Below are 56964 nucleotides of genomic sequence, written 5' to 3' on the forward strand. Positions count from 1 at the left end.
TAAACGTACATGGTAACCGGCACTCCCGCCCGTGAAGTGCCCTTGGCATCGGTCAGCTTGAACGGAATTGGTTGCAGGACCGATACACTCGGGACAACAGCGGGGTCTATGGTACGTGCAAAATCACTGAGCATATTTGTTTGTGATCCGGGTTGTGCACTTGCAGCATCAGTAAACATGATGACACCTGCGGAGCTGGTCCCAGTCCCGCTTCCCGAACCCGACCCGGTAGTGCCTGTCGAAAACTGATCGCTTGCCGAACTGTTCGTACCCGTATTCGAGCCGCCGCAACCTGCCAACGCCAGTAAAGACACCAGCAGAATGCATGGGAATAGCCGTTTCAGGTATCTCATATGAAATCCCCTCCTGAGGTTCGAGTATAAATCCAGAAGAAATCGCTCTATGAACAGCGCAACGGACAGCGGTCCGGAAAGGTTCCTTGACAAGCCCTGGGCGGGTCGCCGGATGCCGGCAGCGACGAACCGTCCAGGGGATGAAAAACTATTTCTTGCCCATCTTTACGTACAGTAGCGCCAGTTCCACGGCAATGACCAACAGTAGAATGGTATTGATATCCGGTCTCATGTGCATGCCCCCTTTCTGCGGATTATTTGAAGATCTGGCCGATCTTGATGATAGCCGGCCCCAACATCACGATAAGCAGTGCGGGGAAGATGAAAAAAACGAGCGGGAAGAGCATTTTGACGGCGGTTTTTGCCGCAGCCTCCTCCGCGATCTGACGCCGCCTGACCCGGAGCGAGTCGGAATGAATCCGCAACGCCTGGCTGAGGCTGGTGCCGAATCGTTCCGTCTGGATCAACATGGTCACGAATGCCCTCAGATCATCCTCGTCCGTCCGTTCAGCCATGTCGCGCAGGGATTCCGGCCGGGACTTGCCGGCCCTGGTTTCCATGGCGGAGACATTCATTTCCTCGGCCAGCGGGTTCCCCTTGAACTGCGGGTTCTCGCAGGCGCGCAGCATTGCTGCGTCAATGCTCATACCCGCTTCGACACAGATGGTCAGGAGATCGAGGATATCCGGCAGCGTCTGAAAAATGAGCAGTTTGCGTATCCGAGCCCTTCTCTGCACATAGAAACTCGGCAGGAGAAAGCCGATTATGGCCAGAGCCAGCGTGACCAGCAGCATCTCCGGGTCGGCGACCTTGCCGGTCGGCGCCGTCACGAGTGTCATGAACAGGATGGGGAAAAGCAGGGTAAAGAGGACCTTGCAGCCAAAAAAGACAACCAGGCTCGACTTGCGATAACCTGCCGACACGAGCAACTTTTCGTATTTGGAACGATCCCTCCCCTCTTGGGGGAGAACCGCCCCGAGGCGGGAGAGAAACCGGCTCAAGGGCGTTGGTTTGGCAATGAGTGTGGGGGCTTCAAACGACAGGGGCGTGACGACCAGTTTCGAAAGCCGCTCCTTGACGATCATGCGCCGAGAGACGTACCAATACAGAACGGCAGCGGTAATGAGGGCTATGGAGACAAAAACTGATCCGACGATCAACGTTATCATGGCGCCATCCTAGACCTTGATCGAGATGATTTTCTTGATCCACAGAAACCCGGAAAGTTGGGCGCAGATGGCACCGATCAACAGCTGGCTCCCGAGTTTTTCTTTGAACAGCACATCTTCATAACCGGGCATCATGATATTGAACATGAAAAAGGTGGCGATGGGGAGAGCGGCCAGGATGTATCCCGACAGCCTACCCTGGGCGGTGATGACCTGCACCTGCCGCTTGATCTTCAGGCGTTCCCGGATCGTCCCGGCAAGTTTGTCGAGAATCTCCGACAGATTCCCGCCGATATCGTTGTTGAGTTCAATGGAGGCCACAAAAAACCGTAAATCGATACTTTCCATGCGATCAGTCATGCCGGCCAGGGAATCGGTAATCCTGAGGCCGAGTTTTTGCTGTTCATAGGCGGTCTTGAAGAGATCGCGCAGCGGCTCATCCGACTCCTGGGCAACCAGTTCTATGGCACTGGTCAGGGAATGGCCGGCCCGCAGGGAACGGGAGATCATGCTCAGGGCATCGGGCAGCTGTTCGGTGAATTTGTCCTGCCGCCTCACTTTTTTGAAATAGAGGAACATGAACGGGACCATGGCGGCCACGAGTGCCGCACAGACGGCAAAGATCAACCGGTGGGTAAACAGAAAGGTTCCACAGAAAGAAACAGCCGGGAGAAGAATCACCAGCAGTATGAACATGGTCAGGTCGATGGCCACTCCGGCATGGTCCAGGAGCCGTCCGATGGCGCGACCGAAACGGAACATGGTCACCAAGCGCTCGAATTGGGGTGTTTCTTTAATAATTTCCGAGCGCAGGTCATCCGACATGGCATCGTCTACGCCCGTTTTGGCCATCCTGCGGAGCCGCCGTTTCAAGACCGCTTTCGGGGATTCCTGCGCGCGCAGGTAAGCGAGCACGAGCGCCGATACCAGCAGGAAAACCGCTATAAATGTGAAAAAAACGGCTAAGAACATAGATTCTCCGTCTTATTCGAATATTTCGTTCGGCAAGTTTATTCCCGAAAGCTTGAACCGCTGCATGAAGTGCGGTCGGATTCCCGTCGCTTTGAAGGTGCCGATAACCTTGCCGTCAGCATCGACACCCTGCTGGTCAAAGACAAAGATATCCTGCATGACGACCGTGTTCCCTTCCATACCCGTAATCTCGGCGATCTTGATGACCTTGCGCGACCCGTCCGGAAAACGCACCAACTGAATGAGGAGATTTATTGCCGACGATATTTGTTCGCGAATCGCCTTGTCGGGGAGATCCATCCCGGCCATCATGACCATGGTCCCTAACCGGGACAGGGCGTCCCGGGGCGAGTTGGCGTGAATGGTTGAGATGGAGCCGTCATGGCCGGTGTTCATGGCCTGTAACATATCCAGAGCCTCGCTGCTGCGCACCTCGCCGAGAACGATCCGGTCCGGCCGCATCCGCAGTGCGTTCCGCACCAGGTCGCGCTGCGTGACCTCACCTCTCCCCTCAATGTTGGGAGGGCGGGTTTCCAGCCTGACCACGTGATCCTGTTTCATCTGCAATTCCGCGGAATCCTCTATGGTGACGATCCGCTCGACTTCGGGAATGTATTCGGAAAGCACGTTCAACATCGTGGTCTTGCCGGTGCCGGTACCTCCAGAGATGAGGATGTTCAAACGTGTCTTGACGCAATTTTGCAGGACAACGGCCATCCGCTCATCGACTGTGCCAAGGGCCATGAGATCGTTCATCTTCAGAGGATCGACTCCGAAGCGACGGATGGAAAGAACCGGCCCGTCGATTGCCAGGGGCGGGATAATGGCGTTGACCCGGGAACCGTCGGAAAGGCGGGCGTCCACATAGGGTGAAGACTCGTCGATGCGCCTGCCGACGCGGGAAACGATGCGCTCGATTATTTGCATCAAATGGTTGTTATCGCGAAAAATAATGTCTGTTTTCTGCAGCTTGCCCTTACGTTCGATGTACACATTGCTGCAGTTGTTGACCAGGATGTCGGAGATTGAGGGGTCGGAGAGCAGCGGCTCCAAGGGGCCGAGCCCGAATGTCTCGTGTTGAATATCGACGAGCAGTTTCTCTTTTTCCGTTTGATTGAGCGGCACCCCTTCATTGGCAATCAGGCCCTCGATGATCGAACCTATTTCCCGTGTCAGGTCGCCGCTTCCCAGGTAATCGAGTTTGCTGATGTCGATGCGCTCAATGAGGCGGTGGTGGATCCGCTGCTTCAATTCCTGGAAAAAGACCAAATTCTTTTCAACAGGAAGTTTCTGATTTTTGGGCCCGAAATGGTCGTTGAAAATCATGAACAGGTCTCCTGCGGCATCAGCTGTTCAGCTGGGTGATAAGTTTGGCAATAGCAGCAGTGATCGGCGAACGCGGGTAAAGATTCACAACCGGCACCCCTTTGTTGATCGAGTCGATGACCGCCCCATATTCGTTGGGAATGGTTGCGAACACCTTGGTTCCAAGAACGTTTTCAGCGTCGCCGATCTTGATGTCTGCCTTGGGCAGATAGCGGTTTACCACTATCTTTACCGCGCTCCGCGCGATGCCCTTGTTTTCCAGTGCTGCAAGATAGCGGCGGACGTTTTTGAGCGCCGGCAGGGTCAGGACCGTATTGAAGAGCAGGTGGTCGGAATCCCTGAACGTAATGAGATTCGCTCCGAAAAGCGGCCCTCCGGTATCGATGACCACGTAGGAAAAAGCGCTTTTGAGGAAGGTGAGCACCTGGGTGATCTGCTCGGCGGTGATACTCAAGGTTTCTTCCACTTCAAGCGGCTCACTCAGCAGATAGATTCCCGACGCATGGCGCGTCATGCTGGCGCGGAGAAAGTCCGCGTCAAGGCGGTTCACGTTGTTGGTGACGCTGCTCAGGGTATACTTCGGGTCGATATCCAGAAAGGAGGCCACATCGCCGCAGAAGAGGTTGAAATCCACCAAAGCCACATTATCGTTGCTGGCGGCAAGAGTCGCGGCAAGGTTCACGGCAATGGTCGTCGTCCCCACCCCCCCCACCGGGTTGTATACCGATATGATCTTCCCCTGCCGTTGCGTAACCTGGCCGTTTGTCAATGGCGACAGGTTTTTCGCTACCTTCCGGAGCGCTTCGAACAATTCTGTTTTCGCGACCGGCTTCAGGAAATATTCGGAAGCGCCAGACCGCATGAGCCGGAGTATCCAGTCCGGGTTCTTCTCGGTGGTGGCGACAAAGATGGCGGTGGCGGGAAAGTGCGCTAAGATGTGCTGAACCTGTTCAACCCCCACCTCCAGTTGCGCCACCCCCAGAATGACAACCGACGGATTGTTCGTCTGGATCAGCCGATACCCCTCGCTGAAGTCCCCGGTCGCCCCAACAAGTTTGACCTTGTCGCCATAGGGCAGGATCAGGCTTTCAATGGCTTCCCGCGTTTCACGGTCTGAATCAATAATGGCAATCGAGAGGTTTTGGGACATGGATGAGCTTTCCGTTATGCGATAATTTTTTTATTGCGCTAGGCTGGGCAAGGCCCCTGGTTCGATGCTGCCACAGGGATAACAGATGGCCGAGCTGATGTAAATTCCGTTACTGATACCTTTGCAGGGATCTGACGGCCCACTCGGCGCAGGGTTCGTTCGTCCGTTTAAATTACATGGGTTTCCACCAGTCGGGCAGGCATTGTTTATCGTGATCTTGGCATAACCCGCAACAGTCGCTGGTTTGGTTGTCGGGTCAGTTCCTGGTGTCGCATAGGGAACCAGGATTGTCCAGCCGGCAGCGGTTTTTTCTATTGCATCATAATTGGGATCGTAAAAATCTAACGAAGTGCCCTGAAAAGTTGCTGCATTAGTCCCGCCGCTGGTATCTATAGATTGGTAACAGACATCAACATTGGGTGGTGGAACGGGACAGATGTAACTGCCTCTAAAGATACTGTCAGCGGACGGAAAGCTGCCTGACAGGCTTGTCCACGCCATGTTCTTTTGGGGGTTAGTGGTCGACACCTTATTCTGGGGGTACAATCGGTACAGTGCTGCAGCAGACATGGCTTGGTTGCAGACATCTTGATTGATGAGAAAAAAGTATCGCGCCGCTGGGGGCCGCCAGGCGACCGCCGCAGCCACTGCGCCCATGGTGCTGTGGCCTGCTGCCCCGCCGAGAAAGAGGTTGAATGGGGTACTGGTGCCGATTATTCCGTTGTCGCTGGAGTCGATTCTTCTGGCAACCACTTTCACGGCATTGACCCCTGGGGGTGGAGTCCCCGGGGGCACCGCAGGGGGGGTTGTGGTGAATTGAGGTGGTGTGGCCGTGGGGTTCCAGTACCCGAGGACGACGTCGCCGCTGGGATCATTACCGATGTTGGGGCTCATGGTCAGGTTGAAGTTGACCTTCCCCATATGTACCGCCGCTTTGCGGGCTCCGGTCTGGGTGGTGAAGGTGGTGCCGTTGAGCCGACCTGCACCGGCAAGCGCGCCGGCATCAGCTGTCTTTTGCAGTTGCGCCTTGTTCGCATACATGTACGCCAAGTCTATGGCAAGCCCTGCCATGACAATGAGCACGACAAGGGAGACGGTAATCAGGACCAGCGCAGACCCGCCATTGTTCAATCTGTTTACTCTCCGAGCGGCATCCATTTGAGCTCCCTCTCTTGTTCAGGGGTCAGTTTCCGGTCCGTGGGGAGTTCCGGCCGTACCCCCGGAGCCAGAGGCTTGACGATCTTCGGCGTGATAAAGAACACCAGCTCTTTTTCCGTGGTGCTGTCCTGGGTGGAGCGGAAGAGCGCCCCCAGGATCGGGATATCACCCAAGAGCGGAATCTTGGACATGGTTTTGATCGCCTCTTCCTGAAGCAGGCCGGCCAGGACCAGGCTTTCCCCGTCCTTCAACTCCACGCTCGTCTGCAAGGTTCTGGTATCAATGATGGGGTAGCCGTTCACCGCCAGGGTGCCGGAAAGGCTGCTCACCTCCGCCGGGTCAAGCTTCAGGCTTATCAGGCCGTTCTCCAGAACCTCCGGCTTGAACTTCAATTTTACCCCCACATCCTGAAAGACGATGGTTGTGGTTGTGGTCCCCCCGGAGGAGAGAAGGACGCTGTAGGGGATTTTGCTTCCTGCCAGAAAGTTACCCTCCTGCCCGCTCTTTACCAGCATGTTGGGCTCGGCCAGGACCTTGGCATACCCCTTGGTCGCCAGTGCCTGCAACACCGCGCCGACACCGCCGGGGAAATAGGCCGCACCGATCTGGAAGGCGTCAAGGGGGGAGTAACTTCCCAGGCTGGATGCGGTGCCCGAAATACCTCCGGAACCGGAAGAAGATGAACCCGACGAGGAGCCGCCAGAAGAGGGGACGCCGACTAGGTTGGAGAACCCCTCGCCTTTGCTCCCCTTGATCATGAAACTGACCCCCATATTTTTCAGAGCGGTCTTATCCATCTGGGCGACCTTCACCTGGAGCAGCACCTGCTGGGGGTTGTCGATGACAATATGGTTGAGCACCTTGGGGGCGAACGCCTTGGCGGTGTTTTCGGCCTTGAGGCGGGTCTGGTCGTTGGCCACGCTGCCGGTCAGAATAACGGTGTCGTTGGCAAACTGGACATTGATCGCATCATTGGGCGCCATTTCCTTCAATTGGGCCTCGATGGCCGAACGGTCGCCCGTGACTTTTACATCATAGAATGTGGCTGTGGGCTTTTCGTCCTTGTCGTCCTTTGTCCAGACGATCATGCTGGTGGTGCCGATCATGATGCCGTCCAGTTTCAGGTCGTAGGGGGAGAGGATATCCAGAGTGACGAATTTGTTCGTGTTCGACGGCCCCGAATCCTGGGAGCGCCGCCGCTCCAGGTCGATCTTGTCCGACTTGGCCATAATATCGGCATCCTTCTCCTGGTCGGACTTCCTCGTGTTGGCCAGGGTGACCAGCACCATCTTTTTGTTCAACTTCAACAGAGTGCTTTTGAAAAGCCCCACCTCCAGGGGGATGCCGGCCATGGCTGGGGAAACCAGCGCCACTGCCAGAAGAAGGCTCAAAACGGGCAAGAAACATCTCTGTTTGCGGAGTTTGATCATTGAAGCACCTCGTCCAGGAGTTGTCCACCATGGCGGATTATTGCAGCACGAATTCCTTGGTCGTACGGGCCCCCCCGTCGATCACCGTCACCTTGTGGCCCTGGGGTGCGGCGGGCAGGGGGCGAATTGCGGCTCTGGCCCCTTCCGGCGCTGCGCGCCGCACCGGACGACGGACCTGGGCAAGCTTGGCCTGGGCAGGTTTGGCTTGGGCAACCGCAACCACGGGCCGTTCAACGCCGCCGAGCACCGAGCTTATGGTCGTCCCCCCCTTTACATCCACTTGGGCCGTATCGATGATATTCCGCAGGAGCAGTTGGAGCGACCCCTTGCGGGAGGCGTGCACCAGCTTTTCCGAATCCTCCGGGGTCAGGTCCATGGTCACGGTGGGAACGAGAACCGGCTTGCCGTCCTTCTGCTCGGTGGTCTGACCGGTAGCCAGAACCGGAACATTCTGTAGAACGATCTTGGTAACCGTATCGTTGGGATTGTTGGGGATCGGAGTGGTCAACACCACGTCGACCCGGTTATTGGGGGCGATGAAGCCCGCGACGCCGGCTACTTCGTTCACGCCCACCGTAACGGCGCGATGCCCCAGGGGGATGATGTACGTCATGACTCCGGTGGCGGCCGCACTCCCCTCTTTCGGCATCAGTTTCTGTTCGGTAATCGCATCGCCGGCGCTCAGGTTGCGGATCACGACCCTGTTGACGAGGGACTTGGCGTCGGTAAAACTCCCAACCGGGACACTGTCCTTTGGCCAACCTGCCGTCTTGAGATGGGTCTCGTTCAGCTTCGTGCCGATCGGTAGATCACCTGCCGCGACCATGATGACAAAGCTGGCGGCCTGCTTGGTTTTCAGGCTCTCCTGCTTCAGATAGGCGTAAACGCCCCAGGAAGCGACCCCTGCAAACACCAGGGCAATGAGCGTTACCATGGTTACTGCCTGTGATCTGTTCATGGTTCCTCCGGGGAGTGCGGGAATTTATTGTTCATAACGCATCGTCGCCTGAGCCGAGATGGTCGTTAAATTTTTAAAGAGATAATTGATCTTATATCGGGGAGAATTGAAATTGGGAACAATGGTGTCGAATTTCAGTTTTGCACTAACAATAATATCGTCACCACTTGCAGGCGGCGAAGTCGTGGTTGGTGGGATGACCAAGGTAATTGACCAACTTGCGGGGACGGTGTTGTATATCCAGGAACGTATGGTGTTCTGATCCCAAACGGTGTTTACGGCGGCTTTTCGCGCAGCATGACGCACCGCATTGGTCAGCATGTTCTTCATGTAAAAAGCCCTGCCGAATTCCATGACCCCAAGGATCAACAGCAACAGAATTGGGAGGATCAGAGCGAGTTCAACGAGGGCCTGTCCTTTGGAACCACGGATTCGATGTAGGCATGGGGGGAGACAGATCATTGAAGCCCTTTCGGCAACAGGGGTTACAGGGGGGGCATGCCCCCCCTTCATCGGAAAAGCTCACCTGAATAAACCATCGGGAGGATCAAGGGCTTACAAGCTTACAGGCGGCGTTGGTGAACGTACTGTTCACGGAGCCACCCAGTATTTGCATGGCGACAATTGCTGCTAGGGCGATCAGTACAATGATCAGTGCGTATTCCACCAATGTCTGGCCCTTTTCACTCTTTACGCGGCACAGCAGGTTGATAACAAACAATTTGATCGTGTTCATGCGGGTACCCTCCTTTTTTTTGTGTTGCAAATGGGTGAATATGCACCGTCCGTAGAGCGGGAGATACAGCTTTACCTTAAGGGTTCATCAACGAACTAGCTGCACTGCTATAAGTGTTGTTCACGATGCCGCCCAGATAGTGCATGGCAACAATCGCAACGAGGGTGGTCAGCACAATGGTCAACGTGTATTTTCCACCAAGGTCTGGCCTCTTTTGTTCTTTGCCCGGGTCAACAGATTAAAGATGAGCAGTTTGATAGTATCCATAGCGCCTCCCCCCTGTTTTGTTTACAAAGCAAATTATAATTAGTTTCTATTTACCATTGTTTCACGGTGTGTCAACCACATTCAAATAATTTTATAAAAATATTGAAATGAAAATTTAATTACATATAATTGTATTTAATGAATTCAATTGTTTTTTTCTGCAATATTAAAAATCATCTATTTTGCAAAACAAGTGCCACTTTATAACTTACTAATTTAATTGAAACATAATTAAAGTATGTTAAAAAACAGATATGCTTTTGTAAACTTCTCCGACAATAATGTCGGTATCGTATACACTTTAAAGCAACCTGTAAGAGACTGAGGGGCATGGTAAAACTGGGGCAGCAGCGCGAGGTGCATCGACGTAGCAACAAGAGGATTATGGCGATTGTAATGGGGGGTTAGTCAGTACTCAGGGAAAGGAGCACCGGTATGCCTGAACGGGATATGAAGCGCTGGATTGAATCTTTGGGGATTCCCGCCGCCGAGATGAAAAAGGCTCATGTACGCCAACTCCTGCATGGCGGCAAGCTGACCGAAAGCCTGCTGACGCTTGGCCTTATTTCCAGCAAGCAGTTGATCGAATTCGAGCTGCAGATTCCCAAGCCACCAACGACCATTGAGAGGACCGGCTTGCAGCTCACCTTTATTACCGATTTGGCAACGAAGCACATCCTGTTCATGGGGGAATTCGACCAGCAGGAGCTGGCGGAACGGATCTGCCTGCCGGTCAATCTTGTCGATAAGGTGATGGAACAACTGCGCCGGGCAAAGCTTGTGGAGGTTCTTGGCGCTGGTGGATACTCTTCGGGGACCTACAGATACCTGATTACCGATGCCGGGAAAAAACGTGCCCAGGAGTTGCTGGATATCTGCCGCTATGTCGGTCCGACGCCCGTTTCCCTTGATGACTACGTCAGGATGGTGGATGGCCAGACCATCCGTCTGGTCGCGATTGATCAGCAGCAGATTAATGAGGCGTTTGCCCACCTGGTTGTCAGCCCGCAACTGCTTAAAACAATCGGGCCGGCAATCAGTTCCGGCAGGTCGATATTTCTCTATGGCCCATCAGGAAACGGCAAGACGGCCATTGCCGAAGCGATCGGCAGGGTCTTTCAGGACCCCATTTTTGTCCCGCACGCGGTCTATGTGGCCGGACAGATAATTACGGTCTACGATCCGGTCACCCACTTCCCGGTCAGCGACGAAGACCAGGAACCGCGTGCCGACCGGCGCTGGATACGGGTAAAACGCCCTGTCGTCATGGCAGGCGGTGAGTTGACGTTGAGTATGCTCGACCTCACCTTCAATCAGGTGACAAAGTATTATGAAGCGCCGCTACAGATGAAAGCCAATAACGGTATTTTCCTGATCGATGACTTCGGCAGGCAGCAGGTCGAGCCCAAAATCCTCCTCAACCGCTGGATAGTCCCGCTTGAAAGGCGAGTTGACTTCATGGGCCTGCACACAGGGATGAAATTCACTATTCCCTTCGATCTGCTGGTCCTATTCGCCACTAATATCGAGCCGGGCGAGTTAGTTGATGAGGCATTCTTGCGGCGCATACGTTACAAGGTCCGCGTCGACCATCCTACCATTGCTGAATATGAGGATATATTCAAAAGGGTCTGTGAGGTCAACGGGATTGAGTTCCAGCCGCCAGTCTTCAGCTATCTGACCAATGAGTTGTACGGCAAATCGCCGAACCCGATGGCGGCCTGTCATCCGCGCGATATTATTGATCATCTCGTCGATCAGGCCCGATTCCACAAAACCAAGCCCGTATTGACAAAAGAGTCCATCGATCAGGCATGGAAAACCTATTTTGTATAACATCCATTATTAAGGAAAATTTTTACCGTTTCCACCACTCGTTGCCAACGGGTGAAGCTTTGAAGGGCCCCTCGGTTTCCTGTAGAAGAGGACTTCAGGCCGCGCTGCGAATTTTTACGTTCCTGCCGCCGCTGCTCTTCATCCCCCATTTGACGACCGTGACCCGCTCAATCCGGTCGAAGATCAGATTCTCGACCGCGATGCCGATCAGGACAACAGTTATCAAACCGGCAAAAACCGAAGGAATCTCCAGCTGCTGTTTGTTCTCGTAGATAAACCAGCCGATGCCGCCGCTCCCGGAACTGACGCCGAAGACCAGTTCCGCCGCGATAAGCGTCCGCCAGGCAAAGGCCCAGCCGTTGCGCAGACCGGTCAGAAGTGAGGGGAACGCCGCCGGTATCAGGATGACGGCGGCATAGCGGATGCCGCTGAGGCCGTAGTTGCGCCCCACCATGCGGATCGTCCCGTTGACCGCCGAGAATCCCCCGTGGGCGCTCAGCGCCACCGGCCAGAGAACCGCATGAATCAGAACAAAGATGATGCTCCCGCTGCCCAGGCCGAACCAGAGCAGGGCCAGCGGCAGGAGTGCGATGGCGGGCAACGGGTTGAACATGGAGGTGCAGAGTTCCAGGAGATCGGAGCCGAGTCGCGTCATTGTGGCGGCCATGGCCAGAATCAGCGCCAGGAGCACCCCGATGCCGTATCCGGTCAAGAGTATTTTGAATGAGGTGACGATGCGGGCCGGCAGTCCGCCGCTTCTGACGGCATCGACCAGCGCCTGCAACGTGGCGCTGAAGGTCGGCACCATGAGCGGGTTCGCCAGCCGTGTCGCATACCATTCCCAGAGCGCGCAGAGCAGGATCAGAAGCCCCGCCCTCCGAACCCACCCTTTGTCCCACAACTGTGCCAGTATGCCGGGACCGGTGGAGGGACTCCCCTCGTGCATCACTGTTCCCCGCACGGTCATTCCTACCGCGGTACTATCTGTTTTCATGGTGCGCTCCTCGTGATGTGCTGCGGCAACCAGGGACATTAGATCACGTAATCCAGAGCGTCCCGAAACAAGACCTGCCTGATCCGCTCCGCAATTTCCGGGTGGGCCCCGGCGGCCGCCTGCAACTGCTCCGCCTCGATGATCTCCTCCACCCGCCCGGGGTGAGGGGACATCACCACGATCCTGCTGCCGAGCAGCAGCGCCTCTTCGATGGAGTGGGTCACGAACAACATGGTGAACTGGCATTCGCTCCAGAGTTCCAGCAGCTCATCCTGCATCCGCCTGCGCGACAGGGCGTCCAGGGCGGCAAAGGGTTCGTCCATCAGGATAATCTCCGGCTTCATGGCCAGGCAGCGAGCAATGGCCACCCGCTGTTTCATCCCCCCCGACAGGGTATGGGGGTAGGCATCGGCGAATTGCTCCAGATGGACCGTCCTGATCGCCTCAAGGGCGCGTTCATGCGCCTCCCCCTTGGGCAGGGTGCGGCTGGCGAGCAGCCCGAAGGCCACGTTCTCCCGCACCGTTTTCCAGGGAAGCAGCTGATCGAATTCCTGGAACACCATCACCCGGTCCGGTCCGGGGCCCGCCACCAGTCTGCCGTTCAGGGTGATATTCCCCTCGCTGGGGGCAAGAAACCCGCCCACGGCCTTGAGAAGCGTCGATTTTCCGCACCCGGAGGGGCCCAGCAGCACTACCCGGTCGCCCCGGCTCACCTGGAATTCCACGTTATCGGTGGCGGTGACGATGCCGTTCTGGTCGCGGTAGCGCAGCGTGACCCCCTTGACGGACAGCAAAGGCGTATCCGCAACGTCAGCCATGGTCAGCTCCCCTTTGTGGCGTGGACGTTGGGGAAGAACAGATCCTTCCAGTCCCTTGGCCTGCTCTTGATCGTCCCGGTATGGTACATGAAATCCGAAAACCTGGTGATATTGTGCGGTGTGACCGTATAGCTCACCGTCGGCTGGTTGATCTCCTTGAGCAGGTCATCCAGGCTTTCCTTGGTCTTGCTGGCCTCGCGGTAGATCTCCGCCGCGGCCCGCCTGTTCTTGTTGATGTAGGTGGTCGCCTCTTCCTGCGCCGCAAAGACCGCGGCATAGATCTTCGGGTTTTTGTCGTGGAAGGCTTTGGTGGTGGCGAAGACATTGAAGGTGTGCGGCCCGCCGAGGACCGTGTATGAGTTGAGCACCGTCCTGACCCGCTTGTCGTCCAGTTCCTGGAACATGAACGGCGGGCTGGTGAGATGGCCGGTGACCTCCGACTTGCCGGACAGGAGCGCCGCCATGGCGTCAGGATGCTTCATGGTCACCGTCAGTTTGTCCAGTTTGGAAAAATTATTCTGGCCGAACTCCTTTGCCGCCGCCATTTGCAGGATGATAGCCTGGATCGAGACCTTCACCGCCGGCAGGGCGATACGGTCCTTGGCGGTGAAGTCCCGGATCGTTTTCACCGCCGGGTTGTTCGTATTCAGGTAGTTAGGCGATGAAATCAGGGCCGAGACCCCTTTGACGGCGCCCTTGGACTTGTCCCAGAGCAGGATCATCGGCGCCACGCCCGAGGAGATGTAATCGACGCTCCCGGAGAGGAGCGCGTCATTGGTCGCGCTACCGCCCCCCAGGGTCGCCCAGGTGACTTTGATATCGCCGAGACCGGCCGCTTTGGCATGTTTTTCTATCAGATGCTGCTTTTCCATGATGATCAGCGGCAGGTAGCCAAGGCCGTACTGCTTGGCCAGCCGTACCTCCTTGACCTCGGCCGCGGCATTGAACGGCACGGCAGCGAGGCCGACGAGCGCCAGCGCCGTGATGGCGACGAATGTGTACATGCTCTTTCCCATGTGTGCAGCTCCTTATGGTTGGAATGGTTCAGACAACAGCAGGCGATAGCCGATAGCGGGGTAGCCGCGTTCGTTACGGTGTATCGGCATGCCGTACCGCCAGGCGGTCCAGATGCAGATGAAACGGATGCAGCGCCTCTTCCCGCTCCTTGCGCACGGCATAGGTTTCATCGCGGATCTGCTCCGGCTCGATCAACCAGACCGCCGCCAGGTCTGCATCGCCCAACCGGGCGCGGACCTCGCGATAATACTCGCTGAACAGCGGGCCCGAAACGAGCGCCTTGTACGTTCGCCCCGTCGTGACCAGCACCCGGTTATCGCTGCCTGCCACGGTGACGGACACCGGGCGTTCGAACCAGATGCTGCGCAGCAGGTTGCGGTGGGTTGCTGATGTTTCCAGAAGTTCGAGATGCACCAGACGCCCGTCGGCGTCGAGCCGGAGAAAAGGGCTCGGCACGCTGACGGGTGCGCCGTTTTCATCCAGGGTGGCGATGCTGGCGACGGTGGCGGGTTCTTTCAGCAGCGATCCGATTGCGTTCCGTAAATCTTCAGACATGGTTTATTCCTCCCACAGCGGCAACAGCCGGGACAGATCGGTGTCGGGATGATTGCCGCAGTTGCGGTAGCTGTCATGTTCGATGGGGAGCCGGTATTTCACCCGCAGGGCGTGCAGGCCACGGGCCAGGCGGATGTAATAGTCCAGCGAGGCGTTTTTGTAAGCGCCCAGCGCCGTATCCGGCCGGGGCGACCAGACGATGAGCACCGTGCTCACCCCCTGCCGGGCCAGATCCTCGGCTTCGGCCAGGGTCCGCTCCAGGGCCTCGTCCTCACTGCGAAATCCGTGGGGACCAGCCAGTTCGATGCCCGCCACCAGGCCGGTGTTCACCCTGCCCGGCCCGAATATCTCCACCGCATCCACCAGCCGCTTTTTCCACTCGCGATACCCGATCCATTCCGCTTTGCCGGGGCAATGTTGGTTGAACAGCTCCTCGTTCAGCACCTCGATGTCGGAGGTGTAGCTGGTCAGGCCGGTTTCGGCATAGAGCCTCTTCAACTGCTCCTTCTCGAACGCCGTTCCGATCAACTGGCTGGGAAACTTTGGGGTGCGGAAATTTTTGCCGACCTCTTTCAGGATGGCGATATAGTAGTCGATCTCGTCATCAAAGGGGCGCGACCCGCCGATGATGGAGCCGGAGGTCAGGAAGACCGTCGAAAACCGCCCCTCCTCCTTCAGCGCCTCGCCGATCACCGCCCCCACCTCGACCGGATCGAGCCGTGCCGGGATCTTGAGCTCCTTGCTCCCTTTTTTCAGTTGGGTGACGATGTCACAGAAGGCGCACCCCTTGCCGTTGTTCCAAAAGGTGCAATAGCGGTACGGAAAGATGTTCAACCGCTGGGGGCGGGCGCTGACGATATTCTTCATCGGCACGCCCGAGCTGCTGTCTTTGCCATAAAATGCCGGGGCGGGCCAGTAATCCACCTCTTCCAGCGCCACCCCCGCATCGAACAGCCAGGGCCGGCCGTCGCGCAGATCGACAACATAGGGGTTCTCTTCCAGCGGCGTCGGCGTCGTGATGATCGAGGTGCCATCCCGCAGGAGCAGCGATTCCGGCCGGAGGGCGATAACCCCGTCGCGGGCGCCGAAGATGTGGGTCCCGGTGGTCTGGTGCTTTTCCGGATCGAGATAGGAGACCGCCTCTTCGGTGTAGTGCACCCCCCGACGCTGCACATCGGTCTTGAGGATAATCAGGCGCGGTACGTCCGGGTAGCGGCGAACGGCATCCTCCAGGGGCGTCCCAGGAAATTTTCTTGCCAGGGCAAGAGTCATGACATCACTCCTTTCTCGTCAAACGGTCACCAGTGGATACAACAAAAAAAGAGGTCAAGGAGAGAGCGCGCTTCGCTCGTTCCTTGGCCTCCAGTTTTTCTGGTCAGTCGTTGGAATACTGCTGTGTGATCCTGGGGACATTCCCCGGTATCATCACATGTAATGGGGAAAATCTAGCAAATCGGATACGGGGTGTCAATCAAATAATATAACTTCTATAAATTTTATATACCACCAAGGACGACACCCCTCACAACCCGAAGGTCATGTGGAGCAGGGAGGCCTATTTACAGAGAACTTTCGCACTACCACGTCAGAACCGTCGTCCCTGTCTTTAATCCATCCAGAACATGGACAAACAACACAAAAAGAAAAAGCCCCGGAAATTCCGAGGCTTTTTGACTTATCCGGATGGTGCCGGACTTTTAAATGGTCGGTGCGACTGGATTCGAACCAGCGACCACTAGACCCCCAGTCTAGTGCGCTACCAGGCTGCGCTACGCACCGCTATGCTACATCTGATTCCGCAAGAGCAAAAGTTCATCTCTGATATTCCGCAACAGCAGGAGGTACTTTTCCTGGGGGGCTGTCGGGAGCTGTTCATCAGCAGCGATGATCCTGCCCTTCGGGGTTATTCTTCTCTTTACACCTTCAATGGTAAACTTCTCGTCATACAGCAACCGGCGGACCAGGAGAATGATGTCTACTTCCCGTTTGGAATACAGCCGCTGCCCGGTGGTGCTCTTCTCGGGTGACAAAAACTCGAACTCACTCTCCCAGAAACGGAGTACCGAAGTCTTTACGCCCGCCATCTGGGCAACCTCGCCGATCTTGTAGTACAGTTTGTCGGGGAAGGTGGTGCCCATAACAGTGTATGCTTATTTGGCCTCTTTCGCGACGCTATTGATCGCGTTTTTTAGAACCTGACTCGGTTTGAAAGTAAGGATGCGCCGAGCATCAATGGTAATGGTTTCGCCGGTTTGCGGATTGCGTCCTCTCCGGTCAGCCTTCCGCTTGACAACGAAATTTCCAAACCCTGCTATCTTAATTTTTTCACCATCCTCCAGGGTGCTCTTCAGGATGCTGAAAACGGTTTCAACCATTTCAGCGGACTCCTTTTTCGAGAACCCGATTTTCTGGTGAATTTTTTCTACGATGTCGGCTTTGGTCATAACAACCTCAATCTGCTAAGTTCTACGGCTTCTTTACAAAGGGCAATTTTTATAACATAGGGAACGGCATTACGCAACAGGTTTTTATCTTATTGATACTTTTACCTTATTCAAAAGGCTGTCAACAATCTTCCCATGCACTCTTCCGGTCTCGTCATCGGTGAGCGTGCGCTCGTATGAGCGGTAGCGGATGCGGACGGCTATGCTCTTAAATCCGTCAGGGATGCCCTTCCCCTGATACACGTCAAAGATATCGACCTGTTCGACCTCTTTGGCCTTGACGCTGTGGATGCACTCGACGATCTTTTCCACCGGCAGTTCCATGGGGGCCAGCATGGCAATATCGCGTGTGCTGTCCGGAAAACGGGAGGGGGCCGAAATGGTCCGTTTCTGCCGTGCCAGGGTCAGCATCTTTTCAAAATCGAGCTCAAAACAATAGACCGGCTTATCCAGGCCAAAATTATCCTGAACCGTGGGGTGCAGTTCACCGACCGAGCCGATCCGCTCCCTGCCGGCGACGATACTGCACGATTTACCGGGATGATAAAACGGCTCCGGCGCATCGGCCACCCACTTCACACCGCCGATGCTCAACTGGCTGAGCAGGTTTTCTATAATGCCCTTGGCATCGTAGAAATCGACCGCCTCGTTGGCGCGACTCCACCCCAGCCCGTCGCGTGAGCCGGTCAGGGCTCCCACCACATAAAGCGGCTCGTGCGGCATCTCCTCCCCCGGAACGGGCAGATACACCCGACGCATCTCAAAGAGCTTCAGGTCAAGCGAGCGAAAGCTGATGTTGCGGGCAACCGTTTCGAGAACACCGGGCAAAAGGGTGGTACGCATGACCGACTGTTCATCCACCAGCGGGTTGGCCAGACGGATCGTGCTGCGCCGCGAATCATCCCCGGGGAGCAGCAGTTTATCTGCGGCACCCGGTGCAGTAAAGCTGAAATTAATGATCTCGTTCATGCCGTGCTTGACAAGGATATCCCTGACACTCTTCTCAAGCTGCTGGTGCCGCGTCGGGCGGTCCGAGACGACGCGTGCCATCGGCAGGGTGGCGGGAATACGGTCGAAGCCGTTCAAGCGGGCAATCTCTTCAACCAAGTCAATCTCGCGCTCCAGGTCGATCCGGTAGCTGGGCGGCACCACCGCCAACGTCCCTTCGGGCAGCTCCTTGACAGCGCATTCGAGCCGTCTGAGGATATCAATGGCCTCCTCCCGCGGCAGATCGATCCCGATCATGGCGTTGGCGCGTTCCGGGCGGAATACGATCGTTTCCGGCTCACGTCTGCCGAGGTAGACATCGAGGCTTCCCTTGGCCATACGGCCACCGGCAAGGTCCACAATCAGCGACGCAGCCCGGTCAAGGGCCTGGATCACACCGCCGATATCGACTCCGCGTTCGAAGCGATGGGAGGACTCCGTATGCAGGCCAAGCCGCTTACTGGTCCTGCGGATCGCTGACGGCAGAAACCAAGCGCTCTCGAGCAGAATGTTCGTGGTGGTATCGGCAATTTCGGAGTTTTCGCCCCCCATGACACCAGCCAGGGCGACCGGCCGCTCGGCGTCGCAGATGACCAGATCGTCGCCCGTGAGGGTACGCTGCTGGCTGTCCAGCGTGGTAAAACGCTCACCTTCGCCGGCACGGCGCACCACAATCCGATGCCCAGCCAGACGATCGCAGTCAAAGGCGTGTAGTGGCTGCCCCAGTTCCATCATCACCAGGTTGGTGACGTCCACAACGTTGTTGATGGACCGCACGCCAATGGCGTTGAGCCGCTTCACCAGCCACTCGGGAGAGGGAGCTATGCGGCAGCCGCTCAGATAGCGCGCGGCATAGCGCGGGCAATATTCGGCGTCTTCGACCGTTACGCTGATGTTTTTGTCGACCGGCTCATCAGACTCGCTGATCGCGTTTTCAGGACAGCGGACCTTTTGTCCCAGCTTGGCGGCAATCTCGCGGGCAATGCCCACGGCACTGAGACAGTCGGCGCGGTTGGGGGTCAGGCCGATCTCAAAAAGGGTGTCCTTCAGCCCCAGGGCGGCAAAGATCGGAGTGCCGAGCTTCAGACCGGCAGGCAGGATCATGATGCCGGCGCTTTCCGCGGACAGCCCCAATTCTCTCTCCGAGCAGAGCATGCCGCAGGATTCTTCGCCGCGGATCTTGGAGCGTTTGATTTTGAAATCACCCGGGAGTGTTGCGCCGATCTTGGCTAAGGCGACCGTGTCGCCCTGTTTGAAGTTCTGTGCGCCGCAGACCACGTCCAGCACCTCGGTGCCGCTATTCACCCGGCAGAGGGAGAGCTTGTCGGCGTTGGGGTGTTGCCGTTTTTCCTCGACCACCGCCACCACGACATCGTCCATCCCCTCGCCAAGCTTCTCCATCCCCTCCACCTCGAGGCCGAGCATGGTAAGCAGATCGGCCAACTGATCGGGGGTGAGATCAAAATCGACGAATTCCTTGAGCCAGTTATAGGTAACGTTCATATCAGGACACCTAGAATATTCTGAATTAGGAGGTTGTTCAAAAATAGTCAGATCGTCGCACCCGCTAGACAAGCCACAAGGAGGCGTAGCAGCGCTACGCCGCACGAAGGGGCGTTCGAGGAGGGCGGCGAGATGGCTGTTTTTCAACAACCTCTAGAATTGCCGCAGGAACCGCACGTCGTTCTCGAAAAGCAGGCGCATGTCGCTGATGCCGTACTTCAACATGGCGATGCGTTCGATGCCCATCCCGAAGGCAAAACCGGATACCTCTTCGGCATCGTAGTTGACGTGACGGTAGACCTCGGGATCAACCATGCCGGCTCCCAGTATCTCGAGCCAGCCGGTGTTTTTGCAGACCCGGCACCCCTTGCCGCCACAGATGACGCAGGCGATATCCACCTCGGCCGAGGGCTCGGTAAACGGGAAAAAGCTGGGACGCAAACGAACGCCGGTCTTTTGGCCGAACAACTGATTGGTGAATATGGTCAGTATGCCCTTCAAGTCGCCGAAGGTGATGCCCTGGTCCACCATCAGCCCCTCGACCTGATGAAACATGGGGGAATGGGTGGCATCGGAATCGCAGCGGTAGACCGTACCCGGGGCAATGATGCGCACCGGCGGCTTCTGCTTCAGCATCGTCCGGATCTGGACCGGTGACGTATGGGTGCGCAGCAGCAGGTTGTTTTCGACGAAAAAGGTGTCCTGCATGTCCCGGGCAGGGTGCTCCGGGGGAAAGTTGAGCGCCTCGAAGTTGTACCAATCATGCTCGATCTCAGGGCCTTCCGCGACGGAAAATCCCAGGCCGGCGAAGATATCGCAGACCTCTTCGACCACCAGGGAGATGGGATGCTTGGTGCCGTTGGCTGGGCGACGGCCAGGCAAGGTGACATCGATCCGTTCGGATTGCAGCCGCTGGCTCCTGGCCGCTTCACGCGTTGTTTCCAGTGCTGCGTCAAGGCTGGCCTCGACCTCTGCCTTGACGGTATTGACCAACTGTCCGACAAGCGGTCGTTCCTCGGGGGTGAGCGCACCGAGCCCCTTCATGAGAGCGGTCAACTCTCCTTTGCGGCCGAGGAATCTGACCCGTATTTCCTGAAGGGCTTCCTCGCTGGAAACGGCGGCTATGGCCTTTACGGCCTCGTCTCTCAATCTTTCAAGTTGTTCCCGCATGTTAGTAAACCCCGTAATCAGATGAATCTGCAAAATCACTCGGCTGCCCGATACGAATCCCGGAGAATAGGGAAAACTCGCGGCTGTCTGCCAAAACGGCAAGCAAGGGGACTGAACGGGGCAATGAAGGGATCAAGCCGATTCGTGAACCTTACAAAAAAAGGAATGGGACTGTTCATCCCATTCCCTCGGTTTTGAAAGCGAAACCGGCCTGCTTAGATGCCAGCCTTGGCAAGGGTAGCGATCTGGCTGAACCCGGTCGGATCGGATACGGCGATGTCGGCCAGAACCTTACGGTCGATCTGCACATTGGCCTTTTTGAGGCCGAAGATGAATTTGCTGTACGACAGCCCGTTGAGGCGGGAAGCCGCGTTGATGCGGGTGATCCACAGACTGCGGAAATCACGCTTTTTGACACGACGGTCGCGGAAAGCGTAATTAAGGGCCCGGTCAACCGCTTCGGTCGCACTGCGGAACAATTTGCTCCGTGCGCCCCGGAAACCCTTGGCAAGTTTTAATACCTTGTTGCGTCTGCGTCTCGCTTTGAATCCTCTTTTTACGCGTGGCATGTTCTACTCCTTCATGATGAATTTCGCCCGATCCATAAGGGGAGACAGGTCCTCATGGTTCTTGGCATTATGCCGTTTCACCCGTGTGCGCAGGAGTGGGGCTCCATGGCGGCGAAGCGGTACTGTCCGCATCCGTCGCCACATTCCGCACCCAGCCGCGTGGTGCAAACGGTGAAAGCAGGTTATGAAATCGCCCTATTTGTAGGGAATCAATTTGGCAATATTTTTCTGGTCCACATCGGCGACCATAGCGCTCTGACGCAGATTCCGCTTATTCTTGCGGGTCTTGGGGGTCAGAATATGGCTGGTAAAGGCTTTGCTGCGTTTGATGCGGCCGGTCCCCGTCTTTTTGAAGCGCTTGGCGGCACCGCGGTTTGTTTTGATCTTCGGCATTGGTTCTTCTCCTTATGTGCAATGGTAAACGGTAACTGGAATCCGCTATTTTTTAACCTTCGGAGCAACAATCATATACATATTGCGGCCATCGACACGCGGCTGGGACTCGATCACGGCGACGTCCTGCAGTTCGGTGGCAAAGCGTTCAATCACGGCGCGCCCGATATCCATGTGGGTGATCTCCCGCCCCCGGAACACCAGCGTCACCTTCGCCTTGTTCCCCTCTTCGAGGAACCGCCTGACGTGCTTGATCTTGAACATGAGGTCATGTTCATCGGTTTTAGGCCGCAGCTTGATCTCTTTGACCTCGACATGAACCTGTTTTTTCTTGGCTTCCTGCAGCTTTTTGCTCTGCTGGTATTTGAACTTCCCGTAGTCCATGATCCGGCAGACAGGCGGAACCGCCGTCGGAGAGACTTCCACCAGGTCGAGCTGCTGTTGTTCGGCGAGTTCCAGCGCCTTGGAAGTAGGAATGACGCCGAGCGCCTCGCCATCGGCGCCGATGACACGGATTTCCGTGGCGCGGATGGTATTGTTGATGTTCACGGTCGGTTTTGCTATGACTGCACCTCCTGAATTACCTGAAGTTCCTGCATTCTAAGGCAATGAAATCGACGAAATCGGCAGGCGTCATGGGCTGCAGGTTTTTGCCGTCGCGATAGCGTGGCGTCACGGTCCCCTGCTCCACCTCTTTGTCACCGATCACCAACATATAAGGAACCTTCTGCAACTGAGCCTCGCGAATCTTGAAACTCAGCTTTTCATTACGGAAATCCGCCTGCACCCTGACGCCGGCTGCCCTGAGAAGCGCCTGCACTTCCTGAGCGAACGCGATCTGGTTATCGGTGACGGTCAGCACGATGGCCTGAACCGGGGAGAGCCAGAGCGGGAAGCTGCCGGCAAAGTGTTCTATCAGAACGCCGATAAAACGCTCGATGGAACCGAGAATCACCCGGTGGACCATGACGGGCCGTTTTTTCTCCCCATCCGGCCCGATATAATTGAGATCAAAGCGCTCCGGAAGGGTAAAATCACACTGGATAGTAGCACACTGCCACCGCCTGTCAAGACAATCGCGCAATTTGATGTCTATCTTGGGTCCGTAGAACGCACCGTCGCCCTCGTTGATCTCGTAGGGACGGCCGGAATCCTTGAGCGCCGACAGGAGTGCGTTGGTGGCCAACTCCCAGGAGGCATCGTCACCGATGGACTTTTCCGGGCGGGTGGACAGTTCCATCTCGTACTCGAACCCGAAGATCGCCATGACGTCGCTGACAAAGGCAAGAACACCCTTGATCTCGGCATCCAGTTGCTCCGGAGTGCAGAGGATATGGGCGTCGTCCTGGGTGAAGCAGCGGACCCGCAAAAGGCCGTGCAGTACGCCGGCCCGCTCGTGGCGGTGCACCGTGCCCAGTTCGAAATAGCGCAACGGCAGGTCGCGGTAGCTGCGAAGCTGGGACTTGTAGATCATCATGTGGGCAAGGCAGTTCATCGGCTTGATGCCGAAGCTCTGCTCGTCCACCTCGGTAAAGTACATATTCTCGCGGTAGTTCTCGTAATGCCCGGAGCGCTGCCACAATTCGGTCTTGAGGATCTGGGGGCCCACCACGATGTCGTAACCGCGCTTGAGGTGTTCCTTGCGTTCGAAGTCTTCCAAAACCGTACGCAACATGGCCCCCTTGGGGTGCCAGATGGCAAAGCCTGCGCCGACCTCGTCGGAAAAGGAGAAGAGATCCAGGTCACGTCCCAGCTTGCGGTGATCGCGGCGCTTGGCCTCTTCCAGGCGATTCAGATAGGCTTCAAGCTCCTTCTTGTCCACAAAGGCCGTGCCGTAGATGCGTTGCAGCATACGGTTCTTCTCATCGCCGCGCCAATAGGCACCGGCAATGGAGAGCAGCTTGAAGGCTTTGATGCGGGAGGTGCTGGGCACGTGGGGGCCGCGGCAGAGGTCGGCAAATTCACCCTGGCTATAGACCGACACCGTTTCAACGCCTAAGTCGTTGATCAGTTCGGTCTTGTAGGGCTCACCCATTTCCTCAAACATACGGATAGCGTCAGCACTGGCCAGCACCCGACGCTCAAGCTTCAGATCGGCCGCGGCAAACTCGGACATCTTGGCCTCGATACGCTCCAAATCTTCCGGGGTAAAGGGCCGGTCCATATCGAAATCGTAGTAAAAGCCGGTCTCAATGGCCGGACCGATGGTCACCTTGGCCTGGGGAAACAACTCCTTCACCGCCTGGGCCATCAGGTGCGAGGCCGAATGACGAATAATTTCCAAGGCTTCGGGGCTTTTTTCGGTGATGATCTCCACATGCGCGCCGTCGCTCACGGGTGCGGTGAGGTCAACCAGTTCGCCATTGATCTTGCCGGCCAGGGCGGCTTTCGCAAGACCGGCTCCAATGGATGCTGCCAGATCGAAAACGTTCGCGCCTGCGGGAAGTTCCCTTACGGAACCGTCAGGAAGCGTGATATTGATACTCGCCATACCAATCTCCTGTGTACTACCGACCTTATGACATCCAAACAGAAAAGGCATCGAAACATCGATGCCCACGCTTGCAGCTTTGCTTAAGCACTGCTTCTTCTTTTAAATGGTAGGCGCGGGCGGTCTCGAACCGCCGACCTCTACCGTGTCAAGGTAGCGCTCTCCCCCTGAGCTACGCGCCTACAAAAAGCTGGAAAGTAATAGCAACATACCGTGAGCTTGTCAAGCAGATATTTTCGAAAATTACCACAAGGGGACATGCGATCGGCAGCGGCATCAGCCGTTAGCGGCTGATGCCGCTGCCGATGGTGGAACGAGGTGGCTCCAATGACCACTACTTGCAGCCGATGGCCGTTGTCGCAAATTCTCCATAATTACCATTGTCATCGATCTTGACATCCAAGGCAACCGAAGCGCCACCGGTTGAGGCGGTGTTGTATACTATTTTGTATTGCGAGGCCAATATGTTTGAGATTTTACTGAATATCCCCTGTAGATCGGCAGCGTTAGAAGTCGAAGTCGAAAAGCTCTGCCCGCCGGTCTGAAGTGCCAATTGCTGCATCAGCGTCGGGTAGGAATGGTTTGGATGGAGAATCGTGACCGTGAAAACCGGTATCTTTTGGGCGATGGCATGGTTGATGAGATCGGTCAGGGTATGCGTTTTCGGGATATCCTCCCCGTCGGAAAGCAGGATCACAATTCGCTGATCGTTGGTTCGTGCGGCGGTGTTATCAACCGCGGCATAGGTTGAATCCCAGATCGAAGACGTCGATGAATCATAGGCATAAGGTGCATCGATAGCGTTTTTCAAAACCTGCACCGAGGAAGCCAATGGATAAAAAGATGTTGGATGGTAGTCTGTCGCAAATTTCATGATCGACACTTCGTCGGTTGTTTGCACGGTTGCAACCAGCGAATCAATGAAGCCTTTCGTGTTATCCTGCATCCACTGCTGTTCAGCAAGACTCAGACTGCCGCTATAATCCATCGCCAAGGTAACGGAGAGTGGGGCCCTTGCCACAACCGATGTTACGACCGGGGCAGGGTTCGTAATGGGAATCCCATTTTCAGTTACCGTAAAGACAGGCGATGTCACGGTCGCTGGTTGACCGGCGCTGTCGGCCACGGTCACAAGGAACCCAAGGGTCTTTGGAGTGGCACTGCAGCCATCCCTTATGATCTCGCTGGCTTTCAGATCAAGGGCCGTCCCCTTCCCGCTCAACCCTACCGTTACCGTCTTATTTGCGGGGTCATTCGAAGTGATCGTCAGGTTGTCGGTGTAAACCTGCTGGTTTTGGGGAACAAGTTGGATGGACGACATGCAGGTGGCTGATGGTGCAATGCTTTTCCCGGAACAGGCATCCGTGGCAATCTTGAATGGCGAACTCGCCCCCTTCTCCAGAGCAAGCGCCACAATAGTCAGGTTTGCCGAACCGGTGTTCGTTATCGTTAGGAGTTGAGTGGAAGAGCCATTAACGACAACCGCCCCAAGGTTCACAGAACTTTGGGTCGAAATTGTGGGAGATGTCGTGGATGGCGAAGGTGTCGAACCGCCTCCACCTCCGCTCGTGCCGGCGCCCCCCCCTCCTCCGCCGCAACCAGAGAGAGCTAGAATGAACAGGCCGATGATATAGGGAGAACACGGACGTCGAACGGCTTTCTTGATTTGCTTGAACATGGCAGCCTCTTTCTGACCGGAAAACTTCCGTACCACCGATTCCCAAGACGTTTATGATCTGGACGTGAGCACCTGCCCCCATACTACAGGCCTGCTGGTATCAGGCATACTTTTACAACCACACTTTCAGAGGCATTAACAAGCACAGATTATGCCAGCCCACGTTCAGACGGGCGTAAATTCCGGCAACAGCCGACAGACATCAGTAAAACCATTGAAATTTGGCCCTATTTTCCCGTTGTGATATTCATTCGGACAGTCGGGAAGGATGATGCTGGTTACGGTTCCTTGGCGCTCCATATCATCATATTTTGTGTTTTGCGGATTAGAGGCGAGTTTCCTCCCTGGGCAACGAGGCGCATTAACCTAACAATATTAATCATTTTATGAAAGGATACCGCAGAATTGCCTTTGTGCAAGCCTACCTGCCGAATGTGTCGGAATGATTAACACCCGTCGTACAAAGATTCCGACAACGCACCATCAGCAGGTATGTGGTAAATGCAAGGCCGACAAATCAGCGAAAGGCAATACCTGATTCCGTAGCAACCAAGGGATGTATGTAGTGGGAGGGTAATTCGGGGAAACGAAGCGTTCCGTGGTGACACGCACCAACATTTATATTCAGGGCCGGCATCGCCAATCCACATCACGCAGTAGAACAGGGGGTTCAACCGCACACGAGAAAGCTGCTGCAAGCCCCTCAGGGATCAGCACTGTTTATGGAGTTACCTGCCTTTCCAGCAGGGCCACGTTTTCCACATGAACCGTCTGGGGAAACATGTCTACCGGCTGGATTTCCCGGCAACAATAGCCACGGCTTTTCAGGGCCACCAAGTCGCGCGCCAGGCTCTGGGGATAGCAGGACACATAGATAATCCTGGAAGGGGCCAGAGCTGCAACCGTATCCAGCACATCCGGCACACACCCCTTGCGGGGCGGGTTGAGCACCGCAACGTCGATCCGCTCCCCTTCCTCCGCCAGATCTTCGAGTAGCTCCGCCGCATCACCGGCTTCGAAGCGGCAGTTTTTACGGCCATTGAGCTTGGCATTCCGACGGGCATCCGCCACCGCCTCTTCCACGACCTCGATACCGATCACCTGCGCCGCCTGATCGGCCAGAAACAACGCTATCCCGCCGATGCCGCAATAGAGGTCGAGCACGTTCTCCCCGCCCCCCAGACCGGCCCAGCGCTTCACCTGTTCGTAGATCAGGCGCGCACCCGAGTTATTGACCTGGAAAAACGACCGGGGGGAGACCTGAAACGCCACATCGCCGATCCTCTCCGTCAGGTAGTGCTGGGGCGTCAGGAAGTAATCCTTTTGTCCCAAAATGACATTCCCCTCGGAGGCGTTCACGTTCTGGGCCATGACCTCGATTTCGGGTGTCATTTCCTGGACAAAGCGCCCCAGGTGATGAATCTCATTATAGGAGCGCCGGGCCGTCACAAAGACCACCATGGCTTTGCGCTCATGCACGGAAACCCGCACCACAAGATAGCGCAGCAGCCCCATCTTGCTCTGGGGGTTGTAGACCGGCACCTTCAGCTTGACGATCCCCTGCCTCACCGCTTCCACGACCCGATTGATCAGCGGGTGATGGAGCGGACATTGATCCAGATCGTAGACATCGTGGCTGGCGCGACGGTAGATGCCGATAAACGGATCGGACCATTTGCCGGCGATGGTTAGTTTCGCCGTGGTGCGATAGTGGATCAGATTTTCCGGAGAGAGCAGCGGGTGAACGGTAATACCCGCCAACTCGCTATGTTTGGCCAATTCCGCCAGGATCATCCCACGTTTCCAGGCGGTCTGCTCACGGTACTTCATGGCGATCAAAGGACAACCGAGGCAATCGGCGCTTTCCGTGCAGGGAGGGCGTTTACTGCGCAGCGGCGAAGGGTGCAGCAGTTTGAGCGTGTGGCCATAGGCCGTGCCGCGGGAAATTTGCTCAATTCTGACCAGGACGACATCGCTCGGCAGGGCCCCGCCGACCCGGAGCGTCATACCGTCGTCGGTACGCGCCGTACCGTAGCCATCCTCATCCAGGGCGGTTATGGCAAACTCCATCACCGCATTGCGTTTGATTTGGGGGGTCCAGCGGGTGTCCTTGGATACAGCAACAGTACCATGTGGGGAAGCGGGCTGCTTTACGGGGCGTTTTCCCCCTCGTTTTATTTCACGTTCATCTTTCACGATTTATTGCACCCTTCCTGTAGATACCCCTGAAACAGGCGGAAGGCCTGTCCCCGGTGACTGATACGATTCTTTTCATCGACGCCGAGTTCCGCCATGGTCCGGTCACAGCCATCGACCAGAAAAAGCGGATCATAGCCAAAGCCGCCTTCGCCGCGTGCGGCGTCGAGAATGCGCCCCCCCACCCTGCCGGTGAAGAGATGCGTATCGCCGGCGGGTGTCACAAAAGCCAGCGTACAGACAAAGGCCGCCGTTCTCGATTCAGGCGGCACTCCCGCCAGTTCGGTAAGCAACTTGGCATTGTTGGCGGCATCCCCGGCTCCTTCGCCGGCAAAACGGGCCGAATAGACGCCGGGACGCCCTTCAAGCGCATCCACCACCAGGCCGGAATCGTCTGCCAGGGCCGGCAGCCCACTGAAGCTGGCGGCCTCACGGGCCTTTTTCAGGGCATTTTCCGCAAAGGTGGCGCCATCCTCCACCGTATCCGGAAATCCTGCAAAATCGCCGGAGCACCGAACCGAAGCGACCAGGCCGGCCAGCAGGGCCTGAATCTCCACCAGCTTGCCCCGGTTACGCGTGGCAACGATGAGCTCTTTCATCCCCGCAGAGCCTCCTGCTGAAAGGCAAAGAGCTGCTGTATGCCGGCCATGGCCTGGCCGCGCATGGCGTCCATCTGGTCAATGGTGAACGGTTCGGCCTCCGCCGTCCCCTGGACTTCCACAAAGCGGCCACTGGATGTCATGACAAAATTCATGTCGACCTCAGCGCTGGAGTCCTCCAGGTAATTCAGGTCCAGCATCGGCTCGCCGGCAATAATGCCGACGCTGACCGCTGCCACGGCCTCCTTGAGCGGGATATCGGCAAAAACGCCCTTGTCGCGGAGCCCGGCCAACGCATCGGCCAGGGCGACATATGCCCCGGTGATGGAGGCGGTTCGCGTGCCGCCGTCAGCCTGGATCACGTCGCAATCGATATAAATGGACCGCTCACCCAACCGGGTCAGGTCGGTAACGGCGCGCAACGAGCGGCCGATCAGGCGCTGGATCTCCAGTGTCCGGCCGGTTTGCTTTCCTTTCGCCGCCTCACGCGGCGACCGGGTATGGGTGGCCCGGGGCAGCATGGCATACTCGGCAGTTACCCACCCGGTTCCCCTGCCCTTCAAAAACGGCGGGACGGATTCCTCCACCGATGCCGTACAGATGACCCGCGTATCGCCGAATGCGATCAGCACGGAGCCCTCGGCGTGTTTGGTGAAGTTGCGCGTGATGGTGATGGGGCGCAAATCGCAGCATCCCCTGCCGTCATTCCTTGTCATTGCATCACTCCTTCCGGTAAAAAACTGGAAGGTGTTCAATATCCTTTCGTTGCCCGTGTGTCAAACAAAAAGGGAACCTGAAACAGGTCCCCTTGTTTGTGAAAGCCTCATGTATAGTGTTCTATCAGCCGAGGTGTGTGTCGTTGCAACGCGTCCGGTTGGCAAGAATGGTGGAGTCGAGCATTTCACCACAGCACGTGCATTTCCATGCATCGAACGAGCGGACAAAATCGTAGAACTTCTCGGCGAACATACGGCCCTTGCAGCGTGGACATTGCATAGCACTCCTCCTCATAGCGAAATTTCAGTAAAATCAGTACCTATGAGTGTTTACACCATGCGTGCCAATTCCGGCCGTGCAGCCCAACATAAATTGTTGTTTTTTAATATTACCTTTATATTCAACTAGTTAGAAATACCTTTTTATTGTTTCATACCTTTTCTCCCCTATGCCCTCAACGTTGAGCAACTCTTCCAGCGCCATTGAACCGCCATTGTTTTGACGGTACGTAACGATGCGCTCGGCGATTAACGGGCCGATGCCGGGGAGTCGGTCAAAATCAGCCTGTCCCATCGTATTGATATCCAAGGGAATTCCCATGAGCATTCTTTCAGAAGCCGGCATCGGCAGGAAGATCACGTCTCCCTGCCCGTCTTCCCTGATCGTGATGCGGATACCTTCACCGTTTTTGAGACGCCGCTCAGCAGCGCCTGCCGGTGCAAGTCTTTTGAGAGGCCGCAATGGTTCCGCCATTTTTATGGCGCCAATCGTCACAAATTTGGCGGATAGAGGATACATGCCGGGATGCGCCACATCCCCTTCCACACGCACGAACCCTTTGACGGAAAAACCCGCCAAAGCGGCGTTTTGTGCGCTTTGACGGGTTTTTAGACCAGCAGGGATCACAAGTGCCGCTGCGACAAGAAGAAGGATTATGCGCTCGTAACGAACCATGTCCCGCCTCCCATGCTCCCGGGCGGAGCCGTTATCCTGGCCTGCGCGGCGCTGGTCCGCGGCTTTTGCCTGCTCACGGTGACGCTGTTCACAAACCGGCTATTCCTGTTCCTCCGACTTGTGCAGCTTGAAATCAATACTATCGATCAGCGCCTGGTAGGAGGCGTCAATGATGTTATCGGATACGCCGACGGTCCCCCAGCGCGTGTGCCTGTCACCCGACTCGATCAGAACGCGGGTCGATGAAGCTGTCCCCTGCCCTGCCGGCAGAACGCGGACCTTGTAGTCCAGGAGTTTGACCTCTTTGAGCTTGGGATAGAATTTTTCCAACGCCTTGCGGATGGCGTTGTCCAAGGCGTTGACCGGACCGCTGCCTTCGGCGGCGGTATGCTCGACCTTGCCGCCGACCCTGACCATGATGGTCGCCTCGGCCAGGGGCTTCTGGTCTTCGCCCCGCTTTTCGTCAATGACCCGGAAACCAAGTACGGTGAAAAACTTGCGATGGGTTCCCAACGCCTTCTTCATCAACAGCTCAAAAGAGGCCTCGGCACCTTCGAATTGATACCCACGGTTTTCCATCTCCTTGATATTGTCGAGGATCTCCAGGGTGACCGGGTCCTTGCTGTCGAGGTTGATGTTGAACTCTTCAGCCTTGGCCAGGATATTCGAGCGGCCGGAGAGATCCGAAACAAGAACCCGGGTGCAATTGCCGACCAGTTCGGGCCGCATATGTTCGTAGGTTTCCGGGTGCCGCTGGATGGCGCTGACATGAACCCCCCCCTTATGGGCAAAGGCGGAATTTCCCACATAGGCTTGGTGCTTGTCGGGGGAGATATTGACCAACTCGTAGACAAAACGGGATAACTCCCTGAGGTGGCGCATCTGCTCGTCACTGATGCACTCCTTGGCCATCTTGACCTTGAGGGCGGGGATGATGGAACAGAGGTTGGCGTTGCCGCAGCGCTCGCCAAAACCGTTAATGGTCCCCTGAACCTGTACGATCCCCAGATCAACGGCGTGCAGGGAGTTGGCTACGGCGCACTCGGAGTCGTTATGGGCATGAATGCCGAGCGGCGTCTTGATCTGTTCCTTTACCGCCGTGATGATCTCGGCCACCTCGAACGGCATGGTCCCGCCATTGGTGTCGCACAGGATGATGCAATCGACGTTGGCCTCTTCCGCCGCCTTGAGGGTCTTAATGGCATAGTCGGGATTGGCCTTGTAACCGTCGAAGAAGTGTTCCGCATCGTAGAATACTTCCGGCGCATGTTTTTTCAGGTATTCCAGGGAATCGTAGATCAGCTCCAGGTTTTCCTCCAGCGAGATGCGCAGCGCCTCGCGGACATGGAAGTCCCACGTCTTGCCGAAGATCGTGATGGCATCCGCCTCAGCCTTGATCAGGGTAACGATATTGTTGTCCTTGTCCGGCGTCACCTTGGCCCGGCGGGTGGAACCGAAGGCGGCAATCTTGGCCTGCCGCAGTTTTTCCTTCTTGATATCCTTGAAAAAAGCGACATCCTTTGGATTACTTCCCGGCCACCCGCCTTCGATATACTGAATCCCAAGCTCGTCCAGCTTACGGGCTATGCGGACCTTATCCTCCACCAGTAACGAAATGTCTTCTGCCTGGGTACCATCCCGCAGGGTTGTGTCATACAGTTTTACAAGGCTCATCGCTACCTCCCCAAGCATTAACAATATGAAGATTCTAAACCGTTTTACATGAGTCAGAAACTATGTTTGTATACTTTTTCCGAAAAATTTTCAACATGCCCGTGGCGCTGACATTCCCCCGCACCCAGAATGCACAAAAGGGCTTACAGGTACAACCTGCAAAGCCCTTTTGCCGTTTCATGCTGGTGCCCGGAGCCGGGGTCGAACCGGCACGACCCGAGAGTCGAGAGATTTTAAGTCTCTTGCGTCTACCAGTTCCGCCATCCGGGCGGCGGTTCAACCATTGAGGGGACTGCTTAGCAGTTTACCCGTTCCTTCAATTCCTTGCCGGTCTTGAAAAACGGCGTCTTTTTCGCCGGGATGCGGACAACCTCGCCACTCTTGGGATTTCGGGCCTCACGCCCCGAACGTTCACGTATCGTAAAGCTGCCGAACCCGCGAATTTCCACCTTGTCGCCGGTTTTCAGGGCATCTTCGATGGAATCGAAAACCGTGTTCACAAGGGCTTCAGAAACCTTCATATTCAACATTCCGTGTGTCTGAACGACTTTTTCGATCAGTTCACTTTTGGTCATCGCATCGTCTCCTGCTTCGTAGTAAAACGTGAATTATTGATTGTTTTTGTTGTTAAGTTCCTGCTGCAAAAGCTCACCCAAGTTGGAGGTCGCCTCGCCCTGGGAGCTCAGGTATTGGGCAAACTCAGCCTTCTCCGCCGCAGCCTGCATTGCCTTGATGGAGAGCGAAATGCGGCGTTCACGCGAATCGCAACTCAACACTACCGCCTCAAGGTTGTCGCCGATGGCAGCGAATTCCTTGGCGGACGGCACTTTTTCGCGAGACAGCTCGGATACGTGGATCAAACCTTCAATGCCCTCTTCAAGCTCGACAAAGACGCCGAAATCGGTCAGGGAGGTCACCTTGCCGGTCACCTTGGCACCGGCCCGGTACTTGTCGGGAGCAAGGCTCCAGGGGTCCGGCTCAAGCTGTTTGATGCCGAGAGAGAGACGCTCGTTGTCCACATCCACCTTGAGTACCACGGCCTGGACGAGCTGCGCTTTTTCGTAGACATCGCCCGGGTGTTTGACCCGCTTGGTCCACGAGATGTCGGAGACATGGACCAGACCGTCGATGCCGTCTTCTATGCCGATGAACATGCCGAAATCGGTCATGTTCTTGATCTGACCTTCGATCTTGGTGCCAACGGGATACTTTTCGGCAATCGTTTTCCAGGGGTTTTCCGACACCTGCTTCAGCCCCAGGGATATCTTGCGGTTGTCCATGTCAATCCCCAGCACGACCGCCTCAACTTCGTCGCCGACCGTGAGTACATCGGCGGCGCGGCGGACCCGCTTGGTCCAGGACATCTCGGAGACATGGATCAAACCTTCGACCCCCGGTTCCAATTCCACAAAGGCACCGTATTCCATCAGGCTGACAACGCGGCCCCTGATGCGGCTTTCCAGGGGATAGCGGGAGGGGACCTCCAGCCAGGGATCGGAAAGGGTCTGTTTGATGCCGAGGGAAATTTTCCCCTTGGCGCGATCAAACTTGAGCACCTTGGCGGTCACCTCCTGACCCGGCTTGAGGATATCGGACGGCTTGCCCACCCGGCCCCAGGAGAGGTCGGAGACATGCAACAGCCCATCCACGCCCCCCAGATCCACAAATGCCCCGTAATCGGTGACGTTTTTGACAACGCCATTCACAATCTGCCCTTCCTCGAGCTTTGCGAGGGTTACGTCGCGGATTGCAGCCCGTTCCTCCTCAAGGATGGCGCGGCGGGAGAGAACGATATTGTCGCGTTTCTGGTTCAGCTTGATGATCTTGAACTTGGACTTCAAGCCAATATAGCTTTCGGCATCGGACGACGGCCTGATATCCACCTGAGAGGTGGGGAGGAAGGCGGGAACGCCGATATCCACCGTGTACCCCCCGTTGACCCGTGCCGTAATGGTCCCTTCGATAATGCCGCCTTCCTGCCCGGAACCGCCGATCTTTTCCCAGGCGGCCAGGTAGTCGGCCTTTCTTTTCGAGAGGATATACCCCTTTTTCCCGTCTTCGCGCGTCATGAGAACCCGAATGCGCTCACCGACCTGGACCGTAATCTCGCCATTGGCATCACGGAACTCGTTGGCCGAAACAAAACCTTCCGACTTAAGGCCGATATCCACCAACACGGTATCCTGGTCAATACGGACGACCGTACCTTCTATAATTTTATCCCGTTCAGGCCTTTCTTTGAGACTCTCGTTGTAGAGCGCGGCAAATTCACTGCTTTGCTGTTCAGCGTCGTCGTCTTGCTCACCGGTGTCTGAAGTGTCGAGCCTTTTGAAATCAACCATTAAAACTTACCCCCTGGACGTTTTTCTATCTTGCGGTTTTCCTGTTTTGTATATGATGTATTTGTAAGCATTGTAATATAGCAACGAGTTGGGAAAAATTCAATTGCTTTTATTCAGCTCCTCAATCCGGCTCACCACTTCATCGATGATCCATTTGGGAGTCGATGCCCCGGCCGTGACCCCTACCCGCTCGACCCCGCTAAACCAACCGGGATCGATCTCGGCGGCGGTTTCTATGTGGTGGGTGCGCGGCTGGATTTCAACACACACCTCGGATAGCCGGCGCGTGTTGGCGCTGTTGAAGCCCCCCACCACCAGCATGCAGTCAACCTGGTACGCCAACTCCTTGGCTTCCTCCTGGCGTATCGCCGTGGCGTCGCAGATCGTGTTGAACACCCGAATCTCGCCGCCCCGCAAAAGGCACTCCGACACGACGTTTTTGAGGTTTTCGAACGACTGGGTCGTCTGGGCGACGACGCCGATCTTGTTCATCTTGGGAAGTTTGCTGACCTCTTCGCCGGAACCGACGACAAACACCTTGTCGCCGCCATAGGAGACGATCCCCTGCACCTCGGGATGGTCGGCGTCTCCAACCACAACCACGCCGTAGCCGGTCTCGGAGAGCCGCTTGACATGTTCCTGGGCCTTCTTGACGAAAGGACAGGTCGCGTCAACGATCTCCAACTGCTTTTGCACCGCCTCTTCGATCTCGTGGGAAGCCACCCCGTGGGAGCGGATGATGATGGTGCCGCGATCCATGGTGTCCAGGTTCTTGAGCACCTTGACCCCCATCTCCTCAAGCTTGTTGACGACCTGGGGGGAGTGGATGATCGGCCCGAGGGTATAGGTTGTCTTATCGATCCCCGCCGCCTCAAAGGCCATCTGGGTGGCCCGCTTGACGCCGAAGCAGAATCCTGCGCGCTTTGCGAGAAGAACTTTCATAGTAGTGTCCCAGCCTGTTGGATTTTTCCCCGGGCAATGTCTTCCATTTTGTTCAGCACCTCGTCGATACTGCTATGGGACGAATCAACGGGAATTGCGTCCTCGGCCTGCCTGAGCGGGGCGATATCACGCTGGGAATCCTGGCGATCCCTCCGGGTAACCGCTTCGATGGTCTCTTCCAGGGTTACCCGTTCCCCGTTGCCGACCAGTTCCGCGTAACGACGCTTCCCCCGTTCCTCGGGGGAGGCGAAGAGGAAGAATTTGAGCTCGGCATCGGGAAAGACAGCCGTGCCGATGTCCCGCCCTTCGAGCACCACACCGCCGTCCTGTCCCAGGCGGCGTTGAAGCAGCATCATGGATTCGCGCACCGGCCTGAGGGCCGAGATGCGCGAGGTCATCAGGGACATCTCCGGCGTTCGGATCGACTCGGTAACATCCTGCCCGTTGGCATACACCCGCAGGGAGCAGTTGGCGTTATCAAGGCGGATATCCGCGTTGTTGCAGAGACGTTCCACGGCAGCGACATCGCCGGGATCGATCCCCGCCTGACCGACGAGAAAGGCCACAGCCCGATACATGGCACCGGTATCGATCTGGAGATAGCCAAGCCGTTTGGCCAACAAACGGGCGATGGTACTCTTACCGGCGCCGGAAGGGCCGTCGATGGCGATGATCAGGCCGTTGGGGCGTGCGTTCACGGCCATCACCTGCCTGCCACCTGTTCCAGCAGCGGGAAAAAGGAAGGAAAGGACGTTGCCACGCACTCCACATCGCGGATGGTAATCCCACCGTGCGACACCAGGGCCGCAACCGACAGGGACATGGCGATGCGGTGATCGCCGTAGCTGTCCACCGTGCCGCCGCCGAGGCGTTCCGTGCCGAGGATGTCCATACCGTCGTCGCACTCCTCGACCACGACCCCGAGCGTGCGCAGGTTCGTTGCCATGGCCGCGATCCGGTCGGTCTCCTTGACCCGCAACTCCCTGGCCCCTCGCACCGTGGTCCGCCCTTCCGCGCAGGCCGCCGCCACACAGATGACCGGGAATTCGTCGATGGCCCGCGGCACCACGTCGCCGGAGATCTGGATGGCCTTCAGCCGCGACGAGCGGACCAGGACATCGGCCACCGGCTCGCCGGAGACTTCGCGTTCGTGGAGCAGTTCGAGAGAGCCGCCCATGGACCTGAGGATGTCGATGACCCCCGTGCGGGTCGGGTTGATGCCCACGTTGCGGATGAGCAATTCCGCACCCGGCGTGACCAGGGCCGCGACCATGAAAAAAGCCGCCGAGGAGATATCGCCCGGAACCCCGATTTCCTGACCGGTGAGTTCGGTCCCGCCGCGAACCGTGACGCCGTTTTTGAACACCTCCAGCGAGGCCCCGAACAGGCGGAACATGCGCTCCGAATGGTCACGGGAAAGGGTCGGCTCGCGGACGGAGGTTTCCCCGTCGGCATACAGGCCGGCCAGCATGATGGCTGACTTCACCTGGGCGCTGGAAACCGGCGATTCATAGCCGATGGCATTCAGGGCACCGCCGGTGATGGCAAGCGGCGCCAGGGTCCCCTTGTCACGCCCCATGATGCGGGCGCCCATGCGGACAAGTGGTTCCACTACCCGCTTCATGGGGCGCTTACGCAGATACTGGTCGCCGGTTACCACCGAGAAGAAGGATTGGCCTGCCAAGAGGCCGGTCAAAAGGCGGATGCTGGTGCCGGAATTACCGCAATCGATGATGTCCGCAGGCTCCTTGAGACCGCGCAGCCCCTGGCCGTGTATCGTCACGATTTCGCCGTCGTCCTCGATCCGCACCCCCATGGCGCGGAAGGCCCCCATAGTCGCCATGTTGTCTTCACCGCGCAGGAAACCTCTGATGGTGGTAACACCATTGGCAATAGCCCCCAACATGATGGAGCGGTGGGAGATGGACTTGTCCCCGGGGACGGTGATCTCGCCATTGACCGACACTGCAGGTTGTATTGTGATGGATTTCACGCAAAGACTCCGTTGGTGCACAGTTGATCTTTCTCGTTCAGAGGATACCATCGCGGAACTGCTTGGCAATGGTAAAAAACTCGGCTAGCGCCGCAGGATCGCTGCGGTCGATGCGCCGGCGCAACTCCGCCAGACTCGCCGAGAAACCATCGATGCTCGTCAGGAGGGCCGCCCGGTTCATCAGGGTGATGTCGCGCCACATGACCGGGTCGGAAGAGGCGATGCGGGTAAAATCCCTGAAACCGCCGGCAGAGTAGGAGAGCACGTTTTCCCCTTCCACGTCGGCCGTTCCCACGGCATGCACCAAGGCGTACGCCACGACGTGTGGCAGGTGGGATATTTCAGCGAAGATCCGGTCGTGGTGCCCCGGTTCCATGGAGCAGACATTGGCTCCGGCAGACCGCCAGAGCCGCGCCATCGTATCGTATGCCCCCGCGTCGGTGGCAGGGGTCGGCGTCAGGATACAGCGCTTGCCGGTGAAGAGTGCAGCAAAGGCTGCCGCTGCACCCGAATGTTCGGTGCCGGCAATGGGGTGCCCGCCGACAAAGGTGCATCCCGGCGGCATGAGCGCCTCGCACTCCCGCACAACGGCGGACTTGACGCTGCCGCCGTCGCTGACGATGCAGCCCCGGGGGAGAAAGGGGGCAATCTCCCGGACCACCATCGGGATGGAACAGACCGGAACCGAAACGAATACCACCTGGGCATCCCGCACGCCGCGGGCGGCGTCGGGTGTGATCTCATCGACAACCCCCAGGGAAAGGGCCTGGTTCAGGTTGTCACGATCGGTGTCGACGCCGACGATGGTGCCGACCGCGCCTGCTTCACGCAGGGCCCGCGCAAAGGAACCGCCGATCAGGCCAACGCCGATGACGGTCAGACGCTCAATGATCATGGACATGCCGTCTCGCTCCTATATCGACCGCGGATAGGAACCGAGGACTTTGAGAAATTGACAGCACTCTTTGAGTTCGTCCAGGGCCGCCGCCACTTCCGGTTCGGAAACGTGGCCAAACAGGTCGAGAAAAAATATGTATTCCCAGGCCTTTTTCTTGTAGGGGCGCGATTCGATCTTGGAGAGATTGATGCCGCGCTTGGCAAAAGGCTCCAGCATGCGGCAGAGGATGCCCGGCTCATCCTTGACGGAGAACAGTATGGAGGTCTTGTCGTTGCCGGAGCGTTCGATCTCCTTGCGGGCGATCACCAGGAAACGGGTAAAGTTGTTGACCTGATCCTCTATCCTGGTTCTGACCACCTTGAGATCATAGAGCGAACCGGCCAGTTCGCTGGCGATGGCGGCGGCGGTACTGTCTTCGCTGACCATCTGTGCCGCCACGGCCGTGGAGGCGACGTCCACCAACGGCACGCCGGGCAGATTTTCGTCAAACCATTGCCGGCACTGGGCAATGGCCTGGGGATGGGAATAAACCTTCTTGACGTCTTCAAGCCGCCCGGAACGGGACAACAGATCGTGATGGACCTCCAGCAGGACCTCGGCGGTGATCTTCAGGCTGCTCTCCACGAACATGTCGAGGGTATGGGAAACGACCCCTTCGGTGGAATTTTCCACCGGCACCATGCCGTACAACGCCTTGCCCTTCTCCACCTCCTCGAAGACCGATGGGATCGACTTGAGCGGCACCAGTTCCGCGGACAGCCCGAACTGCTGCATGGTAGCCAGGTGGCTGAAGGTCGCTTTGGGGCCCAGAAAGGCCACTTTCATGGGGGATTCCAGGGCCAGGCAGGCCGATATGATTTCACGGTAGATACTGCGCAGGGCATCGTTGGGAAAGGGCCCGGGGTTGCGACTCAGCAGGCGTTCATAAATCTGACGTTCGCGACCGGGAACATGGAACTCCATATTGCTGCCGGACTTGAGCTTACCGACCTCGACCACCACCCGTGCGCGCTCGTTGAGAAGCTCGACAATCCGATTGTCGATCGTGTCGATGCTGGTGCGAAGCTGTTCGATTGTGGGGGCATCCTGTTGCAATGAGACCACCTGACAAAATACGGAATTTCCCAATAAAAAGAGAGTTAATTTACTGCATAGCCGTTTTAAATGCAACCACAATTAAGTATACGGAACAACCGCCTGGAAGCAAGGCACCGCACGAAACAGGTTTCGCACCGGTTTATCCCCCTACCCGGAGAGCCGCCCCGAAGCGCGCCATCCATGCGTCAAAAATTTGAAGCTTGTCTTTTCCAAAACCGGAAAGCTTTTCACGAACCCGCTCGGGCGGCGCTCTGTGGGACAACCTGTCCGGTTTTTTGGAGAAAAACAGGTCGGCAAAACAGATAATCTCTTCTGCCGTCGTTCTGGGAGCCATATCCCGAGGGGGAAGCGGCAGCTGTTGGTCAGCGATATCCTTGATCGTCAAGCCGACGCCGATGTGGCGTTCGCACACCAGGGCGTGCTGCGGCAAGCCTTCGCGCTCAAGAATCTCCCGCCCCAGAATGCCATGCATGATGTAGGGATGGGTGCCCAGAGCGCCGATTCCAGGGGCAGAAACCCTGCATACGCCAATGTCGTGCAGCATGGCCGCTTCCTGTATGAAGGTGCATTCCTCAGGGGAAAGAGCGGCCACATGGCCGACAGCCAGGGCAAGTTCCGCCACTACCCTCCCATGGGTGGCCACGATCTCCAACCCGGCACCCTCAAAGTACCTGCCCAGCATTGCCATCACATCCACCATCGGTACGCTCACCGCCAAAAGTCAAGTTTTAGACACATATTCATACCCCTAACAGGCCCAATCGAGTCAATATTTTGTTACGACAATGCAATATACTGTTTCTATTGCATTATTTTTTTAGGCATGCCTTATGCTTATACTAAGAAGACTTTAAGCAACGCAGGCACGACCAGTTGTCAAACGAACAGGAGCGGTTACCCGTGTACGCCAAATTCCCCTTTTATTCCATAGCGCAAATGTATGCCATCAGCATTGAAGAGCCGGTCGCCATCCTTCTGGGGCAGGACAACCTCTATTGGGTCGTCGATCAAGTCTGCGCATCCGACTATCTTAACGACGGGTGTTCCCTGCTCAGCGCTGCCGATTGAGACGCCCGCCGTTTCAAACCGATCACCCGTCGAACGAAACGCCTGCCTCACCTTTTATACCTCAACCCCTTTCCAAATAAAAGGGTTCACAGCTCCTGTCCCTTCTCCGCTTCACGGCAAACCGATCCCCGTTCCGCCCATATTCGACAAAATATTGACCTGCATCATTACTTTCCCCGCTTGGGCAAGTTATCCTGCAACCATACTTAAGGAGGCGAGGAGGTTGACCATGGAACTCAGAAGCGGTCTAGGCGACAAGGCCATCCAGGACGTAATCCAGACCCACCCGGAGATCGGCGGAATTCTCAAGCACTATGATATCGGCTGCGTTACCTGCACGGTGGGTGTCTGTCTCTTAAAGGACGTCGTCGCCATCCACGGCCTGACAAAGGACGACGAGGCGGCAATCCAACATAAAATCAACAGTTACCTTACGGCAAAAGGAGAATGATCATGACACACCCCGGATGCGGCTGCCCCGGCAGCATGGCGCGTACCATCGAACAACCGGAACCAGATGAAGGTAGTACGGTCAGAGTTCGTTCCGAGCTGCGACAGTGGCCGGTGCAACTCCATCTGATACCATCAACGGCATCCTACCTCCAGGACGCGGACCTCCTGATCAGCGCCGACTGTGTGGCCTATGCCATGGGTGGCATGCACCAGGACCTGCTGAAGGGAAAAGCCCTGGCCATCGCCTGCCCCAAACTGGACGACACCACCCCCTATGTGGAAAAGCTGGCCGGCATCTTCAGCACCAACGCCATCAAAAGCATCACCGTGGCCATTATGGAAGTGCCCTGCTGCCGCGGTCTGGATATCCTGGTCAGGGAGGCACTGGCCCGGAGCGGGCAGGAGATCCCCCTTGAGTGTGTGGTAATCGGCATCAACGGAGAACGGAGGAATTGATGGCAGCCGAGATTACCCAAGCGCTGGTCAACGAACATCGCCTGATTCTGAGGATGGTGGCCCTGCTGGAGCGCAATGCCCGCCGGACCGCCGCAGGAATGTACGACGGATGGCAATTTTACCTGGACGGCGTGGACTTTATCCGTAATTACGCCGACCGTTTCCACCACGCGAAAGAAGAGGATGTTCTCTTTGCGGCACTGTTTGAAAACGGCATGCCCCGAGAGCACAGTCCGGTGGCCGCCATGCTGCTGGAGCATGACCAGGGAAGACAGTATGTGGGGGCCATGGAGACAGCGGCCAAAGAGGCCACGGCGGGCAACGGCGGCGGCGCCGAGCTCGTCGCGGGCAATGCCCTGGCCTACGCCGAACTGCTGCGCGCCCATATCGCGAAAGAGGACGGAATACTCTACCCCCTTGCCGAACGGCTCATACCTGCTAGACTGAAAAGCGAAATCACCGCGGGCTACGCAGCGGCAGAAGCGGGAAAACCGGCCGGTTTCGCAGCCCGTTATGAGGCGCTCGTAACGAAATACGAACGAGAGGTTGAGGGCATATGGATACCGAACGACTCTGCAGCACCATCATTGAAAATGCCAATGACGCCGTGATGTTTTCCGACAGCGAGGGGATTATCCAACTCTGGAACAGCGGCGCGGAGCGAATGTTCGGCTATCGTAGCGAAGAGGCGCGGGGCAAATCCCTGGACCTGATCATTCCCGAGAACCTGCGTCAACGGCACTGGGACGGCTACTTTCGGGTCATGGCAAGCGGTACGAGCCGCTACAGCGTCGAAATGCTCTCCGCACCCGCCCTGCGCAAGGACGGCAGCCGCATCTCCACCGAATTTTCCATGGTCGTGGTCACGGATACGGCCGGGCGGGTTCAGGGTGTTGCCGCGATCATCCGCGACGTGACGGCACGATGGCAACGGGAGCGGGAGCAGAGGGAACGCATCAGGGAGTTGGAGTTGTTGCAGAAAAACGTGCCCCAAGGGTAAGGGGAAACAGGCCTGTCAGGTTTCTTTGCGGCCCTGCAGCCTGGCTTCGCAGTCAGGGCAGATGCCGTAGCTGAACATGGCGCCTGAGTGTTTGCTGATATAGGTTTCCAGCTGGTTCCAGTACCCCTTGTCGTCACGGATCTTCTTGCAGGAGTCGCAGATGGGCAGCAAGCCGCTCAATATCCTGACATCGCACAGCGCACCCTGAAGATCCCCGATGAGCCCTTCACGCTCTTTTTCAGTCTTCTTCCGGTCGCTGATATCCTCGATCTGAACGATGAAATACTCCGGAACGCCTTCGTCGCCCTTGAGGACAGAGGCGGTCAGTTGCCCCCAGACCAACTCGCGCCCCTTGGTTATGTACCGTTTTTCCACGGTATAGGCGGAAACCTCACCATCCAGCAGCCGCTCCACATGGGGAATATCCAGGCTCAGGTCGTCCGGGTGGGTTACCTCCGCGAAGGTCAAACCTTGAAGCGCCTCTTTTTCATATCCGAGGATGGCGCACAGGGCGCGGTTCACCAGGAGAAACGTACCGTTGAGAGAGACGAGTGCCATCCCGATGGGAGCGTTTTCCAAAGCGCTGCGGAATCGGGCCTCGCTTTCCCGCACGGCCTTCTCCCGGGCGGAAAGCTGATCGGCCATCTGGTCGAAGGTCTGGGCCAAATCCCCCAGTTCCCCCCCCTGCAGGCAAGCGGAAACCCGCGTGTGAAGATTTCCTGCCGCCAGCCGGTGGGAAGCCTCCTGCAACGCGGTGATCCTGTTGACAAAACAGTGCTTGCCGATAAACAGGGCCAGGAAAATGGCGGTGAGCAGGAGCAGCGACAGGAACACCATATTGTAAAACTGCTTTTCCGCCGTTTTACTCAGGGCCGCCTGGAGAGGAATACCGGCACGGACGTACAGGTAAGGGAACGTTTCATTGCGTAACCGCAATTTGGTGTACGAAATGATCCGCCGGTCGCCGGACACCCCCACATCAATAAACGAGTTCTCCTCAGGACCGTTCACCATGCTCATGAAGATTCCGTCGTTGACCTTTTTACCGACAAACCCCTCGGGATTCAGATTTCTGTCTATTATCACCCCGTTATAGTCGATGATATTGAAGGTCGTCCCCCGGGGCAAGCCGGCTTGGTTAAACAGGACATTGTAATGGTCAAAGTTGAAATTGACCGCAATAACGGCCCTAACCCCACCCTTCTCATCAATAACCGGGTATCCGAAACCGATGGTCGGTTTCGTGGAAATCTGGCCGATGACATATTCGCCGGAAGAAAACTGCCTGGTTTTGACGGCATTCCGGAAGGTACGTTTATCGCGCAGGGAAATCTGCTTGGTAAGAGGCAGAGCCGATGCCCACACATCTCCCGTTGTCGGGTCGGCGATCACAATATTGGCATACTGGGGATTCAGGGCGAGAACACTCGCCAGAATACCGTTGACGGCCGTCGTCTTATGTTCCCTGACCTGGGGCAATTGCCCCAGCACGGTCACCAGCTGGTGTGCGGCCGCAGTAAGATTTCTCTGTTCGGAGGCAATGTTGTAGGCCAGTTTCCTGGTCTCGACTATGCCCTCCTGCAGCGCATCATGGTGCTGGTCCAGACCAAAATGGACGATCAACCCCACGGCCGGCAGGGCAAGCAGCAGGGTCAGCAGGAGCAGGAGTTTCCGTAACGAAAGGGAGGAGAAGTGATCGAGCAGGCTTTGTATCATGAACGCGTCCTCGAGAGGCTGTCGGGCAGGCGCTTGCAAGATGACTTGGTTCCGTGAGGCCGGGGCGACAATCGCCACCTCGGGGCATGTTCCCATGTACCTCGAACGCGGCACGACATGGCCGCCGCCAAATTACATGCACTCAAAAACTTGCAAAAGCCGGGCCTCAAATCGGATCGGGGAGGAGGTCGGTGGCCTATTCGTAAATTTTCCCCACAAGAAGCGACAAAGCCGCGACCCCTCAGGGGAGCCGGAACAGTGCTTGTGCACCGCTTAGCCGGGCGAAGAGGGGGTCGTGCCAAAGGTGGGCCGGAAAACGATCAGGGGGATACGCTATCAGGGAATCCCCAGCGTCACGGCGGTTTTTCCGGCAAATCTTAGTTACATTCCGCCAAATAGCTGGGTTTCTCCCGGCGAAAACATCTTGTCCAGGGAAAGAAGCACGAGCAGACGGTCCGTTCGGTTGATCACGCCCGTGATGCACTCCTGATCTATACCGCCCGACACCACCGGCGGGGGAGGCTGTATTTCGCTATCGGAGATGCGGATGACCTCCGATACGGCATCGACGATAAATCCCGTTAAATTCCCGTCCACATCCACGACAATGATGCGGGTCTGGCTGTTGTTCGCCACTTCGGGCAAACCGAATTTACGACGCATGGAGATAATGGGAATCACCCGCCCGCGAAGGTTGATAATGCCCTCGACATAGTGCGGGGTGTTGGGCATGTGGGTAATGGCGGTCATGCGGATGATTTCGCGGACCTTCAGGACCTCTATGCCGAACTCTTCGTCCCCCAGGCTAAAGCTGACGAGTTGGTTGAGCTCTCCCTTGGACTCATCACTCTTGACCATCAGTTCGTTGGACATTATCTCATTCCTTTCAGTGGTTCAATTCGTTGCCATGCAGCCCATTCTATACCAGTTTGCCAAAGCCCTGTCAAAGCCTGAACAGCCACGGGCGCTAAACGAGATACGGTTACGGGATTAAACGTACGAAGGGAAACAGGGGGGAGCGCGTGGTTAGGAGCCGTAACAACAGCAGAGAGGCACCGAATACCATCACGAGCTGAGACGGCAGCGGCTGACCTGCGGGAGTGCGGGGAGAAATCGACCCGCCCAGGGCAACTGGCTCATCGCACTGGTTGGCCGGTGCCAGTTGGACCGATTTTTCAGCCGGCGTCTCCACGACGGCACGCGGTGCGGCTTTCGGCTTTTGCGGACGTGATAGAGCAGGAACCTTTATCCCGAGGAACAGGAGGAATAAGGGCAGGATGAAGACAACCAGGCGCCTGGTCGAGTGATGCCGCATAGCGTGGTACATGGCGATAGGAATATCAGATTGTTGCAACAAAGTGCAATCGCATTGGCCGGCACGCCTTCCGGCAGGCTCCACCGCCCCCGCTACTGTTTGCCATGAGGCGGATCTTTCACCTTATTCCCGTGTTTGGCACCCCGGTCCCCGAGGTCGCAGGAATTGGACATTCAGGTGGACACGCCGAGGCGCGGAAGGATGTACTTTTGGAGCACCACCCACACAACGAGGAATATGATCGGCACTAGCAGCTCTTTCACTCCTTCACCTCGCTCATTCGGATTGGGGCTGGGCAGTCATACCGGAATCGCACCCCCGGTCGCAGCCCAATTAATTCAATTTATAATATACAATAAAAAATATATCAATAACAATCGCGACCGGGAGTATGAATCATGCCGCCTCCGGCCAGGCCACTCTTAGTCTCCAACCACAGTGATGGTTGTGGACAGCCCCTGGTTGGGGTATAGTGTATTCGTGTTTTGCTGCCAGAGCGCCAGAACCCGGAGGTAAGCCCCTTGTTCATCCCCCTGTTTTTAACGGTCCTCTTGTTGGCCGGCGAACTTCATCATCCCTGCCTGTCCGCGGCGGAAACCACACCAGGGATCGCCCGGTCGGCCCATGATGACGGAAAAAGCGCGGAGAAGGGGAACAAGGAGTCGGGCCCGGCCGCGGAAACACCGGTCGTAACCCGCCACACCATCACCATGAAGGGCAAGGCGCTGGCCTATACCGTGACCGCAGGCGAGTTGCCGGTGCAAAACGATGCCGGCGAAACCGAGGCCCAGATCTTTTTTGTCGCCTATAGCGTTCCCACCCCTTCGCCCACCGTCAAACGTCCGCTCCTGTTCATCTTCAACGGCGGCCCCGGTGCGTCGTCGGTCTGGCTGCACCTTGGGGCGGTCGGTCCCCGTATCGTGCGGATGCTGCCCGACGGCAGGATGCCCGCCCCTCCCTTTCATCTGGAGGACAACGACACAACCTGGCTGGAGTGGGCTGACCTGGTGTTCATCGACCCGGTCGGCACCGGTTACAGCCGGGCGGCCAAGGCGGATCTGACGAAAAAATTCGCCACGGTCCTGGGGGATGTGGACTCATTGGGGCGGTTCATCAGGCTCTATCTGGGACGCTACGAACGCTGGGGGGGGCCCTTGTTCCTGGCGGGAGAGAGCTACGGGGCATTCCGCTCCGCGGGGCTGTCCGAATACCTGCTTGAGCACGGCATCGCGCTCAACGGCATCGTGCTGATCTCCTCAGTCATGAACATGCAGCCCCTGAGCTTCGACCAGGGCAATGACCTCCCCTACCCCCTGTTCCTCCCCAGTTATACGGCAACGGCATGGTATCATCACCGGCTGGCGCCCCAATTCCAGGCCGACCTGGACAAGACGCTGGCCCAGGCGGAGTCATGGGCGGCAACGGAGTACACGGCGGCACTGGTTCTGGGGGATAGCCTGCCCACAGAGAAACGCCGCGAGGTTGCCGACAAACTGGCTGAATTCACCGGGCTGGATGCGGCCTTCATCGCCAACCGCAACCTGCGCATCGACAGCAGGAGCTTCGTCAGGGAACTCCTCCGCGACCGGCAGCAGATGGTTGGATATCTGGACAGCCGCTTCGCGGCTCCGGACCTGGAACCGTCGAGCCATCGCAGCTTTGACCCCGCCGTGGCCGTCATCAAGCCGCCCTATACCGATGCTTTCAATCGCTATATCCGCACGGAACTCGGCTACAAGTCCGACCTGGAATACTTTGTCCTGGGCGGCGGCATCGGCCACTGGGACTGGGAAGCGAAGAACAGCTACGCCGACACCAGCGACAACCTGCGCAACAGTTTTGCCAAAAACCCCTATATGAAGCTCTTTGTGGCCATGGGGCTGTTCGACCTGGCAACCCCCCATTTTTCCAGCACGTACACCCTCAATCACTTAGGCTTGACGCCGGCACTCCAGAAAAACATTTCAACCCGTCGCTATCGTGCCGGACATATGATGTACCTGGACAGCACCTCCCGGGGGCAGCTGAATCGGGACGTGAAGGAGTTCGTCCATAAGGCGCTTGCCGGAACCCCACATGAGTAATCTGTACGGTCGATCCGCCGTTTCAACTTCTCCCGACATGAGGAGCCGTCTCCCGAATGTATCATTTCCCTATACAGGCACATTCCGGGCCCGCCTCCCATAGAAATCAAACAATATCAATTCGTTATTACGGCACTACCCTCGGCACGCCTCGTCATGGTTGTATGGGATTGGTATACAGACGCCCATAGGGCCGTCTCCCCCCCAACCGCCCACCGCCGCCGCCACTCGCAGTAATACTCAATAATATTATCATGTTAAATTGGAAATCGAGCCATGTATGTGTTGTGGCACAGCCCATGCATTTTACGAGGGTAAGGAAACACGCCGGACAGCCGAGGGAAGAAAGGAGAGAGCCATGAGAACCTTATCAGCAACGCTATTGTCCCTGATGATCACTGCAACCAAGGTGTTGGCAGCGGGAGGGGGAAGTGAAGGTGAGGGGTTGGGCTTGCTGGCGACATTCTTCATCGCATTCGGGATACTGATCGTCCTGTTCCAGTTCATTCCCGGCATTATGCTCTTTGTCGGGATGTTGAGGGGAATCTTTTCAGCTGGCGATGAAAAATTGCACGGAACCACGGGCGCCAAATAGCATCACACCCGGTTACCGGGAGAGTGAACACATTCACACGGGTAGCCGTGCGGAGTAGAGAGGGAGGACGCCATGAAAACCACCTTACTTAAAAACGCTCTGCTGTTGAGCATAGGTTCCGTCTCCAACGCGTTCGCGGCAAGCGGCGCACGGGAAGACAACAGTGGTCTGTTCGTATGGATATTCCTGGGATTCTGCGCCCTGATCGTCATTGCCCAACTCATGCCGGTGATGCTGCTGCTCTTCGGCTTTGCCAAGGGGCTCAGCAAGGATAAAACCGCCGAACCGCAGCCGGTAAAGACCAAATAAGGAAACCGGGCGAGAACGGTTGCCCCGGTTCAGGGATTGACAGCCACGGCAAGCAGCACCGAGTAGACGCGTTCACCTTTGCGCATGGTGGTCGCCCTGCGGACGGCAATGGAGGTAAAACCGGCCCGGGTAAGAAACCCCTCCAGTTCTTCCCGGCTGAAACCATGGTGAAACACGCCGGTCGGGTTATCGTGGAAGCTGCCGTCCTCGGTTTCCAGGTCAGCCAAAGCGACCCAGCCGCCGGGATGCAGCAGCCCGCGCAGCGACGTCAGGAGCGGGACGATCTCCGGGATGTGGTGCAGGGTCATGGCGCTGGTGACGAGATGAAAGGGACCCACGGGCGGTTTTCCCTGTTCCAGATCGCAACGGATCGCGCGCGTATTTTGGATGCCTGTCGCGGAGCATTTGGCGGTCAGGCGATCCACCATCCCCTGGGAACTATCCAGGCCGACCATGCTGTGCAGGGCGGGCGCCAGGTCAAGCGTCAGCAGGCCGGTGCCGCAACCGTAGTCCATCCCGTCCCAATCCGCCGAAAGCGGGACCGTATCTTTGATGGCCGCCCCGATGTCCGCTGCCAGCTTTACCCGGCGCGGCTCTTCGTCCCAGGTTGATGCTACGGTATCGAAATCCTTCCGTTCCATGACAATTCCTCCCCAATAGCCTGATATGGCGTGCTCCACGGCGGACGCCCGACGCCTCGGGTGCGTTGCCGGGAACGCCCCGCCACTACGGCATTCCGATGCTCAGACCTCAAGGGTATACCCGACCAGCGCCACCTGAAATTCCCGCGGCAATTCCCGCGACAGACGTGCCGAGGCGGCAAAACCGGTGCAATGCCCGGCCGCTATCTTCCTGATCCCCCACTCCTTGAGCGCCTGAATGGTTTTCCCCGTTTGCTCCTGGCTGCAAAAGGCCAGGTGAGTCCCGCCGATCACGGCGTACACATCGCGCCGGCCGGTCATATAGGCGATATGCTCCAGCGTATTGACCAGTCCGGCATGGCAGCATCCCAGAACGACCACCAACCCCCTGTCGGTCTCCAGCACCAACGACTGGTCGTCAATCGTGGCGTCCAGCTCCTGCCCGGTGCAATCGCAGTACAACCCCTGATCACCGGTTTCGAACGCCGTAGCGCGGGGGACCTCGCCGGACAGGTGGACACCGGGGGCCAGTTCGCGGAATGCCGTCGAAAGATCGAACGTCGCCCCGGCGCTTTCCAATGTTTCCCGCCCCTGGGACAGGCCGATGGGAAAGCACTCACCCGTATCCTTTACCCGGTAGCGGGGGGCGAAGATACCCGTGTGCCCGTACACCCGACGGGGGCCGAACTCCTGCAGGTAGGGAAGCAGACCTCCGGTATGATCGAAATGGCCGTGGGAAATAGCCACTTTTCCGACCGCGGAAAGGTTTTTGTTCATCCGGCGGGCGTTGTGCAGCAGGGTAAGCCCCTGGCCGGTATCGAACAGGATGGCCTCCCCCCCGGACGGTTCGATCAGGGCGGCAAAGCCGTGTTCTCCCAGAGTGCCGCAGATGGGTCCGACTGAATTTTCACACAGGACGGTGATACGAAAGTTCATATGCCACCTTTTCAACATCTTCCCTTCAGGGTGCACCCACGCCGCAAATATATTAATATACATATATTTGATACAGTGTCAACAACTGCAACAAAAAACCGCCCGGCAGCATCAGGCTGCCGGGCGGCAAAAAGGGGATTCCAGCGGCATTCAAAGGGAAGCTGCCGCAGCCGTCTACCTTCCGACTTCGACGATGGCCTCTTTTATGGCGTTTCTGGTTATGTCGCGGCTGCCGATCAGGAGTTTCCGCTTCTTGGTTCTGGTGTTGTCGACCACCACCGTGGGGGTGGCTTTGACCCCAAAACCGCGAAACAGGGACTCAAAGAGTTTGACGCCGTTCATCAGTTCAACAAAGTTCTGTGGCCGAAGTTTGATGCCCAGGGGAGCCACCGCCGCCTGGACCTGCTCGGGGGACGGGTTTTTCGTCGACCGGGAGAGTTCGTCCAATACATGGCGCAGGCGCATGTATTTATCCTTGTTGTACATGATGAATTGCAGGTTATAGGGGGTATAGTTGGAGGTATCCGGGTGGATCGGCATATCGACGAACGCGATGCGGGCCGTTGCGGCAATCTCCGGGAACACCTTTTCGATTTCAGGCTCCACCCTGCGGCAGACGGGACAGAACCAGTCGCTGACAACATACACCGTGGTGTCGCTCTGGCGCTTCCCGAAGTAAATGTCGGGTCCCGCCGCCTCCGCCTCCTTCTGTACACCGGCCACGGCTGCGCCGAGTCCGATCAGAAGAGCAAGGATCATCACCGCGATATGGGTCAATCTTGTTTTCATGCTTCCTCCTAACGCCGTTTGCGTAGCCAGTAATTCGTAGAGCAGAACGAGACCTGCCGTAGCCACCATTGCTGCGATGCCGAGACAGACCGGGCACCAGGCGCCAATAACGTACTTTTGGATCCAGATCAGCCGCAGTTCTGCACCGGCCGCCCCGCTGACGCCATAGAGCAACAGGGCCCGAGCAAGGGGGATGCGGTTGCGCAGAACCGCACACAGGATCAGCAGCCCAAAGAAGAGACAGCCGAACCAGCCGAAATCCATCCCGAAGATGGCAAACTTTGCCGTTTCGCTGCACATGGCCGTGCATATTTTCAGGCCGGAAAGCACGGAAAGGGTCAGGCCCGCCAGAAGCGCCAGCCAGAGCACAACGCCGGCGACCGTTTTGCCTGCACCGCTTGATGATAAAGGCATCGAGCTACTCTTGCTTGTTGAAGAATTCATAGAAACGCAAATAATGTATCGCTTATTCCCTGGGACATCAACCCCATCTGTAATCAGTCTTTCAATATAGCACGGCGGGCGTAAAATGCGAGTGCAATTTTCCCTACCGTGTGGGCCCCTGAGGCGGCTGCCGGGCTCGGCAACAACGGCATGTCACAGCTGCCGCGCCACCGGGACGCTCACCCCGCTTGACCCGGCGGCGCATCGTATCTATAGTAATGGCAGATTGACTCCATTCAGATCAACGATAACCCCGAGGCGAGCGAGATGACGTCACCTTTGCACCACAAACCGTTCCTCCTCTTTTTGCTGGCGCGCGCCGCAGCCACCATCGCGTACCAGATGACCGGCGTCGCCGTGGGGTGGCAGATCTATTCCTTGACCCATCGCGCCTTTGACCTCGGTCTGGTCGGACTCGTACAATTCATCCCCTCGGCAGCGCTGGTACTGCTGGTGGGACATGTTGCCGACCGTTACGATCGCCGCCGGATCGTCTTTCTCGCACAATTCGTCGAGGCGGCGGCGCTGGCCGGCCTCTGCCTGGGAAGCCACGCCCAGTGGGCCGGCAGGGAGGCCATCCTTGCGTTCATCTTCCTGATCGGCATCGCCCGCGCCTTTGAATTCACCACCCTCCAGACCCTGGTCCCCTCGCTGGTGGATCAGGAAACCCTGCCCAAGGCAGTGGCGCTCAACGCTTCGGTCAGACAGGCGGCCGTCATTATCGGCCCGATGATGGGCGGTTTCCTCTACATTGCCGGCCCTGCGGTGGTTTATGCCGTCAGCGGCGCGCTCTTTCTCCTGTCGGCCGCCGCCATTGCGGCAATCAGGATCGAACGACCGCTGTCACTGCTCCGCGAACCGGTTTCCCTCCACTTTGTCTTTGCAGGGGTTTCCTATATCCGCAGCCGTCGGGTCGTGCTGGGGGCCATATCCCTCGACCTGTTCGCCGTGCTGCTCGGCGGCGCCACCGCCCTGCTGCCGATCTATGCCCGCGACATCCTCTCCGCCGGCCCCTGGGGGCTCGGTTTCCTGCGTTCCGCGCCGGCCGTCGGTGCCTTTGCCGCCTCCGTCTACCTGGCGCGCCAGCCATTGCAGCGCAAGGTGGGAAAGGTCATGTTTGCCGCGGTAACCTGGTTCGGCATCGCCACCATCGTCTTTGCCCTCTCCACGTCCCTTGCCCTGTCATTCGCGGCGCTGGTGGTGCTCGGCTGGTCCGACATGTTGAGCGTGGTCATCCGCTCCACGCTGGTGCAGTTGGAGACCCCCGATGAAATGCGCGGACGGGTCAGCGCCGTCAACGCCATCTTCATCGGCACCTCCAACGAGTTGGGAGAATTCGAGTCGGGGTTGACCGCCGCCTGGTTCGGGGCAATGCCCGCCGCACTGATCGGCGGTATCGGCACCTTGCTGGTCGTCCTGCTCTGGAGGCGTTTTTTTCCCGAACTGGCGCAACGCGAGCGGCTCCAGGCGGATTAAAAGCTGTCCGCACAGGCCTTGCAGATCGTTCTCCGTACAATCTGACACTTTCTTTCCAGCACGCCACTGTGGTATTACTAGCGGGACGTAACTCCATCACGGGGAGCCGATGCATGCTTCTTTGGCACATATTCTGGGTTTATACGCGGGTCGCCCTCTTTTCCTGGGGTGGCGGGCCGGCCTCACTTGCGCTGATGCAGCGCGAAACCACGACGGCGTTCTGGCTGCCGCCCGGGGGGACGGCCCCCGTGCCGTGGATGTCCCCTGAAGAGTTTGCCGATGCCGTGGCGGTGGGCAATGCCTTGCCGGGCCCGGTTGCGCCCCAGGTATCGGCCTGCGTCGGCTACAAGCTGGCCGGGGTCCCCGGCGCCGTGGCCGCGGCAGCGGGGACGGTGGTCCCCACGACCCTGCTGATGCTCATCATGGTGGCCTATTTTTTCCATGTCAAGGACAGCCCGAACATCGCGGCGGCCCTCAAGGTGGTGCGGCCGCTGGTGGTCGGGCTCCTGCTCTGGACCGCCTACGACATGGCCTTTTCGGTCTTCGGCGCCGGCAAAAACGGGTGGGGGACGGCCCTGACCATTGGCTGGGACAAGATCATCTTCGTCCTGGCGGCCTTTGTCCTTTTAACCCTCACCAGGATCAATCCGGCGCTGATCATCTTCGGCGGGGCCTTGATCGGCGGGATGCTCTACCGCTGACGCACGGCAACATTTGAGATACAAGGAATTGGGCAAACAGTGACCACACGACCTGGGCAAAGACATCGGCAGACCTCCGGCCCCCGTGCCGGCCTCGGACGCATCCTGCGGGCCGGCTTTGCCGTTCTCCTCCTGTGCCTCCCGGTCCTGCCCGCCTTCGGCGCCACCGATACCCAGAGCCGGAATCCCGGCGACAAGGTCATCATCGTCGGCGGCAACCGCGCCTACCCTCCCTACGAGTTCCTCGACAAGGACGGCCAACCGGCGGGGTACAATGTGGATCTCACCCGGGCCATCGCCAAGGTCATGGGGATGAAGGTGGAATTCCGCTTCGGCGCGTGGTCCGAGATGCGCACCGCCCTCATGAATGGCGAGATCGACGTCCTCCAGGGGATCTCTTTTTCGGAGGAACGATTAGGGTCCATCACCTTTTCCCCTCCCCACACCATCGTTCACCACGCCATCTTTGCCCGCAAGGACACCAAACCGGTCAACTCCATCCAGGAGTTGCACGGCAAGGAGATCATCGTTTTCCGCGACGGGATCATGCATGACTCCCTGAGGAATCTCGGCTTCAGCGGCGACCTGCACTTCTCCGACACCCCGGCCGACGCCCTGCGCCTTCTCGCCTCCGGCGCCCACGACTACGCGGTCGTCGCCATCTTGCCCGGCATGTACCTCATCCGGGAACTCCACCTGACGAACGTCGTTCCGGTGGCGACCAGCATTGCGGCCCAGAAGTACTGCTATGGCGTCAGAAAAGGGAATGACGAGCTGATGACCCGCATCAGCGAGGGGCTCGCCATCCTCCACAAAACCGGCCAGTACCAGGCGATCTACGACAAATGGCTCGGCACCCTGGAACCGCCGCCGGTTTCCTGGGAGCGGGCCGTGCGCTATGGCGCCCTCGCCCTGGTCCTGCTCCTGCTCATTCTGGCCGCCACGGTGGTCTGGTCCCGGACCCTCCAGAAGCGCGTGGCGCTGCGGACCCAGGAACTGGCCCGCGAGTCGGCGGAGCGTAAACGCGCCCTGGAAGAGCTTCGCCGTCACCAGGACAAACTCATTCAGGCCGACAAGATGGCCTCCCTGGGTATCCTGGTCTCCGGCGTGGCCCACGAGATCAACAACCCCAACGGCCTGATCCTGCTCAACATGCCGATCCTCAAGGAGGTCTACCAGGACGCGGTGGAGGTTTTGGAGGCCCACTACCACGAATCCGGTGATTTTCCCCTCGGCGGCCTCCCCTATTCGCGGATGCGCAACGAGGTTCCACACATGCTGGACGAAATGCTGGAGGGCTCGAAACGCATCAAACGCATCGTCGAGGAGCTCAAGGATTTCGCCCGCCAGGACGACAACTCCGGCAGCGACCTTTTCGACCTGAATCAGGTTGCCCAGGCGGCCGTACGCCTGGTCGACAGCTCGCTCCGCAAGGCAACGGTCAATTTTTCGGCGGAGTACGCCGCCGACATCCCCCAGGTGCGGGGAAACACCCAACGCATCGAACAGGTTGTCGTCAACCTGCTGCTCAACGCCTGCCAGGCGCTGCCCAACACGGAGTGCAAGATATCCCTGGCCACGTTCCGCGTCAGCAATGCCAGGATCGTGGCCCTGACCATAACGGACGAGGGGGTCGGCATAGCCTCCGAACATATCCCCCGCCTGACCGATCCGTTCTTCACCACCAAACGGGAGACGGGAGGGACCGGGCTGGGCCTCTCGGTGTCGGCGGGGATCGTCAATGAGCACGGCGGGACGCTCAAGTTCACCTCGACCCCCGGCGCAGGCACGACCGTCATCCTGACCCTCCCGGCCGCCGAGGAGACACCCTAATGAACCAGAACCTGTATCCTCCCTTTTGCATACTCCTTGTGGATGACGAACCGGCCTGGCTCCGTTCGCTCTCCCTTACCCTGGAGCGTTCCGCCGGTATTACCAATATTATTACCTGCCAGGACAGCCGGGAGGTGAAGGAGATCATCGCCAGCCGGAATGTCGGCCTGATCCTTCTTGATCTCACCATGCCCCATGTCTCGGGCGAAGACCTCCTGACCATGATCGCGGAACAGCACCCGGAAACCACCACCATCGTGATCAGCGGCATGAACCAACTGGAGACCGCCGTGCGCTGCATGAGGCTCGGGGCATTTGATTACTTCGTCAAGACGGTGGAAGAAGACCGTCTGGTGGGCGGCGTGCTGCGCGCCATCAGGATGTTGGAACTCCAGCGCGAGAATCACGAGATGTCCAGCCGCGTCCTCACCGGGTCGCTTCGGCATCCCGAAGCCTTTACCGCCATCATCACGGCCAACCAGGCCATGCACGCCATTTTTTCCTATGTGGAAGCGGTGGCGGTCAGCCCCCAGCCGCTCCTCATCACCGGCGAAAGCGGCGTCGGCAAGGAACTCCTCGCCCGCGCCACCCATCTTCTGAGCGGCTGTGCGGGACCGCTTGTGGCGGTGAATGTGGCCGGCCTGGACGATACGGTGTTTGCCGACACCCTTTTCGGCCATATCAAAGGCGCCTTCACCGGTGCCGACCACCAGCGCCGGGGGATGATCGAGGAGGCTGCCGACGGCACCCTGTTCCTGGATGAAATCGGCGATCTCAGCATCCCATCCCAGATCAAGCTCCTGAGGCTTCTCCAGGAGGGGGAGTACTTTCCCTTGGGGAGCGACCGACCGAAACGCCTCAAGGCGCGCATCATCGTGGCCACCCACCACGACCTTGCCCAGAAAGAGGCTGACGGGAGATTCCGCCGCGACCTTTTCTACCGCCTGCGGACGCACCACGTCCAAGTCCCTCCCCTCCGGGAGCGGAAGGAGGACATTCCGTTACTCCTCGACTATTTCCTCGGCAAAGTCGCGCATTCCCTGGGAAAAAAGAAGCCGACCCCTCCCCGGGAGCTGGCCCTGCTCCTTGCCACCTACTCCTTTCCCGGCAACGTACGCGAACTGAAAGCCATGATTTACGACGCCGTAAGCGTCCATCGCGACCACATCCTCTCCATGGACACCTTTTTGCGCGGCATCGGCCAACCCGACTCCTCACCCGTCGCCGCCGCTCCCGAGGGCAATCCCTTTTCTTGTCTCGAGCGTCTTCCCTCCTTTTCGGAGGCAACGGAACTGCTCGTTTCCGAGGCCATAACCCGTGCCAAAGGCAATCAGACAATCGCCGCGCGCTTGCTCGGCATCTCTCAACCCGCCCTGAGCAAGCGCCTCAAGCTGGCGCGTGAGCAGGAAGAATAACAGCGACCCTGGCCACGGGGAGCAACTCCCAGCCTACCCTGCGCCCCCAGCGCTACCGGACATCGGGAGATGATGGGGCTATCTGAATTTGCCCGCTGCCGGCACAGCCCGCTTAAAGGCCCACGCCTCGATTTTTTTGATCTGTTCTGCCATGGTAACGGAAAGTGGAACCGTTTGGCTGATCATGACCATCAGGTCCTGTTGGGTCATGGGCCGTCTGTCGGCAAGCGCTTCGAAAACCGCCGAATTGACGGCCTGCTCAATCTCCGCGCCAGAGAATCCGCGGGTGGAGCCGGCCAGGAGCGGGATGTCGAAAGAGGCCGGCTCAACCTGCCGCTTCGTCAGA

General features: G+C 57.6%; 56 protein-coding genes and 3 tRNA genes (2 of these 59 running past the window's edge). 13 read left to right on the top strand and 46 right to left on the bottom strand.

Translation table 11 applies throughout. The annotated features are described in order from the left end of the window. From F6V30_RS15790 to F6V30_RS15835, 10 genes are all read right to left on the bottom strand, one after another. Window positions 1-353: the 5' portion of a hypothetical protein gene (locus F6V30_RS15790; RefSeq protein WP_151158019.1), read on the bottom strand. It extends 535 nt beyond the left edge of the window; the window shows 353 of its 888 coding nt (coding positions 1-353); it begins with the start codon at window positions 351-353; the stop codon falls past the left edge of the window. Between the two features lie 254 nt (window positions 354-607). Beyond that, complete coding sequence (locus F6V30_RS15795; protein WP_151158021.1) at window positions 608-1522, bottom strand: type II secretion system F family protein; 915 nt, start codon at window positions 1520-1522, stop codon at window positions 608-610. Window positions 1523-1531: 9 nt separating this feature from the next. Beyond that, complete coding sequence (locus tag F6V30_RS15800; RefSeq protein WP_151158023.1) at window positions 1532-2494, bottom strand: type II secretion system F family protein; 963 nt, start codon at window positions 2492-2494, stop codon at window positions 1532-1534. Between the two features lie 12 nt (window positions 2495-2506). Beyond that, complete coding sequence (locus F6V30_RS15805) at window positions 2507-3820, bottom strand: TadA family conjugal transfer-associated ATPase (protein WP_151158025.1); 1314 nt, start codon at window positions 3818-3820, stop codon at window positions 2507-2509. A 19-nt stretch (window positions 3821-3839) separates the two neighbouring features. Beyond that, window positions 3840-4970, bottom strand: coding sequence for a CpaE/TadZ family protein (locus tag F6V30_RS15810; protein ID WP_151158027.1), 1131 nt, complete (start codon window positions 4968-4970; stop codon window positions 3840-3842). A gap of 30 nt (window positions 4971-5000) precedes the next feature. After that, complete coding sequence (locus F6V30_RS15815; protein ID WP_151158029.1) at window positions 5001-6128, bottom strand: pilus assembly protein TadG-related protein; 1128 nt, start codon at window positions 6126-6128, stop codon at window positions 5001-5003. After that, on the bottom strand, window positions 6107-7528 hold the full coding sequence (locus tag F6V30_RS15820) for a type II and III secretion system protein family protein (RefSeq protein ID WP_246163568.1): 1422 nt from the start codon (window positions 7526-7528) through the stop codon (window positions 6107-6109). The genes F6V30_RS15815 and F6V30_RS15820 overlap by 22 nt, the downstream gene beginning before the upstream one ends. A gap of 67 nt (window positions 7529-7595) precedes the next feature. Continuing rightward, the gene (gene cpaB, locus F6V30_RS15825; RefSeq protein WP_151158033.1) at window positions 7596-8516 is read right to left on the bottom strand and encodes a Flp pilus assembly protein CpaB; all 921 of its coding nucleotides are present in this window, start codon (window positions 8514-8516) and stop codon (window positions 7596-7598) included. Between the two features lie 24 nt (window positions 8517-8540). Beyond that, window positions 8541-9029 carry a TadE/TadG family type IV pilus assembly protein gene (locus tag F6V30_RS15830; RefSeq protein WP_151158035.1) on the bottom strand — a complete coding sequence of 163 codons (489 nt, stop codon included), beginning with the start codon at window positions 9027-9029 and terminating at the stop codon, window positions 8541-8543. A gap of 34 nt (window positions 9030-9063) precedes the next feature. Next, complete coding sequence (locus tag F6V30_RS15835; protein WP_151158037.1) at window positions 9064-9252, bottom strand: Flp family type IVb pilin; 189 nt, start codon at window positions 9250-9252, stop codon at window positions 9064-9066. A gap of 702 nt (window positions 9253-9954) precedes the next feature. On the opposite strand from F6V30_RS15835, the gene F6V30_RS15840 reads away from it, so the two are divergent. Beyond that, complete coding sequence (locus tag F6V30_RS15840) at window positions 9955-11355, top strand: ATPase (protein ID WP_246163571.1); 1401 nt, start codon at window positions 9955-9957, stop codon at window positions 11353-11355. A 94-nt stretch (window positions 11356-11449) separates the two neighbouring features. Here the strand turns inward: F6V30_RS15840 and F6V30_RS15845 are convergent, their stop codons facing one another. From F6V30_RS15845 to F6V30_RS15995, 30 genes are all read right to left on the bottom strand, one after another. Beyond that, window positions 11450-12349, bottom strand: a complete 900-nt coding sequence (locus F6V30_RS15845) for an ABC transporter permease (RefSeq protein ID WP_151158039.1) — start codon at window positions 12347-12349, stop codon at window positions 11450-11452. A gap of 38 nt (window positions 12350-12387) precedes the next feature. Continuing rightward, a complete protein-coding gene (locus F6V30_RS15850; protein WP_151158042.1) occupies window positions 12388-13167 on the bottom strand; it encodes an ABC transporter ATP-binding protein in 780 nt (259 codons plus the stop codon). A 2-nt stretch (window positions 13168-13169) separates the two neighbouring features. Then, a complete protein-coding gene (locus F6V30_RS15855) occupies window positions 13170-14183 on the bottom strand; it encodes an ABC transporter substrate-binding protein (RefSeq protein WP_151158044.1) in 1014 nt (337 codons plus the stop codon). A gap of 73 nt (window positions 14184-14256) precedes the next feature. Continuing rightward, entirely contained in the window at window positions 14257-14739 is a 483-nt protein-coding gene (locus F6V30_RS15860; RefSeq protein ID WP_151158046.1) for a hypothetical protein, read from the bottom strand. A 3-nt stretch (window positions 14740-14742) separates the two neighbouring features. Further along, window positions 14743-16011, bottom strand: coding sequence for a radical SAM protein (locus F6V30_RS15865; RefSeq protein ID WP_151158048.1), 1269 nt, complete (start codon window positions 16009-16011; stop codon window positions 14743-14745). A 430-nt stretch (window positions 16012-16441) separates the two neighbouring features. Continuing rightward, window positions 16442-16518 (bottom strand) — tRNA-Pro (locus F6V30_RS15870). Between the two features lie 5 nt (window positions 16519-16523). Next, window positions 16524-16877, bottom strand: coding sequence for a MerR family transcriptional regulator (locus F6V30_RS15875; RefSeq protein WP_151158050.1), 354 nt, complete (start codon window positions 16875-16877; stop codon window positions 16524-16526). Window positions 16878-16889: 12 nt separating this feature from the next. Further along, the gene (locus tag F6V30_RS15880; RefSeq protein ID WP_151158053.1) at window positions 16890-17183 is read right to left on the bottom strand and encodes an integration host factor subunit alpha; all 294 of its coding nucleotides are present in this window, start codon (window positions 17181-17183) and stop codon (window positions 16890-16892) included. Window positions 17184-17267: 84 nt separating this feature from the next. Beyond that, a complete protein-coding gene (gene pheT, locus F6V30_RS15885) occupies window positions 17268-19673 on the bottom strand; it encodes a phenylalanine--tRNA ligase subunit beta (RefSeq protein WP_151158055.1) in 2406 nt (801 codons plus the stop codon). A gap of 153 nt (window positions 19674-19826) precedes the next feature. Continuing rightward, window positions 19827-20843 (bottom strand): phenylalanine--tRNA ligase subunit alpha, encoded by a 1017-nt coding sequence (pheS, locus tag F6V30_RS15890; RefSeq protein ID WP_151158057.1) that lies wholly within the window; start codon window positions 20841-20843, stop codon window positions 19827-19829. Window positions 20844-21058: 215 nt separating this feature from the next. After that, the gene (gene rplT / locus F6V30_RS15895) at window positions 21059-21412 is read right to left on the bottom strand and encodes a 50S ribosomal protein L20 (protein ID WP_149307915.1); all 354 of its coding nucleotides are present in this window, start codon (window positions 21410-21412) and stop codon (window positions 21059-21061) included. A gap of 195 nt (window positions 21413-21607) precedes the next feature. Continuing rightward, window positions 21608-21805: a 50S ribosomal protein L35 gene (gene rpmI, locus F6V30_RS15900; protein ID WP_149307914.1), complete on the bottom strand. Its 198-nt coding sequence runs from the start codon at window positions 21803-21805 to the stop codon at window positions 21608-21610. Between the two features lie 45 nt (window positions 21806-21850). Further along, window positions 21851-22369: a translation initiation factor IF-3 gene (gene infC / locus F6V30_RS15905; protein ID WP_149307913.1), complete on the bottom strand. Its 519-nt coding sequence runs from the start codon at window positions 22367-22369 to the stop codon at window positions 21851-21853. 16 nt (window positions 22370-22385) lie between these two features. Beyond that, window positions 22386-24296 (bottom strand): threonine--tRNA ligase, encoded by a 1911-nt coding sequence (thrS, locus tag F6V30_RS15910; RefSeq protein ID WP_151158059.1) that lies wholly within the window; start codon window positions 24294-24296, stop codon window positions 22386-22388. Window positions 24297-24403: 107 nt separating this feature from the next. Then, window positions 24404-24478 (bottom strand) — tRNA-Val (locus F6V30_RS15915). A 152-nt stretch (window positions 24479-24630) separates the two neighbouring features. Further along, the gene (locus F6V30_RS15920; protein WP_151158061.1) at window positions 24631-25974 is read right to left on the bottom strand and encodes a VWA domain-containing protein; all 1344 of its coding nucleotides are present in this window, start codon (window positions 25972-25974) and stop codon (window positions 24631-24633) included. A 720-nt stretch (window positions 25975-26694) separates the two neighbouring features. Next, window positions 26695-28044, bottom strand: a complete 1350-nt coding sequence (gene rlmD / locus F6V30_RS15925; RefSeq protein ID WP_151158063.1) for a 23S rRNA (uracil(1939)-C(5))-methyltransferase RlmD — start codon at window positions 28042-28044, stop codon at window positions 26695-26697. Window positions 28045-28166: 122 nt separating this feature from the next. Then, window positions 28167-28769: an XTP/dITP diphosphatase gene (locus F6V30_RS15930; RefSeq protein WP_151158066.1), complete on the bottom strand. Its 603-nt coding sequence runs from the start codon at window positions 28767-28769 to the stop codon at window positions 28167-28169. Continuing rightward, the gene (rph, locus tag F6V30_RS15935) at window positions 28766-29485 is read right to left on the bottom strand and encodes a ribonuclease PH (RefSeq protein ID WP_151158068.1); all 720 of its coding nucleotides are present in this window, start codon (window positions 29483-29485) and stop codon (window positions 28766-28768) included. Before rph ends, F6V30_RS15930 begins: the two co-directional genes overlap by 4 nt. Before the next feature lie 409 nt (window positions 29486-29894). Then, the gene (locus F6V30_RS15945; RefSeq protein WP_151158071.1) at window positions 29895-30440 is read right to left on the bottom strand and encodes a ComEA family DNA-binding protein; all 546 of its coding nucleotides are present in this window, start codon (window positions 30438-30440) and stop codon (window positions 29895-29897) included. Between the two features lie 99 nt (window positions 30441-30539). Beyond that, entirely contained in the window at window positions 30540-32114 is a 1575-nt protein-coding gene (gene cimA / locus F6V30_RS15950) for a citramalate synthase (RefSeq protein WP_151158073.1), read from the bottom strand. A 183-nt stretch (window positions 32115-32297) separates the two neighbouring features. Beyond that, window positions 32298-32384 (bottom strand) — tRNA-Leu (locus F6V30_RS15955). 26 nt (window positions 32385-32410) lie between these two features. Next, complete coding sequence (locus F6V30_RS15960) at window positions 32411-32689, bottom strand: integration host factor subunit beta (protein WP_149210658.1); 279 nt, start codon at window positions 32687-32689, stop codon at window positions 32411-32413. 33 nt (window positions 32690-32722) lie between these two features. Next, window positions 32723-34456, bottom strand: a complete 1734-nt coding sequence (locus tag F6V30_RS15965) for a 30S ribosomal protein S1 (protein ID WP_151158075.1) — start codon at window positions 34454-34456, stop codon at window positions 32723-32725. 99 nt (window positions 34457-34555) lie between these two features. Then, window positions 34556-35398 carry a 4-hydroxy-3-methylbut-2-enyl diphosphate reductase gene (ispH, locus tag F6V30_RS15970; protein ID WP_151158077.1) on the bottom strand — a complete coding sequence of 281 codons (843 nt, stop codon included), beginning with the start codon at window positions 35396-35398 and terminating at the stop codon, window positions 34556-34558. Then, complete coding sequence (cmk, locus tag F6V30_RS15975) at window positions 35395-36096, bottom strand: (d)CMP kinase (protein ID WP_420850295.1); 702 nt, start codon at window positions 36094-36096, stop codon at window positions 35395-35397. Before cmk ends, ispH begins: the two co-directional genes overlap by 4 nt. A gap of 5 nt (window positions 36097-36101) precedes the next feature. Next, a complete protein-coding gene (gene aroA, locus F6V30_RS15980) occupies window positions 36102-37391 on the bottom strand; it encodes a 3-phosphoshikimate 1-carboxyvinyltransferase (protein ID WP_151158081.1) in 1290 nt (429 codons plus the stop codon). Window positions 37392-37428: 37 nt separating this feature from the next. Continuing rightward, window positions 37429-38292 (bottom strand): prephenate dehydrogenase, encoded by an 864-nt coding sequence (locus F6V30_RS15985; protein WP_151158083.1) that lies wholly within the window; start codon window positions 38290-38292, stop codon window positions 37429-37431. A 12-nt stretch (window positions 38293-38304) separates the two neighbouring features. Then, window positions 38305-39384: a prephenate dehydratase gene (pheA, locus tag F6V30_RS15990; protein ID WP_151158085.1), complete on the bottom strand. Its 1080-nt coding sequence runs from the start codon at window positions 39382-39384 to the stop codon at window positions 38305-38307. A gap of 142 nt (window positions 39385-39526) precedes the next feature. Next, complete coding sequence (locus F6V30_RS15995; protein ID WP_246163572.1) at window positions 39527-40075, bottom strand: HD domain-containing protein; 549 nt, start codon at window positions 40073-40075, stop codon at window positions 39527-39529. A 212-nt stretch (window positions 40076-40287) separates the two neighbouring features. Between F6V30_RS15995 and F6V30_RS16000 the strand changes: the two genes are divergently transcribed. The 5 genes from F6V30_RS16000 (at window position 40288) to F6V30_RS16020 (ending at window position 42364) form a co-directional block, all read left to right on the top strand. Continuing rightward, window positions 40288-40455, top strand: coding sequence for a hypothetical protein (locus F6V30_RS16000; RefSeq protein WP_188055513.1), 168 nt, complete (start codon window positions 40288-40290; stop codon window positions 40453-40455). 229 nt (window positions 40456-40684) lie between these two features. After that, window positions 40685-40906 carry a hypothetical protein gene (locus F6V30_RS16005; protein WP_151158087.1) on the top strand — a complete coding sequence of 74 codons (222 nt, stop codon included), beginning with the start codon at window positions 40685-40687 and terminating at the stop codon, window positions 40904-40906. 2 nt (window positions 40907-40908) lie between these two features. Then, window positions 40909-41364 (top strand): iron-sulfur cluster-binding oxidoreductase, encoded by a 456-nt coding sequence (locus F6V30_RS16010; RefSeq protein WP_151158089.1) that lies wholly within the window; start codon window positions 40909-40911, stop codon window positions 41362-41364. Further along, window positions 41364-41975: a hemerythrin domain-containing protein gene (locus tag F6V30_RS16015; RefSeq protein ID WP_151158091.1), complete on the top strand. Its 612-nt coding sequence runs from the start codon at window positions 41364-41366 to the stop codon at window positions 41973-41975. Before F6V30_RS16010 ends, F6V30_RS16015 begins: the two co-directional genes overlap by 1 nt. Next, the gene (locus tag F6V30_RS16020; protein ID WP_151158093.1) at window positions 41921-42364 is read left to right on the top strand and encodes a PAS domain-containing protein; all 444 of its coding nucleotides are present in this window, start codon (window positions 41921-41923) and stop codon (window positions 42362-42364) included. The genes F6V30_RS16015 and F6V30_RS16020 overlap by 55 nt, the downstream gene beginning before the upstream one ends. Before the next feature lie 15 nt (window positions 42365-42379). On the opposite strand, the gene F6V30_RS16025 is transcribed toward F6V30_RS16020, so the two are convergent. Beyond that, complete coding sequence (locus F6V30_RS16025) at window positions 42380-44080, bottom strand: HAMP domain-containing protein (protein ID WP_191965742.1); 1701 nt, start codon at window positions 44078-44080, stop codon at window positions 42380-42382. A gap of 381 nt (window positions 44081-44461) precedes the next feature. Beyond that, complete coding sequence (locus tag F6V30_RS16030) at window positions 44462-44953, bottom strand: chemotaxis protein CheW (RefSeq protein WP_151158097.1); 492 nt, start codon at window positions 44951-44953, stop codon at window positions 44462-44464. Between the two features lie 963 nt (window positions 44954-45916). Here F6V30_RS16030 and F6V30_RS16035 point away from each other — a divergent pair. From F6V30_RS16035 to F6V30_RS16045, 3 genes are all read left to right on the top strand, one after another. Beyond that, a complete protein-coding gene (locus F6V30_RS16035; protein ID WP_246163573.1) occupies window positions 45917-47479 on the top strand; it encodes a S10 family peptidase in 1563 nt (520 codons plus the stop codon). A 358-nt stretch (window positions 47480-47837) separates the two neighbouring features. Next, a complete protein-coding gene (locus tag F6V30_RS16040; protein ID WP_151158099.1) occupies window positions 47838-48074 on the top strand; it encodes a hypothetical protein in 237 nt (78 codons plus the stop codon). Between the two features lie 72 nt (window positions 48075-48146). After that, on the top strand, window positions 48147-48383 hold the full coding sequence (locus F6V30_RS16045) for a hypothetical protein (protein ID WP_151158101.1): 237 nt from the start codon (window positions 48147-48149) through the stop codon (window positions 48381-48383). Between the two features lie 29 nt (window positions 48384-48412). Here the strand turns inward: F6V30_RS16045 and F6V30_RS16050 are convergent, their stop codons facing one another. The 3 genes from F6V30_RS16050 to F6V30_RS16060 form a co-directional block, all read right to left on the bottom strand. Further along, window positions 48413-49024 carry a class I SAM-dependent DNA methyltransferase gene (locus F6V30_RS16050; RefSeq protein ID WP_151158103.1) on the bottom strand — a complete coding sequence of 204 codons (612 nt, stop codon included), beginning with the start codon at window positions 49022-49024 and terminating at the stop codon, window positions 48413-48415. 102 nt (window positions 49025-49126) lie between these two features. Further along, complete coding sequence (locus tag F6V30_RS16055) at window positions 49127-49960, bottom strand: MBL fold metallo-hydrolase (RefSeq protein WP_151158105.1); 834 nt, start codon at window positions 49958-49960, stop codon at window positions 49127-49129. Between the two features lie 174 nt (window positions 49961-50134). Then, window positions 50135-51163, bottom strand: coding sequence for a vitamin K epoxide reductase family protein (locus F6V30_RS16060; protein ID WP_151158107.1), 1029 nt, complete (start codon window positions 51161-51163; stop codon window positions 50135-50137). 297 nt (window positions 51164-51460) lie between these two features. Between F6V30_RS16060 and F6V30_RS16065 the strand changes: the two genes are divergently transcribed. From F6V30_RS16065 to F6V30_RS16080, 4 genes are all read left to right on the top strand, one after another. Continuing rightward, window positions 51461-52669 carry an MFS transporter gene (locus F6V30_RS16065; RefSeq protein WP_151158109.1) on the top strand — a complete coding sequence of 403 codons (1209 nt, stop codon included), beginning with the start codon at window positions 51461-51463 and terminating at the stop codon, window positions 52667-52669. A gap of 113 nt (window positions 52670-52782) precedes the next feature. After that, window positions 52783-53370: a chromate transporter gene (locus tag F6V30_RS16070; RefSeq protein WP_151158111.1), complete on the top strand. Its 588-nt coding sequence runs from the start codon at window positions 52783-52785 to the stop codon at window positions 53368-53370. Between the two features lie 39 nt (window positions 53371-53409). Then, the gene (locus F6V30_RS16075) at window positions 53410-55203 is read left to right on the top strand and encodes a transporter substrate-binding domain-containing protein (RefSeq protein ID WP_151158113.1); all 1794 of its coding nucleotides are present in this window, start codon (window positions 53410-53412) and stop codon (window positions 55201-55203) included. Continuing rightward, window positions 55203-56618, top strand: a complete 1416-nt coding sequence (locus tag F6V30_RS16080; RefSeq protein WP_151158115.1) for a sigma-54-dependent transcriptional regulator — start codon at window positions 55203-55205, stop codon at window positions 56616-56618. The genes F6V30_RS16075 and F6V30_RS16080 overlap by 1 nt, the downstream gene beginning before the upstream one ends. A 78-nt stretch (window positions 56619-56696) precedes the next feature. Here the strand turns inward: F6V30_RS16080 and F6V30_RS16085 are convergent, their stop codons facing one another. Then, window positions 56697-56964, bottom strand: the end of a protein-coding gene (locus tag F6V30_RS16085; RefSeq protein ID WP_151158117.1) for an AAA family ATPase. Its footprint extends 1229 nt past the window's final position; the window shows 268 of its 1497 coding nt (coding positions 1230-1497); its start codon lies beyond the right edge, outside the window; it ends in the stop codon at window positions 56697-56699.

This window comes from Oryzomonas sagensis, assembly GCF_008802355.1.
Lineage (GTDB): Bacteria > Desulfobacterota > Desulfuromonadia > Geobacterales > Pseudopelobacteraceae > Oryzomonas > Oryzomonas sagensis.

Excerpts from the sequence above, each read along its gene's own strand:
- F6V30_RS15795 (WP_151158021.1), bottom strand. The coding sequence starts at position 1,522 with ATGATAACGTTGATCGTCGGATCAGTTTTTGTCTCCATAGCCCTCATT.
- F6V30_RS15800 (WP_151158023.1), bottom strand. The coding sequence starts at position 2,494 with ATGTTCTTAGCCGTTTTTTTCACATTTATAGCGGTTTTCCTGCTGGTA.
- F6V30_RS15805 (WP_151158025.1), bottom strand. The coding sequence starts at position 3,820 with ATGATTTTCAACGACCATTTCGGGCCCAAAAATCAGAAACTTCCTGTT.
- F6V30_RS15810 (WP_151158027.1), bottom strand. The coding sequence starts at position 4,970 with ATGTCCCAAAACCTCTCGATTGCCATTATTGATTCAGACCGTGAAACG.
- F6V30_RS15815 (WP_151158029.1), bottom strand. The coding sequence starts at position 6,128 with ATGGATGCCGCTCGGAGAGTAAACAGATTGAACAATGGCGGGTCTGCG.
- cpaB (WP_151158033.1), bottom strand. The coding sequence starts at position 8,516 with ATGAACAGATCACAGGCAGTAACCATGGTAACGCTCATTGCCCTGGTG.
- F6V30_RS15830 (WP_151158035.1), bottom strand. The coding sequence starts at position 9,029 with ATGAAGGGGGGGCATGCCCCCCCTGTAACCCCTGTTGCCGAAAGGGCT.
- F6V30_RS15835 (WP_151158037.1), bottom strand. The coding sequence starts at position 9,252 with ATGAACACGATCAAATTGTTTGTTATCAACCTGCTGTGCCGCGTAAAG.
- F6V30_RS15840 (WP_246163571.1), top strand. The coding sequence starts at position 9,955 with ATGCCTGAACGGGATATGAAGCGCTGGATTGAATCTTTGGGGATTCCC.
- F6V30_RS15845 (WP_151158039.1), bottom strand. The coding sequence starts at position 12,349 with ATGAAAACAGATAGTACCGCGGTAGGAATGACCGTGCGGGGAACAGTG.
- F6V30_RS15850 (WP_151158042.1), bottom strand. The coding sequence starts at position 13,167 with ATGGCTGACGTTGCGGATACGCCTTTGCTGTCCGTCAAGGGGGTCACG.
- F6V30_RS15855 (WP_151158044.1), bottom strand. The coding sequence starts at position 14,183 with ATGGGAAAGAGCATGTACACATTCGTCGCCATCACGGCGCTGGCGCTC.
- F6V30_RS15860 (WP_151158046.1), bottom strand. The coding sequence starts at position 14,739 with ATGTCTGAAGATTTACGGAACGCAATCGGATCGCTGCTGAAAGAACCC.
- F6V30_RS15865 (WP_151158048.1), bottom strand. The coding sequence starts at position 16,011 with ATGACTCTTGCCCTGGCAAGAAAATTTCCTGGGACGCCCCTGGAGGAT.
- F6V30_RS15875 (WP_151158050.1), bottom strand. The coding sequence starts at position 16,877 with ATGGGCACCACCTTCCCCGACAAACTGTACTACAAGATCGGCGAGGTT.
- F6V30_RS15880 (WP_151158053.1), bottom strand. The coding sequence starts at position 17,183 with ATGACCAAAGCCGACATCGTAGAAAAAATTCACCAGAAAATCGGGTTC.
- pheT (WP_151158055.1), bottom strand. The coding sequence starts at position 19,673 with ATGAACGTTACCTATAACTGGCTCAAGGAATTCGTCGATTTTGATCTC.
- pheS (WP_151158057.1), bottom strand. The coding sequence starts at position 20,843 with ATGCGGGAACAACTTGAAAGATTGAGAGACGAGGCCGTAAAGGCCATA.
- rplT (WP_149307915.1), bottom strand. The coding sequence starts at position 21,412 with ATGCCACGCGTAAAAAGAGGATTCAAAGCGAGACGCAGACGCAACAAG.
- rpmI (WP_149307914.1), bottom strand. The coding sequence starts at position 21,805 with ATGCCGAAGATCAAAACAAACCGCGGTGCCGCCAAGCGCTTCAAAAAG.
- thrS (WP_151158059.1), bottom strand. The coding sequence starts at position 24,296 with ATGGCGAGTATCAATATCACGCTTCCTGACGGTTCCGTAAGGGAACTT.
- F6V30_RS15920 (WP_151158061.1), bottom strand. The coding sequence starts at position 25,974 with ATGTTCAAGCAAATCAAGAAAGCCGTTCGACGTCCGTGTTCTCCCTAT.
- rlmD (WP_151158063.1), bottom strand. The coding sequence starts at position 28,044 with ATGGAGTTTGCCATAACCGCCCTGGATGAGGATGGCTACGGTACGGCG.
- F6V30_RS15930 (WP_151158066.1), bottom strand. The coding sequence starts at position 28,769 with ATGAAAGAGCTCATCGTTGCCACGCGTAACCGGGGCAAGCTGGTGGAG.
- rph (WP_151158068.1), bottom strand. The coding sequence starts at position 29,485 with ATGACAAGGAATGACGGCAGGGGATGCTGCGATTTGCGCCCCATCACC.
- F6V30_RS15945 (WP_151158071.1), bottom strand. The coding sequence starts at position 30,440 with ATGGTTCGTTACGAGCGCATAATCCTTCTTCTTGTCGCAGCGGCACTT.
- cimA (WP_151158073.1), bottom strand. The coding sequence starts at position 32,114 with ATGAGCCTTGTAAAACTGTATGACACAACCCTGCGGGATGGTACCCAG.
- F6V30_RS15960 (WP_149210658.1), bottom strand. The coding sequence starts at position 32,689 with ATGACCAAAAGTGAACTGATCGAAAAAGTCGTTCAGACACACGGAATG.
- F6V30_RS15965 (WP_151158075.1), bottom strand. The coding sequence starts at position 34,456 with ATGGTTGATTTCAAAAGGCTCGACACTTCAGACACCGGTGAGCAAGAC.
- ispH (WP_151158077.1), bottom strand. The coding sequence starts at position 35,398 with ATGAAAGTTCTTCTCGCAAAGCGCGCAGGATTCTGCTTCGGCGTCAAG.
- F6V30_RS15985 (WP_151158083.1), bottom strand. The coding sequence starts at position 38,292 with ATGTCCATGATCATTGAGCGTCTGACCGTCATCGGCGTTGGCCTGATC.
- F6V30_RS15995 (WP_246163572.1), bottom strand. The coding sequence starts at position 40,075 with ATGGCAATGCTGGGCAGGTACTTTGAGGGTGCCGGGTTGGAGATCGTG.
- F6V30_RS16005 (WP_151158087.1), top strand. The coding sequence starts at position 40,685 with ATGGAACTCAGAAGCGGTCTAGGCGACAAGGCCATCCAGGACGTAATC.
- F6V30_RS16010 (WP_151158089.1), top strand. The coding sequence starts at position 40,909 with ATGACACACCCCGGATGCGGCTGCCCCGGCAGCATGGCGCGTACCATC.
- F6V30_RS16015 (WP_151158091.1), top strand. The coding sequence starts at position 41,364 with ATGGCAGCCGAGATTACCCAAGCGCTGGTCAACGAACATCGCCTGATT.
- F6V30_RS16020 (WP_151158093.1), top strand. The coding sequence starts at position 41,921 with ATGGATACCGAACGACTCTGCAGCACCATCATTGAAAATGCCAATGAC.
- F6V30_RS16025 (WP_191965742.1), bottom strand. The coding sequence starts at position 44,080 with ATGATACAAAGCCTGCTCGATCACTTCTCCTCCCTTTCGTTACGGAAA.
- F6V30_RS16030 (WP_151158097.1), bottom strand. The coding sequence starts at position 44,953 with ATGTCCAACGAACTGATGGTCAAGAGTGATGAGTCCAAGGGAGAGCTC.
- F6V30_RS16040 (WP_151158099.1), top strand. The coding sequence starts at position 47,838 with ATGAGAACCTTATCAGCAACGCTATTGTCCCTGATGATCACTGCAACC.
- F6V30_RS16045 (WP_151158101.1), top strand. The coding sequence starts at position 48,147 with ATGAAAACCACCTTACTTAAAAACGCTCTGCTGTTGAGCATAGGTTCC.
- F6V30_RS16050 (WP_151158103.1), bottom strand. The coding sequence starts at position 49,024 with ATGGAACGGAAGGATTTCGATACCGTAGCATCAACCTGGGACGAAGAG.
- F6V30_RS16055 (WP_151158105.1), bottom strand. The coding sequence starts at position 49,960 with ATGAACTTTCGTATCACCGTCCTGTGTGAAAATTCAGTCGGACCCATC.
- F6V30_RS16060 (WP_151158107.1), bottom strand. The coding sequence starts at position 51,163 with ATGCCTTTATCATCAAGCGGTGCAGGCAAAACGGTCGCCGGCGTTGTG.
- F6V30_RS16065 (WP_151158109.1), top strand. The coding sequence starts at position 51,461 with ATGACGTCACCTTTGCACCACAAACCGTTCCTCCTCTTTTTGCTGGCG.
- F6V30_RS16070 (WP_151158111.1), top strand. The coding sequence starts at position 52,783 with ATGCTTCTTTGGCACATATTCTGGGTTTATACGCGGGTCGCCCTCTTT.
- F6V30_RS16080 (WP_151158115.1), top strand. The coding sequence starts at position 55,203 with ATGAACCAGAACCTGTATCCTCCCTTTTGCATACTCCTTGTGGATGAC.